The organism is Bacteroides sp. HMSC067B03, from assembly GCF_001811315.1.
Taxonomy (GTDB): domain Bacteria; phylum Bacteroidota; class Bacteroidia; order Bacteroidales; family Bacteroidaceae; genus Bacteroides; species Bacteroides faecis.
On the sequence record NZ_KV804335.1, the window covers coordinates 5,125 to 62,795 of the forward strand.

The 57,671-nt window shown below is 41.4% G+C and carries 35 protein-coding genes and 1 pseudogene (1 of these 36 running past the window's edge); 29 read left to right on the top strand and 7 right to left on the bottom strand.

Translation table 11 applies throughout. The features are described 5' to 3' along the window. The 7 genes from HMPREF2794_RS29465 to HMPREF2794_RS08430 form a co-directional block, all read left to right on the top strand. A partial coding sequence (locus HMPREF2794_RS29465) for a glutaminase domain-containing protein (protein WP_246839596.1) occupies window positions 1-175 on the top strand: 175 nt, incomplete at its 5' end. A gap of 18 nt (window positions 176-193) precedes the next feature. After that, window positions 194-1,687 carry an IPT/TIG domain-containing protein gene (locus tag HMPREF2794_RS08405; protein WP_022301403.1) on the top strand — a complete coding sequence of 498 codons (1,494 nt, stop codon included), beginning with the start codon at window positions 194-196 and terminating at the stop codon, window positions 1,685-1,687. Between the two features lie 27 nt (window positions 1,688-1,714). Next, on the top strand, window positions 1,715-4,795 hold the full coding sequence (locus HMPREF2794_RS08410) for a SusC/RagA family TonB-linked outer membrane protein (protein WP_070751322.1): 3,081 nt from the start codon (window positions 1,715-1,717) through the stop codon (window positions 4,793-4,795). A gap of 14 nt (window positions 4,796-4,809) precedes the next feature. Beyond that, window positions 4,810-6,867 carry a RagB/SusD family nutrient uptake outer membrane protein gene (locus HMPREF2794_RS08415; protein ID WP_010536215.1) on the top strand — a complete coding sequence of 686 codons (2,058 nt, stop codon included), beginning with the start codon at window positions 4,810-4,812 and terminating at the stop codon, window positions 6,865-6,867. A gap of 19 nt (window positions 6,868-6,886) precedes the next feature. Then, window positions 6,887-7,879, top strand: coding sequence for a DUF4973 domain-containing protein (locus HMPREF2794_RS08420; RefSeq protein WP_010536216.1), 993 nt, complete (start codon window positions 6,887-6,889; stop codon window positions 7,877-7,879). A 254-nt stretch (window positions 7,880-8,133) separates the two neighbouring features. Further along, window positions 8,134-9,495: a sulfatase-like hydrolase/transferase gene (locus tag HMPREF2794_RS08425; protein ID WP_010536217.1), complete on the top strand. Its 1,362-nt coding sequence runs from the start codon at window positions 8,134-8,136 to the stop codon at window positions 9,493-9,495. Between the two features lie 10 nt (window positions 9,496-9,505). After that, a complete protein-coding gene (locus HMPREF2794_RS08430; protein WP_010536218.1) occupies window positions 9,506-11,218 on the top strand; it encodes an arylsulfatase in 1,713 nt (570 codons plus the stop codon). Window positions 11,219-11,462: 244 nt separating this feature from the next. On the opposite strand, the gene HMPREF2794_RS08435 is transcribed toward HMPREF2794_RS08430, so the two are convergent. From HMPREF2794_RS08435 to HMPREF2794_RS08445, 3 genes are read right to left on the bottom strand one after another with little or no spacing between them, the layout of a single operon-like run. Continuing rightward, a complete protein-coding gene (locus tag HMPREF2794_RS08435) occupies window positions 11,463-14,015 on the bottom strand; it encodes a hypothetical protein (RefSeq protein WP_070751323.1) in 2,553 nt (850 codons plus the stop codon). Window positions 14,016-14,025: 10 nt separating this feature from the next. Further along, window positions 14,026-16,098: a glycoside hydrolase family 127 protein gene (locus tag HMPREF2794_RS08440; protein ID WP_055269362.1), complete on the bottom strand. Its 2,073-nt coding sequence runs from the start codon at window positions 16,096-16,098 to the stop codon at window positions 14,026-14,028. A 26-nt stretch (window positions 16,099-16,124) separates the two neighbouring features. Then, the gene (locus tag HMPREF2794_RS08445; RefSeq protein ID WP_070751324.1) at window positions 16,125-17,900 is read right to left on the bottom strand and encodes a glycoside hydrolase family 2 protein; all 1,776 of its coding nucleotides are present in this window, start codon (window positions 17,898-17,900) and stop codon (window positions 16,125-16,127) included. Window positions 17,901-18,489: 589 nt separating this feature from the next. Here HMPREF2794_RS08445 and HMPREF2794_RS29470 point away from each other — a divergent pair. Together HMPREF2794_RS29470 and HMPREF2794_RS08455 are read left to right on the top strand one after the other, a co-directional pair. Next, entirely contained in the window at window positions 18,490-19,275 is a 786-nt protein-coding gene (locus HMPREF2794_RS29470) for a hypothetical protein (RefSeq protein WP_010536223.1), read from the top strand. A 238-nt stretch (window positions 19,276-19,513) separates the two neighbouring features. Next, the gene (locus HMPREF2794_RS08455) at window positions 19,514-19,939 is read left to right on the top strand and encodes a DUF3828 domain-containing protein (protein WP_010536224.1); all 426 of its coding nucleotides are present in this window, start codon (window positions 19,514-19,516) and stop codon (window positions 19,937-19,939) included. Window positions 19,940-20,034: 95 nt separating this feature from the next. Here the strand turns inward: HMPREF2794_RS08455 and HMPREF2794_RS08460 are convergent, their stop codons facing one another. Both HMPREF2794_RS08460 and HMPREF2794_RS08465 read right to left on the bottom strand, forming a co-directional pair. Continuing rightward, window positions 20,035-22,548 carry a glutaminase domain-containing protein gene (locus tag HMPREF2794_RS08460; RefSeq protein WP_070751325.1) on the bottom strand — a complete coding sequence of 838 codons (2,514 nt, stop codon included), beginning with the start codon at window positions 22,546-22,548 and terminating at the stop codon, window positions 20,035-20,037. 13 nt (window positions 22,549-22,561) lie between these two features. After that, a complete protein-coding gene (locus tag HMPREF2794_RS08465; RefSeq protein ID WP_010536226.1) occupies window positions 22,562-24,376 on the bottom strand; it encodes a glycoside hydrolase family 2 protein in 1,815 nt (604 codons plus the stop codon). A 780-nt stretch (window positions 24,377-25,156) separates the two neighbouring features. On the opposite strand from HMPREF2794_RS08465, the gene HMPREF2794_RS08470 reads away from it, so the two are divergent. Further along, entirely contained in the window at window positions 25,157-28,105 is a 2,949-nt protein-coding gene (locus tag HMPREF2794_RS08470) for a glycosyl hydrolase 115 family protein (RefSeq protein ID WP_055269366.1), read from the top strand. Here the strand turns inward: HMPREF2794_RS08470 and HMPREF2794_RS08475 are convergent. Further along, complete coding sequence (locus HMPREF2794_RS08475; RefSeq protein ID WP_022301398.1) at window positions 28,102-29,214, bottom strand: glycoside hydrolase family 43 protein; 1,113 nt, start codon at window positions 29,212-29,214, stop codon at window positions 28,102-28,104. The genes HMPREF2794_RS08470 and HMPREF2794_RS08475 overlap by 4 nt on opposite strands. 166 nt (window positions 29,215-29,380) lie before the next feature. On the opposite strand from HMPREF2794_RS08475, the pseudogene HMPREF2794_RS29475 reads away from it, so the two are divergent. The 14 genes and pseudogenes from HMPREF2794_RS29475 to HMPREF2794_RS08545 all read left to right on the top strand — a co-directional run. Continuing rightward, a pseudogene (locus HMPREF2794_RS29475) lies at window positions 29,381-30,364 on the top strand (glycoside hydrolase family 43 protein); the annotation flags it as partial. Next, window positions 30,362-31,306 (top strand): family 43 glycosylhydrolase, encoded by a 945-nt coding sequence (locus tag HMPREF2794_RS29480; RefSeq protein WP_371490209.1) that lies wholly within the window; start codon window positions 30,362-30,364, stop codon window positions 31,304-31,306. The pseudogene HMPREF2794_RS29475 and the gene HMPREF2794_RS29480, both read left to right, overlap by 3 nt. A 210-nt stretch (window positions 31,307-31,516) precedes the next feature. Continuing rightward, complete coding sequence (locus HMPREF2794_RS08485; protein ID WP_070751327.1) at window positions 31,517-32,779, top strand: glycoside hydrolase family 76 protein; 1,263 nt, start codon at window positions 31,517-31,519, stop codon at window positions 32,777-32,779. 55 nt (window positions 32,780-32,834) lie between these two features. After that, window positions 32,835-35,000 (top strand): hypothetical protein, encoded by a 2,166-nt coding sequence (locus tag HMPREF2794_RS08490; protein WP_029425222.1) that lies wholly within the window; start codon window positions 32,835-32,837, stop codon window positions 34,998-35,000. A gap of 29 nt (window positions 35,001-35,029) precedes the next feature. Further along, window positions 35,030-37,507 carry a glutaminase domain-containing protein gene (locus HMPREF2794_RS08495; protein WP_055269368.1) on the top strand — a complete coding sequence of 826 codons (2,478 nt, stop codon included), beginning with the start codon at window positions 35,030-35,032 and terminating at the stop codon, window positions 37,505-37,507. 12 nt (window positions 37,508-37,519) lie between these two features. Then, the gene (locus tag HMPREF2794_RS08500; protein ID WP_070751328.1) at window positions 37,520-39,808 is read left to right on the top strand and encodes a GH92 family glycosyl hydrolase; all 2,289 of its coding nucleotides are present in this window, start codon (window positions 37,520-37,522) and stop codon (window positions 39,806-39,808) included. Window positions 39,809-39,811: 3 nt separating this feature from the next. Then, window positions 39,812-41,275: a glycoside hydrolase family 125 protein gene (locus HMPREF2794_RS08505; RefSeq protein ID WP_010536234.1), complete on the top strand. Its 1,464-nt coding sequence runs from the start codon at window positions 39,812-39,814 to the stop codon at window positions 41,273-41,275. Window positions 41,276-41,378: 103 nt separating this feature from the next. Next, window positions 41,379-42,512: an aldose epimerase family protein gene (locus HMPREF2794_RS08510; protein ID WP_010536235.1), complete on the top strand. Its 1,134-nt coding sequence runs from the start codon at window positions 41,379-41,381 to the stop codon at window positions 42,510-42,512. A 93-nt stretch (window positions 42,513-42,605) separates the two neighbouring features. Continuing rightward, on the top strand, window positions 42,606-44,618 hold the full coding sequence (locus HMPREF2794_RS08515) for a GH92 family glycosyl hydrolase (RefSeq protein WP_070751360.1): 2,013 nt from the start codon (window positions 42,606-42,608) through the stop codon (window positions 44,616-44,618). A gap of 51 nt (window positions 44,619-44,669) precedes the next feature. Next, window positions 44,670-46,733, top strand: coding sequence for a beta-L-arabinofuranosidase domain-containing protein (locus HMPREF2794_RS08520; protein ID WP_055269369.1), 2,064 nt, complete (start codon window positions 44,670-44,672; stop codon window positions 46,731-46,733). Between the two features lie 265 nt (window positions 46,734-46,998). Further along, a complete protein-coding gene (locus HMPREF2794_RS08525) occupies window positions 46,999-48,132 on the top strand; it encodes an aldose epimerase family protein (protein WP_070751329.1) in 1,134 nt (377 codons plus the stop codon). A gap of 608 nt (window positions 48,133-48,740) precedes the next feature. Continuing rightward, window positions 48,741-49,730: a DUF2059 domain-containing protein gene (locus HMPREF2794_RS08530; protein ID WP_022301391.1), complete on the top strand. Its 990-nt coding sequence runs from the start codon at window positions 48,741-48,743 to the stop codon at window positions 49,728-49,730. A gap of 50 nt (window positions 49,731-49,780) precedes the next feature. Beyond that, a complete protein-coding gene (locus tag HMPREF2794_RS08535) occupies window positions 49,781-49,999 on the top strand; it encodes a hypothetical protein (protein ID WP_050544909.1) in 219 nt (72 codons plus the stop codon). Window positions 50,000-50,345: 346 nt separating this feature from the next. Beyond that, on the top strand, window positions 50,346-51,158 hold the full coding sequence (locus tag HMPREF2794_RS08545) for a hypothetical protein (RefSeq protein WP_010536242.1): 813 nt from the start codon (window positions 50,346-50,348) through the stop codon (window positions 51,156-51,158). A gap of 281 nt (window positions 51,159-51,439) precedes the next feature. Here the strand turns inward: HMPREF2794_RS08545 and HMPREF2794_RS08555 are convergent, their stop codons facing one another. Continuing rightward, the gene (locus HMPREF2794_RS08555) at window positions 51,440-52,153 is read right to left on the bottom strand and encodes a hypothetical protein (RefSeq protein WP_010536244.1); all 714 of its coding nucleotides are present in this window, start codon (window positions 52,151-52,153) and stop codon (window positions 51,440-51,442) included. A 475-nt stretch (window positions 52,154-52,628) separates the two neighbouring features. On the opposite strand from HMPREF2794_RS08555, the gene HMPREF2794_RS08565 reads away from it, so the two are divergent. From HMPREF2794_RS08565 to HMPREF2794_RS08590, 5 genes are all read left to right on the top strand, one after another. Further along, window positions 52,629-54,650: a transglutaminase domain-containing protein gene (locus HMPREF2794_RS08565; RefSeq protein WP_022301388.1), complete on the top strand. Its 2,022-nt coding sequence runs from the start codon at window positions 52,629-52,631 to the stop codon at window positions 54,648-54,650. A 119-nt stretch (window positions 54,651-54,769) separates the two neighbouring features. Then, the gene (locus tag HMPREF2794_RS08570) at window positions 54,770-55,552 is read left to right on the top strand and encodes a hypothetical protein (RefSeq protein WP_010536247.1); all 783 of its coding nucleotides are present in this window, start codon (window positions 54,770-54,772) and stop codon (window positions 55,550-55,552) included. 264 nt (window positions 55,553-55,816) lie between these two features. Beyond that, complete coding sequence (locus HMPREF2794_RS08580) at window positions 55,817-56,803, top strand: DUF1573 domain-containing protein (RefSeq protein ID WP_010536249.1); 987 nt, start codon at window positions 55,817-55,819, stop codon at window positions 56,801-56,803. 44 nt (window positions 56,804-56,847) lie between these two features. Beyond that, entirely contained in the window at window positions 56,848-57,510 is a 663-nt protein-coding gene (locus HMPREF2794_RS08585) for a TlpA family protein disulfide reductase (protein WP_022301386.1), read from the top strand. A gap of 72 nt (window positions 57,511-57,582) precedes the next feature. Further along, window positions 57,583-57,671, top strand: partial view of an O-antigen ligase family protein gene (locus tag HMPREF2794_RS08590; RefSeq protein WP_010536251.1) — the start only. Its footprint extends 1,501 nt past the window's final position; the window shows 89 of its 1,590 coding nt (coding positions 1-89); it begins with the start codon at window positions 57,583-57,585; its stop codon lies beyond the right edge, outside the window.

The window sequence follows — 57,671 nt, forward strand, 5'->3', positions numbered from 1 at the left end:
TTTTGAGAAGTTTGTAGATCCTCTTTATAAATATATCAATGAAACGGTTTCACGGGTACCTGTTAGTGATTGGTATGATACAAAAACAGCTCAGATGACAGGGTTCAAGGCTCGTTCGGTTATTGGAGGACATTGGATGAAGGTACTGACAGATAAAATGTTGAACAATCAATAAATTAAATCTAGTTTTATTATGAAATGTAGAATAATGAAGAGAGGGCATTGGAATACCCATTGGTTCTTATTAGTCTTGTTAACTCTTTGCTTCATGAGTTGTAAGGATGACAATGATGGTGAAACCGCACCTTATGATCCTGGTACACCAATAGAAATAACAGATTTTACTCCCAAAGAGGGAGGAGCTAAGACACGCGTGATAATTAATGGGAGTAATTTTGGTACTGATACTTCTATTATAGACGTGACAATTGGAGGTAAAAAGGCTCCTGTAATTAATGCAAAAGGAAATAGTATTTATTGTATGATTCCTGGTAAAGTTAAAGAGGGAAACTTAATTCTGACAATTGGAAAAGGTTCGGATGCTCAAACAGTAGAAGCTAAAGATAAATTTACCTATGTTCGTAAAATTCTGGTTTCTACTTTATATGGAAAGGAAAGAGAGGATGGACATTATGAACCAATGGATGGCTCATTTGCCGAATCATTTACAAAATATTATGGTGTGGCAGAACCAACTTGGTTTTCATTTGACCCTAAAGATTATCCAAACACCCTGTACTTGGCTCAGGATAACGGTAAACCATTGCGCATTTTTGATCTAAAAAATGAAAAAATTAGTACTGGATTGAAGACTGGAGGAGATTTAGGACGTATGCGTACTATTACATGGACAGTTGATGGAGATACGATGATTATTGCTAATGATGGAGGAAGTGGAGGTGATCCGGATATCAATATCGTTAGTAATGTTTATGCAACACGTGCAGACAATTTTTCAAGTTTCCAAGTATTGGCTGCCGGTAAACAATGTAATGGTTCTGCTATCCATCCTAGAAATAAAGAGTTGTATTATAATAGTTATACCAAAGGAGATATTTATCGGTACGATTATAGACAATGGGGAGTTGGAAAAGATAATAGTATAGCACATCGTGATTATATGGGGTCCATCCAAGATAATAATTGGGAGTTTAATATGGTTATTCATCCTACAGGCAATTATGCTTATATTGTAGTGATTAATCAGCATTATATCATGCGGACTAATTATAATGAAGAAACAAAGAGTTTTGGTACACCCTATTTACTGTGTGGGCAAGTTGGGCAATCAGGCTGGGAAGACAAGGTTGGAACAAGTGCCCGTCTGAATAGTCCTTATCAAGGTGTTTTTGTCAAGAATCAACAATATGTAGATGAAGGAAAATCAGATCACTATGATTTTTATTTCTGTGACCGCCATAATCATTGTATTCGTATATTAACTCCAGAAGGATTGGTAACGACTTTTGCAGGTCGTGGAAGTGCCGGGTTAAATGACAAACCATATGGAAATGTGAATGGCGATTTGCGTGAAGAGGCTCGCTTTGATCAGCCTGCCGCAATAGCTTATGACTCTATAAACAATGTATTCTATGTCGGTGATATTGAAAATCATAGTATTCGTAGAATAGGTCTTGAAAATTGGGATGATGAAGAGAATCCAGAGAAGAACACTGTAGTGGAATGATATATTTATGAATAAACACATGTAAATATGAGATATTTTTTAATAACATGTATATTGCTGCTAAGTTGTTCAATAAGTACATGGGCAGAAAACATAGTAGTGACAGGAGTTGTGACTGATGCGCAGAAAGAGCCTTTGGTCGGTGTAAATGTAGCGGTAAAAGATGTTCCAGGTTTGGGAGCTATAACTGATATAAATGGAAAATATAAAATAGCTATAGAACCATATCAGCGACTTATATTCTCTTATGTAGGTTTTGATAAGGTAGAAGTGTTAATAAAAGAACAGCGTGTAGTAAATGTAACGATGAAAGAATCGGCAGCCAGTTCGCTGGATGAGGTCGTAATTACAGGTACAGGAGTACAGAAAAAATTGACAGTAACAGGTGCTATTACAACGGTTAATGTATCTGACTTGATGCATACTGCAAATGGAAGCGTTGTCAATGCTTTAGCTGGTAATGTAGCTGGTGTACTTGCCATGCAGACATCTGGACAACCAGGTAGAAACACTTCTGAATTCTGGATTCGTGGCATCTCCACATTTGGTGCCAGTACATCGGCACTTGTATTGGTGGATGGTTTTGAGCGTGATCTGGATGATGTAAATATAGAAGATATTGAAGACTTCTCTGTATTGAAAGACGCTTCTGCAACTGCTATTTATGGTAGTCGTGGCGCAAATGGTGTTGTTTTGATTACCACTAAACATGGTAAGCCTGGCAAAATTAACATTGATGCAAAAGTAGAGACCTCTTATAATACACGTACAATTACACCAGAGTTTGTGGATGGATATACATATGCTTCGATGATGAATGAGTCGAGAATAACTCGTAATCAGGAACCTATTTATCAACAAGATGAATTAAATATTTTACGCATGGGATTAGATCCTGATTTATATCCGAATGTTGACTGGAAAGATCTTTTGTTGAAGGATGGAGCGATGACTTATCGTGCTAATCTGAATATGAATGGTGGCGGTTCTACAGCGCGCTATTTTGTTTCATTAAGCTATCTCAAAGAAGATGGTATGTATAAAACAGATGAAACATTAAGAAAAGATTATAATACTAATGCGAATGCTAATACTTGGAATTATCGTTTAAATACAGATATCGATATTACGAAAACGACCTTACTAAAGGTTGGTGTTTCTGGTTCATTGAAAAAGTATAATGAACCTGGCTTGTCCGGTGATGTTTGGAAATCTTTGATGTATCAAAATCCGATTAGTGTTCCTGTGATGTATTCTAATGGCTATGTACCTGCTTATGGTACTGGTGAAAGAACAAATCCTTGGGTTCTTGCTACACAAACTGGTTACAAAGAACATTGGGAGAATACAATACAAACTAATATTACATTAGAACAAAAGTTGGATTTTATAACCCAGGGATTGAAGTTTATAGGTCGCTTTGGATTTGATACTTGGAATAAAAATAATATTGACCGTATTAAATGGCCGGAACAATATAAGGCGCAACGTTTTCGTGATGAAAATGGACAAATAGTTTTCGATCGTGTCACTGAAGAGCAGAAAATGAAACAGACGAGTTCTGCAGAAGGAAATCGTAACGAAATATTCGAAGCGGAATTACACTACAACCGGGGCTTTAAAGAACATCATGTCGGTGGAATTTTGAAATTTAATCAAGATTCTAAAGTGTTTACTGTAGGTACAGGTGAAGATCTGAAGAAAGGCATAGCCCGTCGTCATTTAGGATTGGCAGGACGCGTAAGTTACAATTGGAATTATCGTTATTTTGCAGATTTTAATTTCGGGTATAATGGCTCTGAGAACTTTGCGGATGGCCATCGCTTTGGCTTTTTCCCAGCAGTATCTGTTGCATGGAATGTGGCTGAGGAACCTATTATCAAAAAGAATTTTAAATGGATGAATATGTTTAAAATCCGTTACTCATTCGGTAAAGTAGGTAACGATGTTTTAAAGATTGGTAATGATGAATATCGTTTCCCTTATTTGTATACTATTGGAGATGGTACTGGTTATACTTGGGCTGATTATAATTATAGTAATTCATATTCAGGAAAACGCTATACAGATTTGGCTTCCAATTATGCTACATGGGAAATCGCAACAAAACACGATTTAGGTGTAGATTTAGCCTTGTTTAATGACAAATTCACTGCTACTGTCGATTATTTCCACGAGCAGCGAGAAGGTATTTGGATGGAACGTAAATATCTTCCTAGTATAGTAGGACTTGGAAGCAATCCACGGGCAAATGTTGGTAAGGTATTATCGGAGGGATTTGATGGTAATTTTGCTTATCGGGAGAAGATTAATAAGGTAGACATAACGGTACGTGGTAATATTACGTATAGTAAGAATACCATTTTGGAAAAGGATGAAGAAAACAATGTTTATCCTTATCAAATGGAAAGAGATTATCGTGTAAATCAGGCAAAAGGTTTAATTGCTTTAGGATTATTCAAAGACTATGATGATATTCGTAATAGCCCGAGACAAGATTTTGGTACAGTTCAGCCAGGAGATATCAAATATAAAGATGTGAATGGTGATGGTGTTGTTAATGATGGTGATAAGGTAGCTATTGGTGCAACAACCAGGCCTAATATGATTTATGGTTTCGGTATTTCTGCAAGCTGGAAAGGATTGGATGTAAATGTACATTTTCAGGGAGCTGGTAAGACATCCTTTTTTATAGATGGGCCGACTGTATATGCATTTAGTTCTGGTGAATGGGGAAATATTTTAGCTGATGTTGCTGGCTCTAATCGTTGGATTGAACATGAAATATCGGGAACAATGTCTACAGAAAATCCCAATGCTTCATATCCTCGTTTAAGTTATGGTGGGAATAATAACAACTATCGTCAGTCTACGTACTGGTTACGGAATGGTTCGTATTTACGCTTGAAAACCTTAGAGTTAGGATATTCTATACCCAAACCATTAGTTAATAAAATTCGTTTCAACAATATCCGTTTGTTCCTTCGTGGAAGTAATCTCTTAACCTTCTCCAGCTTTAAGTTGTGGGATCCGGAACTTGGAAGTTCTACAGGAACGGAATATCCGTTGGCAAAATCATTTACTTTAGGATTATCTGTTAACTTATAATTTAGATTATACTGATGAAGAAAAAATATATTTTACTATCTGCGATTTTAGGAATCGGATTAGGACTTTCCTCTTGTGCAGACCAACTTGATGCTGACCGCTATTTTAAGGATCGTATGAGTTTGAAAGATGTATTCTCTAGTAGAGATTATACAGAAGAGTGGCTGGCAAATGCATTTGAACATTTGACTGGTAGTAATGCGGATGTTTCCAGTAAAGGACATACTATGTATTGCTTTGCTGATGACATGTACTTTGGTGACCGTGATGATAAGTATAAGAAATGGAAAAACGGTGAATATGATGAGAACTGGGAACAAGGTCCTTGGGGATCATGTTATGAGGGGATACGCCAAGCTTCTATTTTTATATTGAATATAGACCAAAATATGAAGTTTACTGAGGAGGAACGAGCTGATTTGAAAGCACAGGCACGTTTTGTTAGAGCATATTATTATTGGTTACTACTTCGAAAATATGGTCCAATACCTTTGCTACCAGAAGAAGGATTGGATTATACAAAAGAATATGAAGAACTTGCCATACCACGCAATACGTATGATGAATGCGCTGATTATATAGCCTCAGAAATGAAAATTGCAGCTCGGGATCTTCCCTCAAAACGTGGAGCTAATAATGTCGCTCGTCCGACACGTGGTGCTGCTTTAGCTGCTCGTGCAAAGGTACTGCTTTATGCTGCAAGTCCGATCAATAATCCTCGTCCAGGAGATACAGAGAAGTTTACCGATTTAGTTGATCGTAATGGACGGAACTTGATAGCACAGGAATACAATGAGGAAAAATGGGCGAAAGCTGCTGCGGCTGCCCTTGATGTTATGAAACTTGAAGGTGGAACACGCTATGAATTATATCATAAATCTGCCAGCGAACAAGTTGGTACCGGATATCTTCCCACACTTCCTCCTTATGATGATGGTAACTTCGTGAATAAGAGCTGGCCTGATGGATATAAAGATATCGATCCATATGAATCTTATCGTTCATTATTTAATGGTAATGTGAATGCTTCTGATAATCCGGAACTGATTTTTACACGCGGACAAAATCAAAGTACGGAGGGTATTAATGTGATGGTACGACATCAATTGCCACGTGCGGCTAATGGCTGGAATACCCATGGGCTAACACAAAAGCAATGTGATGCTTACTACATGAAGGATGGTAAGAATTGTCCGGGAAAAGATTCTGAATATATAGACTATCCGGCATATGCCAAACGTATTGATCCTAATCCCCGTGCTGAAGGGTTTGTGACAGATGAAAATAAAGATCAGTATCCGGAATTAGGCAATAACAGAGTGGGTGTTAGTATGCAGTATGTAGGACGTGAGCCTCGTTTTTATGCGTCAGTTGCTTATAATGGTTCAACATGGTATTTATTGAATGAGCCGAACGATGCAAATAAAGATAAGCAAATTTTCTACTATAGAGGTGGTGGAAATGGATATACAAATACGATGTTCTGGTTACGGACAGGCATTGGGGTTATGAAGTTTGTACATCCCGATGATACCAATAGAGACGAAAAGGAGGAATATATTCGTAAAAAAGCAGAACCTGCAATTCGTTATGCTGAGATTTTGTTAATTTATGCGGAAGCATTGAATGAATTAACAGGAAACTATAATATTGCTTCTTGGGATGAGGAAACTCAATATACTATTCAACGTAATATTGATGAGATGAAGAAGGGTATTCAGCCTATTCGTATTCGTGCTGGAATACCTGATTATACTAGATCAGAATATGAAGATCAGGATCTTTTCCGCGAAAAATTGAAACGTGAACGCCAGATTGAGTTGATGGGTGAAGGACATCGTTACTATGACATTCGCAGATGGAAAGATGCTGAAGTAGAAGAATCATTACCCATATATGGTTGCAATACTTTGATGACAGAAAAGTGGAGAGATGTATTTCATGTTCCAGTTGCTATTCCGTCATTACCGACTAACTTCTCACGGAAAATGTATTTTTGGCCTATTAGCCATTCTGAGTTGAAGCGTAATAAGATGTTGACTCAGAATCCGGGATGGACTTATAATGATTAACTAGAAGAATTGATAAGACATGAAGAAAATATATACTTATTTAATGATACTAACCATGAGTGTGTTAGTTATCTCATGTAATAGTGAGTGGGACGAAGAACAATATGAACAGTATATCTCATTTAAAGCACCTGTTGGTGATAAAGGAGTAACTGATATTTATGTAAGATACAAGCAAGGTGGTGAAGCTACTTATAGATTACCTATGATTGTAAGTGGCTCTCTTCCAAATGGGAAGGATCGTACAGTTCATATTGCAGTAGATACAGATACATTGGATATTTTAAATGCGGCTCGCTTTGGACGTGAAGATCTTTATTATGTAGCACTGGAAAGTAATCGCTATGCATTTCCTTCTACAGTGGATATTCCGGCAGGTACATTTTCTACTCTGTTAGATATCACTTTTAATCTGGATAATATTGATTTGTTTAAGAAGTGGGTATTGCCGTTAAGTATTGCAGACGATCCTTCGTACAACTATGAAGGACATCCACGTAAAAATTATGCGAAAGCATTATTACGTGTATTACCTTTCAACGATTATTCCGGTACGTACAGTACAACTGCTATGCAGGTGTATATTAAAAACAGGGATGGGAGTATTGATAAAAGTGAGGCTATTCCTACTACTACACGTACTGCATATGTGGTTGATGAGAATACGGTGTTCTTTTATGCCGGTGCAATGGATGAAGACTTGATTGATCGCGATAAATACAAAATAAAGTTCCACTTTGAACCGGATGGAGAAAAGTTGGTGAAAATTACATCAGATAATGATAAAATTAAATTGAACCAATTAAAGGAAACATCTTATACGATTGCAGAAGTTCCGGATGTTACTCGTCCATATTTGCTACATCGTTATGTTACATTTAGTGTTGATTATGAGTTTGTAGATTATACTTCTGCCAATGAAGAAATTCCTTATTATGTGACGGGGGTTTTGACACTTGAACGTAATATTAATACTCAGATCCCGGATGAAGATCAAGCTATAGAATGGTAATCTATTCTATGAATTATTTGAGGAAGGATGTACGAATATTCGTGCATCCTTCTATTTTGTACACATAATTGAGAAACATTTAATTTAATAGACCTAGTGAGGAATTTCTATGATATTAGAGATCTCTTGAATATTTAGGTGTTTTTTATCAGATATTGTTCTTTATTGGTCAGAGTTTTTCATTTATTCTTTAATAACTTTCTTATTTTTGTATGAGGCATCAAAAGGACGAAGTTAATTAAATCAGAACAATAATGAATATAGAAAAACATTTACCTTGGCTTAGCGCTTTACTTCCTCTTGTGAGTGTGCAGGCAGAAACTCCTCCTAATGTAGTTATTATTTATATTGATGATATGGGCATAGGTGATATTGGTTGTTATGGAGGCAAGTTTGTTGCGACACCCAATATTGATAAACTGGCACAGGACGGAATACTGTTCAATCAATATTATTCTTCTGCTCCGGTTAGTTCGCCGTCCCGTTGCGGGTTGACAACAGGGCTTTTCCCACTTGAGGTAGGAATTAATACTTTCCTCAATGATAAAGCAAGTAACAAAAGATGTGAACAACGTAATTATCTGGATGACAAACTTCCTTCGATGGCGCGTGCCTTTCAGAATGCGGGCTATGCTACCGGGCACATCGGTAAATGGCATATGGGAGGCGGGCGTGATGTACATAATGCGCCTTCTATCAAAAATTATGGTTTCGATGAATATCTTTCCACCTATGAAAGTCCCGATCCGGCCCCTGCAATAACGGCCTCTAAATGGATTTGGTGTGATAATGACAGTGTAAAACGCTGGAAACGTACGGAATATTTTGTAGATAAGAGTATTGATTTTATTGAGCGTCATAAAGAGACTCCTTTCTTTCTCAATCTTTGGCCAGATGATATGCATACTCCATGGGTACCGGAGTTTAAACAAAAAGAAAGAAAAAGTTGGGAAACGAAAGAGGCTTTCTCGCCTGTGCTTGGGGAGATGGATAAGCAAATCGGTCGTTTTATAAAGACACTGGATGATATGGGATTATCAGAAAATACAATTATCATCTTCACTAGTGACAATGGGCCTGCGCCTAGTTTTAAAGCTGTTCGCTCTGCTTATTTGAGAGGAACTAAGAATAGTCTTTATGAAGGTGGTATCCGTATGCCGTTTATTGTTAAATATCCAAAGAAGATAAAACCTGGGCAGGTGAACAATTCTTCAGTGTTATGTGCTGTGGATTTATATCCTACTTTGTGTTCTGTAGCCGGAATAAAAACAGAAAAGAATTATAAAGGCGATGGACAGAATTATGCGAAGGTTCTGCTCGGCAAATCGGAAGCCAAACGAAAAACTGATTTAATGTGGGACTTCGGTAGGAATAAGCATTTTATGTTTCCTGGAAATCCTTACGATAGAAGTCCGCATCTGGCTATACGCAGTGGCAAATGGAAACTGTTGGTGAATGGAGATGGAAGCGATCCGCAGTTGTTTGACATGGAACAGGATAAATTCGAAAAAAATAATATAGCTGGAGAACATTCAGAGTTAGTAGCAAAACTAAGCAAGAAAGTATGCGAATGGTATGCCAGAAATAAAGATAAAGGATTGCAAACAGACCGCTAATTAAAAATACATGAATTCAAAAGCTTTTCTTTTACCGGCAGCACTGATGATAGCCGGCAATTCCGTTGCAAACGCAAAAGGGAAAAAAACTGATAAAAGGCCCAATATACTGGTGATTCTTGCAGATGACCTTGGTTATTCTGATTTAGGATGTTATGGCAGTGAAATCCATACACCTAACCTTGATAAACTGGCACAACAAGGAGTACGCTTCAACCATTTTTATAATGCCAGTCGTAGTTGTCCCACCCGTGCTTCTTTGCTGACCGGACTGTATCAGCATCAGGCAGGAATCGGACGAATGACTTTTGATGATAACCTGCCCGGGTATCGTGGTACACTTTCACGTAATGCGGTTACGATAGCCGAAGTGCTGAAAGAATCTGGTTACACTACCAGTATGATCGGAAAATGGCATGTTGCTGAAACTCCATTGCGTAAAGATCAGCGTGAATGGCTGGCACATCATGTTTACCATGACACCTATTCAGATTTATGTCATTATCCGGTAAACCGTGGCTTCGATTCTCATTACGGAACTATTTATGGAGTAGTAGACTACTTTGACCCGTTCAGCTTGGTTGAAGGAGAGGTGCCTGTAAAAGAAGTGCCGGAAGGATACTATATTACTCAGGCACTTTCAGATCGTGCTGCAGAAGAAGTGACGGAGTATGCCAAAGACGATAAACCGTTTTTTATGTATTTGGCTTATACTGCTCCACATTGGCCGTTACACGCTTTGCCTGAGGATATTGAAAAATATAAGGATACTTATAAAGTTGGTTGGGAAGCTATACGCAATGCCCGTTATGAGCGTCAGAAACAACTGGGAATATTTCCGGGAATGGATGACTTTTTATCTGAACGTCAGTTCAAGGACAGATGGGAGGACAATGTACACGCGGAATGGGATGCCCGTGCAATGGCTGTGCATGCTGCAATGATCGACCGTATGGATCGTGGAATTGGTCAGGTTGTTGATGCGCTGGAGAAGACCGGTCAGCTGGATAATACACTGATTCTTTTTCTCTCTGACAATGGTTGTAGCAATGAAAATTGTCAGAATTACTCTCCGGGAGAGAATGACCGCCCGGATATGACTCGCAAAGGGGAGAAGATGGTGTATCCTCATAACAAAGAGGTATTGCCCGGGCCACAAACTACCTATGCTTCATTGGGAGCTCGCTGGGCAAATGTTGCCAACACCCCGTTCCGTTTTTGGAAGGCCAAGTCTTATGAAGGAGGTATCTGTACTCCGATGATTGCGCATTGGCCGAAAGGGATTAAAAAGAATGTGGGAGGTATGACATCTGAGATTGGTCATGTAATGGATATCATGGCCACCTGTATAGACATGGCAGGTGCTACTTATCCGACTAAATACAAAGGGAACGATATAACCCCTATGGAAGGAAAGAGTTTGCTTCCTGTTTTCAAAACAGGTCATCGAGAGGGACATGATTATTTGGGCTTCGAACATTTCAATGAACGTGCCTTTCTGTCCAAAGACGGTTGGAAACTGGTCCGTCCGGGTGAGAATGCCAAATGGGAGTTGTATAACTTGAATGAAGACCGTAGTGAACAATATAATCTGGCAGATAAATATCCGGGAAAGATGAGCGAAATGGTGAATGCTTATGAAGCATGGGCGAAACGTTGTATGGTAGAACCATATCCGGGCCAAAAAAGAAATAAAAACAGCGTAAAGAGAATGGAAGAATAAGTAGGGATGAAAATAGCAAGGAATGGGAACGTTGGGCGCATGCGAACTTTGTTCTGCCTAAACATCCGAAAAAATGAAAGAAGGACAGATGAAGAGTAGATTGATCTTGAGGTATCTATGGCAGTAGATGAGATGTTATGATGTAACTGCCAATTGAAATTATTTAATATCGCCCCTGGTTCTTTAGAAATCAGGGGCGATATTAGTTATAGCAGGAACGATACTCATTGTGAGTATCTGTATCTTATTGGGATGCTCCCATTGTAGAATATGTCATACTGCCGATTTTACCATCATTACTCAATGTTTCGGCTTGGATAATTAATGGGGTGGAATATTGATTGTTATAACACTCGATGACCACTTTTCCGTTATTGTCTGTCTGCACAGACGGATTCCAGTAAAGCGTCCGTCTTTTGTCAACCTGATCTTTATATAATTCTTTGTCCGGATAAGCGGGAGAATAATATTCTAATGCCGGAGTATACCCCTGTATCATCGTTTGACGGGTTCCAAGAGCGGCTGTTTCATGCTTATTCAAAACGTTATGTCTGGGTAGTGGAATCAGATAAAAGATGCTATATTTATCTAATTCCGATATATTCACATCGTTTGAGTTAGAAAGTTTTGTGTTCTGAATGATTTCGTCACTAATTCCTCCGCTACCCTTACCGATAATGATTGAGGCTAATCCATCTACTTCAGTCAACATCATTTTGACTTCTGTTTCGGATAGAATCCTGTTCTCCATAATGTAGCAGATCGGTTTTTGACGGTAAGTATAGGTGTCATTTGTTCGATCCCAATGGAAGAGAGGGCTTAGTTTTTCCATTAATTCAGGAATCGTAGTAACCACTTTCCCATTGTCACGGAGCTTATCTACTGATTGTCGTATATCATAGTAAGCATCAATACTTTGCTCGTTGATCTTAGTAGTCATGTTTGTACTTTTGGAACGGCGCTTGCTTTTAATTTCAACTTCGTCCAATAGATAAAGACCGTCTGCCCGGCGGACAGAATCCATATACAGAGAGTCGAACTTTTCTGCTTGTTGCTGCCAGCGATCTATGCTGCTCCACTTGGGATGTAGTTCGCTGTAGTCATAAGCCCGGACAGCTGGTGAGAAATGGCGATCAATAAAGATGGAAGCATCTTTGTTCCGTTCTTTACCAGCTCTTCGGGTTTGGATGATAGCTTCCAGTTCTCCTTCAAAGTCTTCCATCGGGATGCTGAAATACCCGTTCTCATCTGTGACAGTCTGCCCGGTAATAATATTCGCATCTTTTTTGACCATTACACTAAGGTCTATATTCTTTAGTTTATTTTTGAGAATAGTTGACTTTACTTGTCCATATAGCACTAATTGAGATTCAGGAGCCTGATTGGCAACAAATGGAGTCGTTCCGATAAGTTGGCTCATATCATATTTGCGCCATCCATGCACCAATAATAGTATATCCAGTTCTTTCTGCTTTCGGGGAGAAGCTTCTGTGAAATAATATCCCGGTTGATGTATATAGCCTTTTAAATCAGATGTTAAAAGAAGATCGGTGAAAAGATTATTATCGTATGCTGAATAGTCCGAACGGAGGGCATCGCGGATACTCACCGATAACTTACTTGGGATAGGTTCTCCCAAGGCATTGTTTACTTGAAGTTCGCAGCGGATTGGAGCGTATGGGGCATATATTGTTTTCAGTCCATTGGGAGATATTTGCAAAGGTGCCCGAGGAGAGGAAAATACGAATCGTTCGCTTATTGTATTTCCTGCACGGTTGATGAGGCTGATTTGTAAGACTCCTGGCGGTAATTTACGGGATAGCAAGGTGAAACTCTGAGGCTTATTTACTTGGCAACTGATTAATTGATAAGCATATGGACGTCCTTGGTGATTAACGAAAACTGCTAATGTGTCTTGAGGGGTCGAAGCATTGCAGGCTACCTCTACCGAGATCGCTCCGGCATTGTTGTTTATTTTTAAAACATATCCATTGGGCAATGCTTTAGGAAGCGAAAATTTGTAATCTTTTCCATGATAGTTTACCTTGGCTATAGCAGGTTTAGCAGAAGGTGTGTACTCAAAACATCCCATTCCATCGTGTAAAGTCTCGAAAGAAGTGATTTCTTGTCCTTCTTGGGTATACAGGGTACCTGATAAATTAATCTCACCTTCACTTTTACTTTCTGCTTTAAAAGCTACCTGTGATGTAAGCCCCTCTACCAGTTGTCCTCCTTCCGGAAAGAAACGCAGACTCAGTTTCTCTTTAGTCTCTTCCGGTCTTGTTTCCATAGAAGGGCTTAATTCATAAGTGCTGATGCTACGTTCCAGCTGATCGCTGTTTGACAGTTGATAAATAGGGAAAGTACGTGAAAAATAATGCGGCTCGTTAAAGGCAAGCATCCAGCGGGTGTAGGCACGTACTTCATAATAGCCTGACAACATTGATTTGGATAATACAAACTGACCGTTTCCTTCTCCTTGTGTCAATTTGATAATCTGTTTGTCGGCTATGTGACCTGCCTGATCTACCAACTCCACGTATAAAGGACGGCTGATTGAACTGAAAACTTGTTTCTCGGCAAGAGTTACATACGCTTTGAACCAGATAGTGTCACCTACATAATAACTTGTATTGTCGAAATGCAGATAAGCTTTTTCGCGTGGATAAGTTTCAGCAAAGGTTTGAGCTTGATTCATATATTGTTCAAATACCACTTTGGCCGGTGGATTTTCGCCATGAACACCTGTCATCAAGATACTGCATAAGAGTATAAATAAGAATCTTTTGTTTTTCATATTAGTGTTTCTATTTTAAAGGGAGCCATACTTTATGACTGCTGTTTTTATCTCTGTTTGCTACCATATAGTAAGGAATTGCTATTCCGGACCATTCATTATTGTTTATTTGTATGATGTTTACATCGCGGAATTGCTGATGTTGTTTGCCAATAGCATATTGAGTCTCTGGCATTATTCTCATCTGATTGAGGTTCGGGTTATCGCAACTTTCAATACAGTAAATCACAGGACCGGATGCTAATGCAACCTGTTGATTCAGTTCCTTGATCTGATGGTTAGGAGTAATAATACGCGGATTTATCGGGAGTTTCAGCATTACTTTATCCTTAGGATACCACTTGCGGTCAATCTCTGCGTATCCATCTTTGATTTTGAGATTGACAGGTTGATTGTTTACGTAGAGTTTAATCTCATCCTTCAGATCAGATTCATACAAACCATAAGGATTTTCTATTCCCTGTGCCCATCCCGGAATGCGTATTCGAAGTGGGAATCGGGTTGCTTTTAGGGGACTGACTGTCAGTTGTACAGTCCCGTTCCACGGATATTCGGTTTCTTGTTTGAGCTGAATTTCCTTTCCTTTACCTAGCTGAATCTGTGTTTCACTGCCTACAAATAAGTTGATATAAATCCCCTTGGTATCGTGAGAATAGATAAATCCGGGGAATGCTCCGGTAAATTTCAGGAACATGGGAGGACAGCAAGGACAGCCGTGCCATTCCCAACGGTTATGCTTTTCAGCATTGAGTGGATTCTGGTACGTATACTGATTGCCTGAAAGGGAAACAGCCGTCAATGCACTGTTATAAAGTACTCTTTCCAGTTCATCCATGTATTTTCCCTCTCCGGTCAGCTCATTCATACGTTGGCTGAAGAAACCGGCGCCGATGGCAGCACAAGTTTCCAGATAAGCATCAGCGGGAAGATAATAATCAGGACCGAATTTCTCGTCTTCATGGATGGCCCCCACACCTCCGGTGATAAACATTCGCTTACCGACCATATTGTCCCACAGCCGTCTGGCTGTTTCTACATAGGCTGAAGAATGATTCTCAAGTGCGGCGGTAGCAATGCCTGTTGCCAGTAAAGTTGCACGTACAGCATGTCCTTCTATTGTTTGTTGATCGAATACGGGAATGGAATCCTGTGCATAGTCTCCCCAGGAAGGGCGGGAGTGAGGGCTGTATTGCGCTTCTGCATATTGGTTTTCCCTAATCCATCGTTCTGCTTTCTCGTTACCCCAACTCTTCCATAAGGGGAATCCACAGTGATGTCCTCGGTTTTCTATCCAGAAAGTGAGCAGTTTCCAATAGTTGTCTTCATTGACAGGCACTTCAAGTTCCGTTTTTAGCTCCGGATGCTGTTTGTACAGCCAATACAGTTTAATAATTGCTTCTTCCGGTCCGGAATGTGAAGGGACGATGTTCTTCTTAGGTTGTTCTCCCATGTATTCGCACATGTAGTTTGTCAGACGCGTTGCTACGGAGAGTAATTTCGTCTTTCCGGTGGCCAGATAATAGTGCACGCCGGCTTCTATCAGCATACCGGAGTTATATACCTCATGCTGCCATCTCAGAAATCCCCCGTTTTCACCCCATCGGTGTTCCGGTTCGTCAAGAGTAGTGTAGGTGTTGATATATCCATTCGGATCTGTAGCCTGTGCGGCTGCAATGCGATTGATGTAGTCATCAACCCGTGCTTCCAGATTCTTGTCGGGATATAATATCAGGTAGTCGGCAATGCCTCGGATCGATTCGTAGATAAGTCCGTCGAACCAGGGCGGTCCTACGTGACCGCCGGTACCTGTACAGCCTTGGGTTACCCGGTCGAAGTTGCTTAATGTATTGTGATTGCCGGGCTCATTGACGTGTTTGCCTTCAAATTTGTTTAATACGTCGTCAATGGTAACACGTTTCCATAATTCCATTTTCGGTGACCAGAAAGAATCATCTATATGTACCTTTCTGGCTTCAATGAAAGTCACTTTACCCATCGGCTTTTGGGCATATGTTGTTGTATACTTGCCACTTAAGTTGCATAATGTGAATGCCAATAACAGTGTAAAATGGTGTTTCTTCATAATTCTTCTTTGTGTGATTCAGACTTTTATTCCTTCTTCTCTTTTTGCGGTCTGCTTGGTATCTTTTCAAAAATAGCTTTGATACGCTCCATGTTGAGTTTGGGGCGGCGGTCGTAATAGTAAATACCATTCTTCTCTTGTTCGATATCGGTGAACTGCGTATAGCAGAATCCGGTGATATTGTTGGCAAACAATATGGCATTGATATAACTTTCCAGGCGTTCGTAGAAGCCTTCTTCATTAGTGAGCATATCGCCATATCCCCATGAATTATTCCGGTCCTGGCCTTCTGCCCATACGACTCCTCCGAATTCTCCGACAAAGAGAGGCTGGTTATGCTGATAATTATTGTCGGACTTTAGGCGCAAAGAGAAGCGTGTTGGGTCCGATTCGTAATTCCGGAAGTTCCAAATGTCAGTTGTGAAATGTATGTCACCTGCTATATCGTTGACGAGGCGGGTAGGATCAATCGCTTTGGTCAGGCGGTAAGTATCCGAAATCAGTCGTACAAAGGTAGAAGGAAACATATTCACAGACGGTTGATTGAAAGGTGTCCATGTGATAATGGAGGGATGGTTACGATCTCTTATCAGAATCTCCGTCCATTCGCTAAGGAAGTTGCGTGATGCTATTTCATTGCTGATGTTCATGCCCCAGTTAGCGGATTCTCCCCACGTGATAAATCCTAATTTGTCTGCCCAGTAATGGAATCTTTCTTCAAACACCTTTTGATGAAGGCGCGCACCGTTGAATCCGGCAGCTTTACACAACAGAATGTCATTTTTCAGTGCTTCATCGCTAGGGGCAGTCCATATTCCATCAGGATAATAACCTTGATTCAATACAAGACGTTGGAAGTAAGGCTCATTGTTCAGGTAGATCATTCCGTTGGATGTGTGCACTTTGCGCATCCCCGTATACGATTTTACTTCATCAATCACTTTTCCTTTTTCATCTTTGATGCGGTAAGTGATGTCATACAGGAAAGGATCTTCGGGACTCCACAGCTTCATCTTTTTTATGGGAATAACAAGGTTGGAGCCGTTGATGCATTTGACCGTTTTCTGGGCGACTTGTCTGTTACCGTCAGATAAGATGATTTCCATTGTCTTGTCATTAGACGATTGATAGAACTCTGGTGTGATGAACAATTGTTCCCCGTCTATATCCGGTCGTGTTTCTACAGCTTTTAATCCATAAGGTGAAACTGCTTCCAGCCATACAGTCTGCCAGATTCCGGTGACGCGGGTGTAGAAGCAGGCAAATGAAGATACTTGAGGAGACTGTTTGCCCACTGCCTGTGCGCCTGAACGAATATCATCAATAACGAAAACAACCAGATTGTGTGTCTGTCCCGGTTTCACTGACTGGGTCAGATCTATCGAGAACGACGAACTGCCTCCGCAATGATTGCCGACGAATTCTCCATCGATAAAGATTTCTGCAAAATAATCCACAGCACCGAAGTTAAGCAATATCTTTTTCCCTTGCCATTCTGCCGGTATAGACAGAGAACGTTGATACCACATCTGATTAATGAAGTCTGTGTAGCTCACTCCGGACAACTTGCTTTCCGGACAGAAAGGCACTGTAATTGTGTTATTGAAACTTTTAGCTTCGAACAGCTTGCGGTTTTTCCCGGAGTTGGAAAGATCGAATTCGTATGTCCAAGTGCCATTTAAATTTATCCATTCAGTTCTTTCGAACTGAGGACGGGGATATTCCGGACGTGGAATGTCATTCGTCGCATTTACTGTAAAAGATAACAATAAACCGAACAGAATCAGATGTGATTTCTTCATGATAGTACTTTAATGTTTTGTGCTAATTTACATTATTAATGTGTATTAGTACAAAGGTAAGAATTTAGACTTCTGAAAGAGGAAACATACTGTTCAATAAAAGAAAAAAACTGTTCATTGATGAGATAAATATTTCTTGTGTTTCCTTATTTCCGTTTTAAGCATGAATTTCGGCTTATTCCGACTGAAATGATTGTCTTACTTTTATCTATACCGAATTTTGTTGTTTATTGAACTGCATATTTCCTTTTTTCTCTGATCTTTTTCTTATTTTTGTAATATTAGAGTATAATACTATGGTAAAAGATATTTTTGTTGACAGCACCTTTACTGATGGTGTCATTCATTATTCTATTAAATAAAGAAGTATGAGTGGATTTTTAGGTAATATCGATATAAGTACAGCAATGACAATTGCTGCTGCTATTGTTATCATTTCATGTGTGTGGGGCAGTGTTATAGTGACCAGAAAATTTTATAAGGAACGTAGATTTGTCAGACTGATGTTGTGTTATGGCTGTTACTTGATACTTATTATAATGGTGACATACCAATGGTGTAGAGTGGTATTTAAATAATAAATAAAACTATGAGAACACTTCTTTTTTTGCTTCTATGTATAAGTACGAGTTTTGCGATAGCTCAGATTTCCCCAAAAGCTGTTGAGAAGAATAAGGAAGCTGAAATAGATTCACTGGAATCGGAAATGATGAATTTCTTTCAAGCGACGTTGGAAAGGAATTATGGTCGAAAAGATGCTCTTGACTTATTAGTAAAGGGTCTGGAACGATATCACTTCAACTATTTATTGGATGTAGACAAAGGGCAACTGGAACGGATTAATGAAAAACTATATGCGGGTGGTTTACTCTATTCCTATTTTGTTGATGGAGCTATTCTACATGATTCTTGCACGCTGTTTGTTCCAACTGGAGTTTCTCGGTCAGAATATTGTCAGTCTGATGTCTATAAACAGGCGTCTGAGAGTTTAAAGGAGCATGGTGGTTCTCTAAATCTTGTTACTGATTCGCTAAAATATGCATATATGAAGACTCAAGTTGAGTATATAATATTGCCGTTTAAGAAACGGTTGGATGGCTTTACATATTTGCAAAGGGAATTGGAACTGGCTATTCACCCTGCCTTGAAAGCGTATCTCAAAGCTGAAGATGTAACAGGAGGAGTTTCTTCGGTTATGCTATTTGAGGAAATTGCCAAAGATACGAATCATTTCTGCAGTGATTTTAAGACGGATCGTGATGTAAGGATGTTCCTGACGCTTTATTTCTGGAAATATTTATGCTATTTTGCGAATATTGATTTTTATACTGGTCGGGATAAAACTGAAGGAATTTTGAAGGAAGAGTCGAATTAATTGGGAAATATGATTATAAACCACAATAGCAAATAATAGATATTGTAAATTCGATAGTTAAAATGGGATGAAATAATCCCGAGAATACAGATATCAGAAGAAAATATCTTATGCTTACCGAGTACTATATAGTTTTAAAACAGTAACTATTTATATTATGAAATTGAGATTTGTACATTTGTTATTATTGCAGTCCATAATGCTTCTTCCTTCCTGTTCTAGCCAGAGTAAGAAAAGTATGGATACATCGACAGAACCTGTTGATGCACAGGTGAATGTGGCGGATAGTAGTGTCGATGAACAACAAGCTATCAGCATGATTAAAGACTTTTATGAGGCCTATGCTGTCAGTTGCCTGTCCATAGGTAAAGAAGCCGTTGCTCTAGGAGACTCAGTTAAGGAAAAGTATCTGACCAAGGAGCTGATTGAAAAAGTGGATAGTTTGGTAAAGGCAACAGATGCTGATCCGATTATTCGTGCGCAAGACTTGGGGGAAGATGATATAAAAACATTGGTGGTGAAGCATTTGAATGACAATTGGTATCAGGTTGGCTATACTTCAGCTAAAGGCAGCCAGTTTGAACGTGCTGTCAGTATTCCCGTTAGAGTAGTTAACATTGGTGGACAGTATCAGATTGATGATATAACCGCGGAAAATGAATAGCATAAAAGTAAGCGGTATAAAAAAAGACAAACAGCTCTTTTCTTAAAGTAAAAGATGCTGTTTGTCTAAATTCAACGAGGAAAAGAGTATCTGTTTTATTTCTGTTCTTTGATTTTTTCCATCAGTAGTTTCATATAGTAACCACCTACTACGGAACGTGCCTTAAAGTTCATCATCTTTCCGGTATTCGTATCATGCCAGTCGCTGATAGGCACACGGGAAGTTGTTTCGTTCGCATAATCATAGAACGGGTCAATGAACTTTTGGAAAGTAGCGTCATCCGGTGACATACAAGCACTCCATACAATCCAGTCGGTTTTGGTGTATTGCGCACGAGAGTCCAGTAGCAATCCATATTTATTCTGCTTGGTCAGATAGAAAGGAATTTCTGTGTCGAATATTTTCTGTGGGAAGATGTTCATGTTAAATACTTTGTCCCATACCAGATTATATTTCTGACTCCACGTTCCCGGCTTGTCGAATGCCAGTTTGTAATGGTCACCGTCGAATGCCATTTTCTCCCATTCTATCGCAAGTTTCTTAGCGGTTTCGATATATCTGTTCGCAGTTGTTTCTTTGCCCAGCATGCGTGCCATTTCTCCATATCCGGCAATTGCCATGATTGCTTTGGCAGAAAGGTTGGCGTTGTGTGCTAAGTGTCCGGCAAAGTCGTCTGTGCAAAGCTGGTTTTCCGGGTCCAGTCCATTTTCGATCAGGTAGTTTGCCCACGTAGATAATGTTTCCCAGTATTTGGAAGCATAGTTGGCATTACCTTCCATCATAGAAATCGCAGTGGTTACCAGAATCATGTTTCCGGCCTCTTCGATAGGCATATCTTCACCATAGAGCTGTCCGTTGGCAATAGGATAAGTTCCTAAGTCATGCGCAGGATAAGGTTTGTTCCAGCGTCCGCTTTCGCTATAGTAGAAGATAGAGTTGAGCATACCTTTCATCAGTTCCGTATTATAAATGAGATATAGCGGAGAAGATGGGTAAGTGAGGTCTACCGTATTGATGCAGCCATTGCTGTGGTTCTCTTTGGACAAGAATAACAGGTTGCCTTCTTTGTCGGTAAGGAGCTTATGAGCAGTAATAGAGTGGCGGTAGGTCAAAGCGAGCAGTTCGGCATATTTTCTGCCTCCGGCTTTTTCCGCGTCAGCCATTAATTGCCGGTCGAAAGCGCGGCAGCGTTCCATCAATGAAGGATAAGAAGCCTGTGCACGTTCGAAAGCGTCAAAGATGCTGACTTGTCCGTTGTGTTTCCAGTACGCCATACGACGTTCGTAGAAATATTCGATGGCATAGATGTCATCATAGCCTACCATTACATAGCCTGATTTGCCCTGGCTGTCAACCTTGCCCAGGTTTTCGGTATAAGCCATGGCAGGCATACTGCTTTCGCTGCGGGAGATCACATTCTGAGAGTTCGGAAGCAGTTTGCCGCTGCTGATAAATGATTGCTTCATGTCATAGTAGCTACCTATACTCAGGTCTTTGTTGGGCGCATTGTTGCTGGCCAGATAGGCATATCCCCAGTCGATACGCACGCCATCTCCTTTACGTTTCACGTAAGGCTGGTCGATGGTACCCGCTTTGAGATAATCCATGCCGTTTTTGCTGATCTTTTCGGAAATTGTTGGTTGTGACGGTTCGTGTACGGCGAGTTGCGGGGTCGTTTCGATATAAACTTGTACGTCGTGTTGTTTCTTATCGAGTGAACGTACGCGATAAGAAATGTAGTTGATGGGAGTTGAGATCAGATCGAGATCCTCCATCAGCAGGGGAGCGGTAAATACAAGGTCCAGTTCTACCGGTCCGCAGGTGAATGTATAGTAAGTCTGGGTAGGTAATACATCGACAGACTTTTGAATAGCGGGTTCTTTGAAATTACTGATTTGTTTATTCTCACGAAACAGTCCGAAATCAACATATGCTCCGCCTGTTGTGTTGTGACAGTGAGCGGCGATGACGTTGGTTCCTTTGCGGAGTTTGGCTTTGGCCGATGCCGACAATTCGACGGTGACATCGTTATTCCAGGAATAGTCGGTTGCCACCAGCTTTTCACCATTGAGGTAGAGTTCGAAAACATCGTCGTGGGAGTAACGGAGATAGATTTTATCGTTCGTTAAGTCCTGTTGCAGGTCGAAGCTGCGGCGTACCCAGATATCTTCGGTGTTCCACTCTGTGCTGATATACTTCATATCTTTGGTGCCGAAAGCGGCTTTCCCTTTTTTCCATCCGGCATCGTCGAATTGGGCTTGCATCCAGCTGGAAGCAGGCTGAGACAGGGTGTACTTAGCTTCCCAGCGTTCGTCATTCGTCATCGGAAGAATGACTTCCAGATTTTCCTTGTCTTTACCCATGAAACGATATACTTTCCCGTCTACTCGCAGAGCGCCCAGCAAAGGATGTGTGGCAGCTGTCCAGTGTTCGGTGTTTCCCTCGTTCAGTTCGTTGTAGGGAGACCAGATAGCGAGATAGGTATCGGAGGTGATCAGAGGTACCGACGGTGCGCGTAAAGCGATATCCTGACTTGTTTTAAACAGGTCAGTTGCCTGCACGTTGCATGCAAGGCAAACTGACATGATTGTAGAGAAGAGTTTATTCATTAATAAAAAACGTTTATTTATTTAGCGAGTTACAAATTTTCTGGTTGATGGCTTTGATTTTGGGCTCGTCTACTTTGATAACTTTCCGGTCATAAGTAACCAGACCGTTCACTTCTTCTTCCACATCGGTAATTTGTGTGTATACAGCAGCAGAGAATCCTTTCTCAATCAGTTCCAGTAAGTGGTCTGCATATTTGATGTATTCATTAGTCACTTCTTCCGGTGTATTGAACTTCACATAGCCCCAGTTCTTGTCTGCCAGCCACAGATGTCCTTTCAGTGCCATACCTATACCGCCATATTCGCCCAGTACGGTAGCACGTGTCGGATCATAAAGGTAGAGGTTCGGTCCGGGATAATTGTGCAGGTCGAGAATATCACCACAAGTATAGTGATTACCGCCACTGGCAGGATTTACCAGACGGCTGGGGTCATATTCTTTAGTCCATGCAGCGATTTCGGGTGTTTTGAATTGTCCCCATGCTTCGTTGAAAGGTACCCATACACCGATGCTGGGATAAGAATACAAGTAGTCGATAATTTCTTTCCACTCTTTGCGATAGTTGGCTTCTGATTTGGCAGAACGGATGGCGTCTGCGCCGTCATAATATTTGTGCATTTGCCATTCAGCGGGGCCACGGCCACCATTCGGCATGTCTTGCCATACGATCAGTCCGAGTTGGTCACAATATGTATACCAGCGTGCAGGTTCTACTTTCACATGTTTGCGCACCATATTGTAGCCGAAGTCTTTAATCTTTTTCAAGTCATATACCAGTGCTTCATCTGTCGGAGCTGTGTATAGACCGTCAGGCCACCATCCCTGGTCGAGCGGACCAAATTGGAAGTAGTCTTTGTTGTTCAGTTGCAGGCGCGTAATACCATTCTTGTCTTTGTGAGTTGAGAATTTACGGAGAGCAGTATAGCTCTTCACTTGGTCTATAGCTTTGCCGTCCTTATACAGGGTGACTTCCATATCATAGAGTGAAGGAGATTCGGGTGACCATAGTTTGACATCTTCCGGCATCGTTAATTCTACCGGTACACCATTGAGCGCTGCTCCTTTGGCTACCAGGTTTTTGCCGTCGAACACTTTCACTTCTACTTTGTCCGGAGAGCATACATTAGTAGCTACTTCCACTTTGACTGTTTTCTTGTCGATATCCGGAGTTGTTTTCAGATGGGCGATGTGCTGTGCAGCTACCGGTTCCAACCATACAGTCTGCCAGATACCTGTGACTGGTGTATACCAGATTCCTTCCGGTCTTTCTACCTGTTTTCCTCTCGGCTGTTCGCCACGGTCGGCGGGGTCCCATACTTTCACAACCAATTGGTTATTGCCTTTATTCAGTGCGGAAGTAATATCAAAGTAGAATGGAGTGAAACCTCCCGTATGTTCTCCTACTTTTACGTCGTTTACCCAAACGTCGGCTTTCCAGTCTACAGCTCCGAAGTGCAGTAATATTTGTTTGCCTTTCCAGGACGAGGGTACGTCAAATGTGCGTTGATACCATAATTCCTGGTGTTCGTTAATCCTTTTACCTACTCCGGATAAAGAAGATTCTACTGCGAAAGGAACCAATATTTCTCCTTGATAATTGCCTGGAGCAGCTTCTCCTTTTTTAGTAATCGCATAATTCCAGCTACCATTCAGGTTTTTCCATTCATGGCGTTCCATGATGGGGCGTGGATATTCCGGTAATACGTTTTTAGGATTCAACTGCTCACCCCACGGAGTCTTTATCTTATCACCGGCGGGCTTCCATTGAGCGAATGTCGGGCTGCAAAGAGCCAATGCGAATAGCACTGCTAGAAAATTCTTTTTCATGGTAATTCTTTTTATATGTATTAAATAGAAGAAATCAGTCTTATCGTAAGGGATATTGCAAAGAAAAGCCAATCAGAGGAAAATGAAGGAAATTTGCTGTTCAATAAATGATAAATGCTCGTCAATTTATTATGAAAAATAGCTTTTTCTGTAATAATGGTCAGTTTTTATCCTTAGTTGGATAATGTTTTTAAGTAAGGAAGAGCCTTCGGATGTTATTGGTGATTTGCAAAAGAGTGAAGAGATGCGGAACTTTGAATGAATCAGTTGTCGGGCTTTTCAGACTTGGACGGGTTTCTTTAGCGTTTTTTATTTCGATAGAGATATATGTGGGCATTTATGTATAAAATGGTTGTTTTTTATCCTTAATTGAATAGTTAGTGGCATCTATTGCCGAAGATAATTCCGACTTTTGGGGTGAGGACAGTTGTATGCTATAGTCACATTTCTTATTTGATAGTAGTTTCCAAAAGTTTCAAAGGCTTGAAACTTTTGGTTTCACGCCTTGAAACTATTAGTTTCATTACTTGAAACCATTAGTTTCACCGCATGAAACTAAAGTTCCACCCGCTTGAAACCATCGGCTTCGGTATAGAGCCTGGTGACTATATACGATGAAGGAGAAATGATAGCTACTGATTGTAGGCGGTGAAAGATGAAAGATAAAAATGTGTTTTTTGTCTATGGAGTTTATGGTTATCACCTTAAATGGTTCCATATAACTATCATCTCCAAGAACCTGATAAATGAACTGAAAAACAACTATAACAAACTTTATCAATGAGAATTCTTTTTTTATTAGTGATATTGTCGGTAGCTTCTGCTTTGCAATCGCAGGTAGTTGTAAAAGAGAATATGATTCAGAGTAAGTCTGCTTTTCCTTTGGTGACTTCCAATACGAAAGCAGCAGTGGTTTATGATGCCGATGACTATCTGGTGGTACAGAAGACAGCGGAACTTTTTGTTGCGGATGTCGAATCAGTGACCGGGAAACAGTTGCGGCTGACGGATACGGTGAAAGGCGACAAAGAGATTATTGTGGTGGGTACGATTGAGAAAAACCGACTGATCCGCCAGTTGGCAGAGAAGGGAAAATTAGATATCTCTCCTCTGGAAGGAGCATGGGAACGTTATTTGATTCAGACCGTTTCCCGCCCATTTCCCGGAGTCAGCAAGGCGCTGGTGATAGCGGGAAGTGACAGGCGCGGGGCAGCGTATGGGCTTTTCTCTCTTTCGGAGATGATGGGAGTATCGCCCTGGTACTGGTGGGCCGACGTTCCGGCGAAGAAGCATAAGACGCTTTATGTTGACGCCCCGGCCACCCTGTCCAAAACTCCTTCGGTGAAGTACAGAGGAATCTTTCTGAATGACGAAGACTGGGGACTGAAACCTTGGGCTGCCAAGACATTCGAAAAAGAAAGAGGAAATATCGGTCCGCGTACTTATGCCAAAATATGCGAACTGTTGCTGAGGCTGAAAGCGAATCATCTCGCACCGGCTATGCATCCTGTTTCTACCGCGTTCTATAAGATACCGGAAAATAAACTGGTAGCTGATACCTTTGCCATCGTTATGGGCTCCAGCCACTGTGAACCGTTATTGCTGAACACCGCCAGCGAATGGGATAGCAAGACGATGGGCCCTTGGGATTATAACAAGAACAAAGATAAAATCAACGAGGTCCTGAGCAACCGTGTGAAAGAGAACTGTGCTTATGAGAATGTATATACACTGGCTTTAAGAGGTTTGCACGATGCGGCTATGGGAGGCGGAGATGTACCGATGCGGGAAAAGGTGAAGATGCTGGAAAGTGCATTGAATGCTCAGAGAGACATTATTGCCCGGCATATTGACAAACCGGTAGAGACTATCCCGCAGGCGTTTACCCCTTATAAGGAAGTGCTGGAAATCTACTCGAACGGATTGGAACTGCCGGACGATGTTACGATTATCTGGGCAGACGATAATTTCGGATACATGAAACGGCTGAGTGGTCCGCATGAACAAAAGCGTTCCGGACGTGCAGGTGTTTACTATCATATATCCTATTTGGGTGTGCCTCATAGCTATCTGTGGTACAGTACTACTCCGCCGGCTTTGATGTACGAAGAACTCCGTAAGGCGTATGATACGACTGCCGACCGTGTTTGGCTGGCGAATTGCGGAGACTTGAAAGGAGCTGAAACGCAAATCTCCCTCTTTCTCGATATGGCTTATGATATCGATCAGTTTAATGCCGGCAACGTCGCTACTTATCCGGCACGTTGGCTGGCTAAGATGTTCGGTGAGCAGTACTACGACTTGTTTCAGGACATAACTTGTTCTCATATCAATCTGGCTTTCTCCAGAAAACCGGAGTACATGGGTTGGGGATACTGGAATAATTATTGGGGAGGCGGAGAGAAGCGCACGGATACCGAGTTCTCTTTTGCAAACTATAATGAAGCGGAAAGACGCCTGACCGAGTATAGCCGTATTGGAAAAAAGGCGGAGAATCTATTGGCTGCGTTGGATGAAGAGAGCCGGCCGGCTTTCTATCAATTGCTCTATTATCCGGTGAAGGGGGCCGAACTGATGAATCACATGACTATAAAAGGACAATTTTACCGCCAGTATGTCCGTCAGCAACGTGCTGCTGCCGACCGGCTTAAAGCACAGGTAAAATGTTATCATGATAGTCTGGAGATCATAACCGATGGATATAACTCTCTGCTGGATGGAAAGTGGAAGTACATGATGTCGTTAAAGCAAAACTATGATGGTACGAGTTCTTACTTCATGATTCCATTGATGGAAGAAGAATATACGCCTGTTGGTGCTCCCAGGCTGGCTGTTCAGGCAGAAAGCGAGAATCTGGATAAAGGCGGAATGAGTTTTCATGCACTGCCGGCGTTCAGCACTTATGCACGTAAGAGCTACTGGATAGACATATACAATCAGGGAACCGGAGAGCTAAACTGGAGTGTGGCCCCTTCGGATGACTGGATACTGATCTCTCAAAAGAGCGGGAAGACCTCTACCGAAAACCGTATCCATATTTCTGTCAACTGGGATAAAGTGCCGGTGGGAGAGAAGGTAAAAGGGCAGATTGACATAACCTCCGGTAATCAGAAAGAGAGTGTGCTGGTATCTGTATTCAATCCGGAGTCTCCTGCACGCGATGAACTGCAAGGATTGTATGTAGAGGAAAATGGCTATATCTCTATCCCGGCTGCCGACTTCCACCGGAAGTTTGAAAGTAATGATATCCAAATGAATATTCTGGCGGGGCTTGGCTTTGAAGGACGTTCTTTGCAGTTGGGAAATCCGACGGCACCTTTACAGATGTATCGTGCCGGTGATGTACCCAGAGTGGAATATGACTTCTATACGTTCAACGCCGGAATCTATGATGTGTATACGTATGTCCTGCCGACATTCCCCTTGCATGCCGAACGGGACTATAAATTGCCGGAACATACGAACTCGGATACGAAGTATAGTGTCCGTATAGATGACGGATCTATTTCTACTCCTTCTACTTCGGCTATCGAGTATTCTCAAATCTGGTATGATAGCGTATTGAAGAATTGCAGGGTAAATAAGTCTACTCTGTATGTGAAGAAGCCCGGCAGGCACACTTTGCAGATACGCTGTGGTGACCCGGGCGTCGTTATTCAAAAGATCGTCATTGACTTGGGAGGGCTGAAGCGTTCCTATCTCGGTCCTCAGAGTACAATCTGTAATTAGTCTTGTTTCTGATTCATAGGGGAGCCGGATGGTTTGGCCATCGGCTCCTCTTTCTTTTGAGGAGTTCCCAATACAGGCATTCCGTTCTGATCCCAGTCTATCTTCTGTAAGCGGGGAGAGCGGGAGTCGGATGCGCCCGGAGCATCATTCGGTATTTGGCGGGCATGATAGAGCATGTACCATTCTTTTCCGTCCGGTGAAGGCGTGAAGGATATCCCACCGGGGCCGTATACATCGTTTTCAGGTTCTTGCTGTAATACCGGAACCGGAGATTTCTTCCAGGATGCAGAATCAAGTAAGTTGGCTTTTGCATCTGCTGTCAGCAGTCCTACACAGTAGTAAGGAGTCCAACTGCCACTGGCGGAGTAGAAGATGTATAACTTGTCTTTATTCTTCGATTCAAAATATTGAGGTGCCTCGTTTACATGTATCGGATAAGCTGTTTTACTGCCATCCGGATTCACCCATTGGCATTCCCATTCGTATTCCGGTTTGGAGATTAGTACTCTGTCGGAGGATAGTGTCCATGGATTCTCCATGGTGGCAATGTAGATGCATTGTGTTTCGCTGTCAATTCGGCGCTTTTGCCATCCGCACCATATCATATAGCGTTGTCCGTCGTGTTCAAAAGTGCTGGCATGAATCGCCCAGTTGTTGCCTTTGTCCGTCTGTATGCGTCCTTTCATCACGAAGGCTCCTTCCATAGGATTGGCAGCCTCATTCTCGACAACGTAGATCTGGTGATTGTCCATATTGCCGTCGTCAGCGGCGAAATAGATGTACCATTTATTGTCTATCCGATGGATTTCGGGTGCCCAGAGATGATAAGAGTTGCTGGGATCATTGGGTATCCATACCTCTTTCTGAGTAGCATGTGAGAGGTCGGTTATGTCATTGGTTTCCCAAAGTATAATCTTGTTTTCTGAGCCTTGTGTATAATAATATTTCCCTTCATGATAAATGGCCCATGGTTCAGCTCCGTATTCAAGCAGCGGATTCGTGTAGGTGTTTTCGGTGGGTACGGTTTCTTTGTCTGTTGCAGCCTTCTTATGCCGGCAAGATGCACAGATCAATAGGATTACGGATAATAAAAACAGTTTGCTTCTCATGGTACTTTTTCATTGATAACGATAATGCAAAGTAAGCACAAAATATTGATAATTCATGCAAATTAAGGCAGATTGGTCAGATTTTGTTGTTAAATGAGCTATAATTTCTAAAACCTTTCCCTGTTTTTTCTCATCTTTGCGAAGTGAACTTTTAAATAGATAATATATGAAACTTAGACATCTCTTTCTTTTCTGTGTAATTTGCTGTTCTGTATCTATATTTGCCCAAAACAAAAGTAAGCTTCCTAAAACGAGTGGTAATCCTATCTTCGAAGGTTGGTACGCCGATCCGGAGGGAATTGTATTTGGAGACGAATACTGGATTTATCCTACTTATTCTGCTCCTTATGATGACCAGATATTCATGGATGCTTTTTCATCAAAAGATCTGGTGAACTGGACCAAACATCCGAGAGTCCTCTCAAAAGAAAATATCAGCTGGCTCAGACGTGCCTTGTGGGCTCCCGCAGTTATCCATGCGAATGATAAATATTATTTCTTTTTCGGTGCCAATGATATCCAGAATAATAATGAATTAGGCGGAATAGGTGTTGCTGTAGCCGACAATCCCGCAGGACCTTTTAAGGATGCACTGGGAAAACCGCTGATTGATAAAATTGTGAATGGTGCCCAACCGATCGACCAGTTTGTGTTCAAGGATGATGATGGCCAATATTATATGTATTATGGTGGCTGGGGCCATTGTAATATGGTGAAGATGGCTCCGGATTTGTTGAGTATCGTGCCTTTTGAGGATGGTACCATCTATAAGGAAGTGACTCCGGAAAACTACGTAGAAGGTCCGTTTATGTTGAAGCGCAAGGGAAAATATTATTTTATGTGGTCGGAAGGTGGCTGGGGAGGTCCGGACTACCGTGTGGCTTATGCCATTGCGGATTCTCCTTTCGGACCGTTTAAAAGAATCGGTACAATCTTGCAACAGGATGCCAACGTGGCGACAGCTGCCGGTCATCATTCGGTAGTCAAAGGTGCGGGAGAGGATGAATGGTATATAATTTATCACCGTCGTCCATTGGGAGAAACCGCAGCGAATAGTCGTGCGACTTGCATCGATCGTATGTATTTTGACAAGGAAGGCAAGATTGAGCCCATCAGAATGACTTTTGAAGGAGTAGGAGCCAGTCCGTTGTCATGGGATGATTCTGAAAACAAGTCCAAACGGGGTACATACAGCAATCCGGTGATTAATTACAGTTTGCCGGACCCTAGCATTATTGAAGGAGAAGATGGATATTTCTATTTGTATGCGACTGAAAATATAAAAAACTTGCCAATACACCGTTCTAAAGACTTGGTTCATTGGAATTTTGTAGGTACTGCCTTTACAGATAAAACCCGTCCTGCTTTCGAACCTAAAGGAGGACTCTGGGCGCCGGACATTAATAAGATTGGAGATAAATATGTCATGTATTACTCTATGTCTACATGGGGAGGCGAATGGACGTGTGGTATAGGTATTGCCACTGCCGATAAACCGGAAGGTCCGTTTACCGATCTGGGTAAATTATTCCGGAGTAATGAAATCAAGATCCAGAACTGTATCGACCCTTTTTATATCGAAGACAATGGAAAGAAATACCTTTTCTGGGGTAGCTTTCATGGAATCTATGGTACGGAACTGACAGAAGATGGTCTCTCTTTGAAGAAAGACGCGCCGATTGTGCAGATTGCCGGTGATGCCTATGAAGGTACTTATATTCATAAACGGGACGGTTATTATTATTTGTTTGCCTCTATCGGTCGTTGCTGTGAAGGCTTGAAGAGTACATATACCACCGTAGTGGGACGTTCGAAGAATCTGTTCGGACCCTATGTGGATAAGAAAGGTCTCTCCATGTCAGATAATCATCATGAGATCTTGATTCAGAAAAACAAGGAATTCGTCGGTCCCGGTCATAATTCGGAACTGGTGACAGATAAAAAAGGGAACGATTGGATGTTCTATCATGCGGTAAGTGTTGCTAATCCGGAAGGACGTGTATTGATGATGGACCGGGTTCAATGGAAAGGTGGCTGGCCGTTTGTCAAAGGCACTTCTCCTTCGTTGAAAGCTGCCGCTCCGAAATTCTGAAAATGATTAAATAAGTATACGCTGAAGAATAGTGGATTCCCCTTAGTCAGGAAACTGATTAAGGGGAATTTTGTATCTGTGTTTATGATGGCATGGATTCAAAGGCTGTTTTGGTCTGTATTTGTTCTTTATTGAATAGAGATTTTTGTTCTTTTCCGTCTATTTCTGCAATCTTTGTAACTGGAAAAATACTAAAACTTATCAACTATCATGAAAAGCAAAATTCTTTTGGCGGTAACTTTACTGCTGGCGATATCAACTACTACTGTATGGGCGGCTGATAGCTCAGAAAAAACGAACCAGAAGACAGGAGCCTATACCAATGAAGATGTGTGGGCGGCATACGAAGGATTTAACAACACACTACTTGATCCTGATAAATATATCTATAAAACGACTTCGGCCTATGAACATGCGGTAGACCGTGGGCACGGCGCAGCTGCTATCTGGTGCCAGCCTATTTACTGGGATATGTCAATGAACGCTTACAAACTGGCCAAGGCCCAAAAAGACAAAAAGAAAAGAGCCTATTACAAAGAACTCTGCGAGAAGATATTCGCAGGAAATAAAGCTCAGTATTGTCAGTTCGATTTCGATAATAATAATGAAAACACCGGATGGTTTATCTACGATGATATCATGTGGTGGACCATTTCTCTGGCACGTGCATACGAGCTGTTTGGTGTAGACGAATATCTGAAACTGTCGGAAGAGAGCTTCAGCCGTGTATGGTACGGTTCTAAGAAGGTAGGCGATACCGGATCATACGACGAAGAAAACGGAGGAATGTTCTGGCAATGGCAACCGATTCATAATCCCAAACCGAACAGACCGGGTGATGGAAAGATGGCTTGCATCAATTTCCCTACAGTGGTAGCAGCCCTTACACTTTACAATAATGTTCCGAAGAAAAGAAAAGAACCGACTGAGGAGTCACCTAAGTATCAGACAAGAGAGCAATATTTGGCTAAAGGAAAGGAGATTTATGAATGGGGAGTAGAGAATCTGTTGGATAAGAAAACAGGACGAATAGCTGACAGCCGTCATGGCAACAGTACTCCTGCGTGGAAAGCGCATGTATATAATCAAGCCACCTTTATCGGCTCTTCCGTATTGCTCTATAAGGCAACCGGGGAAAAACGTTATCTGGATAACGCTATTCTGGCAGCGGATTATACGGTCAATGAAATGTCTGCCAAACATGGCTTGCTGCCTTTTGAAAGTGGAATTGAACAAGGTATCTATACAGCGATTTTTGCGGAATACATAGCTATGCTGGTATACGACTGCGGACAAACGCAATATATCCCGTTCCTGAAACGTAATATCGAAGCCGGCTGGGCAAACAGAGATAAGACACGGGATGTATGTGGCGGAGAATATGAGAAAGTATTGCCGGCAGGTGCTGAGATAGACAGCTATTCAGCTTCCGGCATACCGGCATTGATGCTCTTGTTCCCTGCAGATAAATAATCCGGCAGGAAGCGGTAACCGGCCAGATATGGAAATGAAAATACACCAGAATATCATGAACAATAAACATCTGCTGATTGCTCTTGGCTTGCTTTTAGCCTGCAATCATGCTACTTATGCACAAAAAGGAAAAAGCAAAGAAGCTAAGACCACGTTTCAGACCGCTGAACCCTGGAAACCCGAAACAGACGTACGCGCCGATGCCACTATGGTATATGGCACGCTGGATAAGCCCGGAGTGACTTTTGAACAACGCATTCAGTCATGGAGAGATAAAGGGTATCTGACGGAGTTTATGACCGGAGTTGCCTGGGGCGACTATAAGGACTATTTTCTGGGAAAGTGGGACGGAGTAGACGGGCATCTGAAAGAAGGACAGCGCGACCGCAATGGAAATGAGATCGCTCACGGCCATCTGATTCCCTATATCGTACCCACCGAGAGTTTTATCCGCTATATGCAGGAAACACAAATCAAACGAGTCATTGATGCCGGAATCACCTCCATCTATCTGGAGGAACCGGAGTTCTGGATGCGTGGCGGATACAGCGAAGCTTTCCAATCCGAATGGCAGAAATATTATAATTTCCCCTGGAGACCTCAGCACGAATCTCCTGAGAATACCTATCTTTCCAACAAACTGAAATATCATCTGTATTATAATGCGCTGGACAAGATTTTCACCTATGCAAAAGAGTACGGAAAGTCGAAAGGACTGGATATCAAGTGTTATGTGCCGACTCATTCTTTGATTAACTATACGTCCTGGCAGATTGTAAGTCCGGAAGCCAGCCTGGCTTCATTGGATTGCGTAGATGGCTATATCGCACAGGTGTGGACCGGAACTGCCCGTGAACCGAATTACTATAACGGCGTACAGAAAGAACGTGTATTCGAGAATGCATTTTTGGAATATGGATGTATGAAGTCGATGACTGCGCCGCTGAACCGGAAAATGTATTTCCTGACTGACCCCATTGAAGACCGTGCAAAAGACTGGCTGGACTATAAAATTAATTATCAGGCAACCTTCGCTGCACAGTTAATGTATCCCATGGTAGATACTTATGAAGTAATGCCTTGGCCGGACCGTATTTATCAGGGACTGTACCGGATAGCGGGAACGGATCAGAAAGAGCGTATTCCCCGATCTTACTCTACCCAGATGCAGACAATGGTGAATACACTGAATGATATCCGTACTTCTGATAAAAAGATCACAGGTACGCATGGCATCGGTGTACTGATGGCAAACTCACTGATGTTCCAGCGCTTCCCGAACCATAACGGATATGACGACCCGCAGTTTTCCAGCTTCTACGGACAAACTTTGCCTCTGTTGAAACGCGGTATTCCGGTAGAATTGGTACACATGGAAAATACTCCTTTTAAAGAAACCTTCAAAGGGCTTCACATACTTGTCATGTCTTATTCAAATATGAAACCGATGGAGCCGGAATATCACAACTATCTGGCTGATTGGGTGAAGAAAGGCGGAGTACTTATCTATTGCGGAGAAGATGTCGACCCTTATCAAACAGTATTGGAATGGTGGAATACAGAAGGGAATGAATATAAAGCCCCTTCGGAACACCTGTTCGAGCAGATGAATCTGTCCCGTAATCCGGGTGAAGGGACTTACCATTATGGTAAAGGAACAGTGATCGTTATGCGTGAAGACCCGAAACATTTTGTGTTGAAAGCCGGAAACGATCAGAAGTATTTTGAAGCGATCGCATCCGCTTACCGGAAAAAGCTTGGTAAAGCAATTGAGACTAAAAATAACTTCATTGTAGAACGTGGACCGTATACCATTGCTGCCGTCATGGACGAAAGCGTTTCTGAAGAGCCTCTGACTTTATCCGGATTATATATCGACCTGTTCGATAAAGACCTGCCTGTACTGACATCCAAACAGATTCAGCCGGGCGAACAAGGGTATCTTTATGATCTGAACAAGGTGTCCGGCAAAGTAAAGGCCAAAGTGCTTTGCGGAGCCTCTCGTATCTATGATGAGAAAGTGGGAAAACGGAGCTACTCTTTTGTAGCCAAAAGTCCGATAAACACGACTAACGTATCAAGAGTACTCTTGCCTTGTAAACCGGAGAAAGTACAGGTAAACGGGAAAGAGGAACAGCCGGAGTGGGATGAATCCTCAAAAACTCTTCTGTTGAGTTTCGAGAATGATCCGGCTGGTGTGAATGTGTCAATAGTATGGTAAATAGATAAAATAAAACAGGTAATTAAATTATGAAACAACAACTGATGACGCTGTTGCTGGGAGCAGCCTCTGTATTATGTAGCTGTGAGACCCAGATGGAACAGCATGTGAAGAGCGAGTTGCGTGCTCCGGCTTATCCACTGGTGAGCATAGACCCGTATACCAGTGCCTGGTCTTTCACGGATAACTTATATGATGGTTCGGTAAAGCATTGGAGCGGTAAAGATTTCCCTTTGATAGGGGTGGCTAAAGTCGACGGACAGACTTACCGCTTTATGGGAACAGAAGAACTGGAACTGAGACCTTTGGTCAAAACCTCCGAACAAGGTGACTGGACAGGAAAATATACAACTCAGAAACCTGCCGACGGATGGCAGAATATCGGCTTCAATGATGCTGCCTGGAAAGAAGGTCAGGGTGCCTTCGGAACAATGGAGAATGAACATGTAGCCAAAACACAGTGGGGAGAAGAATTTATCTGGGTACGCCGCACGGCTGATATTCAGGAAGACCTGACTGGTAAGAACATATATCTGGAATATTCTCATGATGATGATGTGATTATTTACATCAATGGCATCAAGGTGGTAGATACAGGAAACGCTTGTAAGAAACATGTACAGGTGAAACTGTCAGAAGAAGTGGTTGCTTCTTTGAAACAGGGAGAAAATCTGATTGCCGCTTATTGCCACAATCGCGGAGCGAACGGATTGCTGGATTTTGGTTTGTTGATTGAACTTGACAACAACCGTTATTTCGAGCAGACCGCCCAGCAGACTTCTGTAGATGTACAACCCATGCAGACTTATTATAACTTCACTTGTGGCCCGGTAGATCTGAATCTGAAATTTACAGCTCCTCTGTTTATGGATAATCTGGACTTGATGTCACGTCCTGTCAACTATATCTCGTATGAAGTTACTGCTAATGATGGACAGGCGCATCAGGTCGAACTCTACTTCGAAGTTGCTCCTCAATGGGCGCTCGACCTGCCTCATCAGGAATCCGTAGCCGACAGCTTTACCGATGGTGACCTGTTGTTCCTGCGTACCGGAAGTCGCAATCAGGATATTCTGAAGAAGAAAGGTGACGATGTCCGTATCGACTGGGGACATTTCTATCTTGCTGCTGAAAAAGAAAACAGTACCTATGCTATCGGTGATGGAAAGAAACTTCGCAAGAGCTTTATGGAGAACAAGCTGGAAGCTCCAGCTACCAACGGTTATGACAAACTTGCTTTGGTACGCTCGCTGGGTGAAACGAAAAAATCGAATGGACACCTGTTGATTGGTTATGACGATATCTACTCTATCCAATACTTTGGTGAAAACCTCCGTCCTTACTGGAATCGTACGGGTAGCGAGACAATCGTGTCACAATTCCAGAAAGCAGAACAGGAATACAAAACTCAAATGAAGAATTGTGCTGCTTTTGATAACAAACTGATGGCAGAGGCAGAAGCTGCCGGCGGACGTAAGTATGCCGAACTTTGTGCGCTGGCCTATCGTCAGGCATTGGCTGCTCATAAGCTGGTACAGGCTCCGAACGGCGACCTGGTATTCCTTTCTAAAGAAAACTTCAGTAACGGTTCTATCGGTACAGTCGACCTGACCTACCCGGGAGCTCCGCTGCTCTTGCTCTATAACCCGGAACTGGTAAAAGCTACCATGAACCATATCTTCTACTACAGCGAAAGCGGAAAATGGGACAAACCGTTTGCTGCTCATGATATAGGTACTTATCCGTTGGCAAACGGCCAGACTTACGGCGGCGATATGCCAATCGAAGAATCGGGTAATATGGTTGTATTGGCTGGAGTGATTGCTGCTGTAGAAGGAAATGCCGACTACGCGCAGAAACATTGGGAAACGCTGACTACCTGGACAGATTACCTGGTAGAATACGGTCTCGATCCGGAAAACCAACTTTGTACCGATGACTTTGCCGGACACTTTGCTCACAATGCCAACCTTTCTATCAAGGCTATCATGGGTATTGCTTCTTATGGCTATCTGGCAGATATGTTAGGCAAGAAAGAAGTAGCCGAGAAATACACTCGGAAAGCGAAGGAAATGGCTGCCGAATGGGTGAAAATGGCAGATGACGGTGACCATTACCGTCTGACATTTGACAAGCCGGGAACTTGGAGCCAGAAGTATAACCTGGTGTGGGACAAGCTGATGAATTTGCAGATTTTCCCGGAAAAAGTTGCTGAGACAGAAATTGCTTATTATCTTACGAAGCAAAATAAATATGGCCTTCCGTTGGATAACCGTGAGACTTATACCAAGACCGACTGGATTATGTGGACTGCTACTATGGCACCGGATAAAGCTACTTTCGAGAAGTTTATCGAACCGGTATATCTGTTTATGAACGAGACAACGACCCGCGTTCCGATGTCCGACTGGATATTTACGGATAATCCGATTCAGAGAGGTTTCCAGGCGCGTTCCGTAGTTGGCGGCTATTTTATAAAGATGCTTGAAAATAAACTAACTAAATAAAACAAGAACACCATGAAAAAACTCGCTCTATTAGCTTTTACTTTATTGAGTGCGTGGAATATGGATGCTAAAACGATTACCGGACCGGTGGACTATGTCAGTCCACTGGTAGGTACTCAGTCTAAGCACGCCTTATCTACGGGAAACACTTATCCCGCTATCGCCCTTCCCTGGGGGATGAACTTCTGGGTTCCTCAAACCGGTAAGATGGGAGACGGATGGACCTATACGTACGATGCTGATAAAATCAGAGGATTTAAACAGACACACCAGCCCAGCCCCTGGATTAATGACTATGGTCAGTTTGCCATCATGCCGATAACCGGCAAGGTGGTCTTTGATCAGGATCAGCGTGCCAGCTGGTTCTCTCATAAGGCTGAGACGGCTACTCCGTATTACTATAAAGTATACCTTGCCGATCATGATGTTGTCACTGAGATAGCTCCTACAGAGAGAGCTGCCGCTTTCCGTTTTACATTTCCCGATAATGATTCTTATGTCGTTGTAGATGCTTTTGATAACGGTTCGTTTGTAAAAGTCATTCCTTCGGAAAATAAGATAATCGGCTACACAACGAAGAATAGCGGCGGAGTTCCGGAAAACTTTAAGAACTATTTTGTTCTGCAATTCGACAAGCCGTTTACTTATACGGCAGCCGTTGCCAATGGCAATATCGATACAAATAAGCTGGAAGCAAAAGACAAGCATGCCGGTGCAGTGATTGGTTTCAAAACCAACAAAGGCGAACAGGTGAATGTACGTGTAGCTTCTTCTTTCATCAGCCCCGAACAAGCGGAACTGAATCTGAAAGAACTGGGCAGCGGTAATGTAGACCAGATTGCAGCCCAAGGACGTAAAGTGTGGAATGATGTTTTGGGACGCATCGAAGTGGAAGATGACGATATCGACCATTTGCGTACTTTCTACTCCTGCCTGTATCGTTCGGTACTTTTCCCCAGAAGCTTCTACGAAATAGATGCGAAAGGTGATATCGTTCATTACAGCCCTTATAATGGCGAAGTACTTCCCGGTTATATGTTTACCGACACCGGTTTCTGGGATACTTTCCGTTGCCTTTTCCCTTTCCTGAACCTGATGTATCCGTCTATGAACACGAAGATGCAGGAAGGACTGGTCAATACCTACAAGGAAAGCGGCTTCCTGCCTGAGTGGGCAAGTCCGGGACACAGAGGCTGTATGGTGGGTAATAATTCGGCTTCCGTAGTTGCCGATGCTTATCTGAAAGGTCTGAAAGGATATGATATCGAAACGTTGTGGGAAGCTGTGAAGCACGGAGCTAACGCAGTACATCCGCAAGTGTCTTCTACCGGACGTCTCGGATATGACTATTACAATAAACTGGGCTATGTTCCTTATAACGTAGGTATCAATGAGAATGCAGCCCGTACGCTGGAGTACGCTTACAATGACTGGTGTATCTATCAGCTGGGTAAAGCTTTGAACAAGCCTAAAAAGGAAATAGAGATCTTCGCCAAGCGTGCCATGAACTATAAGAATCTGTATGATCCCGAACATAAACTGATGCGTGGCAAGAATGAAGATGGTAAGTTCCAGTCTCCGTTCAATCCGTTGAAGTGGGGCGATGCTTTCACAGAAGGAAACAGCTGGCATTACACTTGGTCTGTCTTCCACGATCCTCAGGGACTGATTGATCTGATGGGCGGAAAAGACGGCTTCAACCAGATGATGGATTCTGTATTTATCCTGCCTCCTGTCTTTGACGACAGCTATTATGGCGGTGTGATTCATGAAATCCGTGAAATGCAGATTATGAATATGGGTAACTATGCACATGGCAACCAGCCTATCCAGCACATGTTGTATATGTACAACTACTCCGGCCAGCCGTGGAAAGCACAGCACTGGATTCGTGAGGTGATGGATAAACTGTATACTCCTGCTCCTGACGGTTACTGTGGTGATGAAGACAACGGTCAGACTTCTGCCTGGTATGTGTTCTCTTCCATGGGCTTCTATCCGGTATGTCCGGGTACGGATGAGTATATCCTCGGTACTCCTTACTTCAAGCAGATGAAGCTGCATCTGGAGAATGGAAAGACAATAACCATTTCAGCTCCTGAAAACGGAGACGACAAACGTTATATATCTTCCATGACTCTGAACGGTAAAGAACATACGAAGAACTACCTGACTCATGAGGAACTGATGAATGGCGCTTCCATCACTTTCAAGATGGCTGCCCAACCGAATGAACAGCGTGGTACAAAAGAGGCTGATCTCCCTTATTCTTTCTCCAACGAATTTAAAAAGAAAAAGTAATTTATGAAGAAGCAAGTAAAATATATCAGTGCAGGTATGCTGGCAGGCATGCTCCTTTGCGGTGGCCAGATGCAGGCTGCAAATACGATGTCCGAAATGTATGTATGTGTGACGGATGCTATTCAGAAAGACAACCGTCCGGAAGTTTCCAAGCGTCTTTTCCGTTCGAATGCGGTAGAGAAAGAAATCCTCCGCGTGCAGAAACTTCTGAAAAACGAGAAACTGGCGTGGATGTTCACCAACTGTTTCCCCAATACCATTGATACTACGGTACATTTCCGCAAAGGCGAAGACGGAAAACCGGATACATTTGTTTACACCGGAGATATCCATGCGATGTGGCTTCGTGACTCGGGCGCACAGGTATGGCCGTATGTTCAGCTGGCAAACTCTGATCCGGAACTGAAAGAGATGCTGGCAGGGGTGATCCTTCGTCAGTTCAAATGTATCAATATCGACCCTTATGCCAATGCGTTTAATGATGGTGCCGTTGAAGACAATCACTGGATGAGCGACCTGACTGATATGAAACCGGAACTGCACGAACGTAAATGGGAAATCGATTCACTTTGCTACCCGTTGCGTCTGGCTTATCACTATTGGAAAACAACCGGAGATGCCAGCATCTTCTCAGAAGAATGGATTCAGGCTATCACTAATGTACTGAAAACATTTAAGGAACAACAACGCAAAGACGGAGTGGGTCCGTATAAGTTCCAGCGTAAGACAGAACGCGCGTTGGATACCTTGAATAATGACGGACTTGGAGCACCGGTAAAACCTGTCGGACTGATCGTGTCCTGCTTCCGTCCTTCGGATGATGCAACGACTCTTCAATATCTGGTACCTTCCAATTTCTTTGCCGTATCTTCATTGCGCAAAGCTGCTGAAATCCTTGAAAAGGTGAATAAGAAGACTACTTTGGCTAAGGAATGTAAAGACCTGGCACAGGAAGTAGAGACAGCATTGAAGAAATATGCGGTATACAATCACCCTAAATACGGTAAGATTTATGCATTCGAGGTAGACGGTTTCGGCAATCACTTCCTGATGGACGATGCCAATGTGCCGAGTCTGCTTGCGATGCCTTATCTGGGCGATGTGAATGTGAATGATCCTATTTATCAGAATACCCGTAAGTTCGTGTGGAGCGAGGACAATCCTTACTTCTTCAAGGGCAAGGCAGGCGAAGGTATTGGCGGACCGCATATCGGTTATAATATGGTATGGCCGATGAGTATCATGATGAAAGCTTTCACCAGCAAGGATGATGCGGAAATCAAAACTTGTATCAAAATGCTGATGGATACGGATGCAGGAACAGGCTTTATGCACGAATCTTTCCACAAAGACGATCCGAAGAATTTCACCCGTGCGTGGTTTGCCTGGCAGAATACGCTTTTCGGCGAACTGATTCTTAAATTGGTCAATGAAGGTAAAGTAGATTTGCTGAATAGTATAAAGTAGAAAACAAGGTAGGTACAGATTACACGGATTACGCGGATTTTTATCTGGTATAGAGTCTTAAACCGTGTTATCCGTGTAATCCGTGCCTGAAAAAAGTAATAATATGAAAAAGTTATGTGTATGGGCAGTTGCCGCCCTGTTAATGGCAGCTTGTACACCGAAAGCCGAGAAAGCAACGGATTCCGGTTTATTGCAAAGTAACTTCCAGATGGAAGTAAATGGAAAGAAAACTGATTTGTATACCTTGCGCAACAAGAACAACATGGAAGTTTGCATTACGAACTTCGGTGGCCGTATTGTTTCTGTGATGGTACCCGACAAAGACGGACAGATGCGTGATGTAGTGCTCGGCTTCGATTCTATTCAGGATTATGTCAGCAAGCCTTCGGACTTTGGAGCAAGCATCGGTCGTTATGCCAACCGTATCAATCAAGGTAAATTCACATTGGACGGTACAGAGTATCAGTTGCCTCAGAATAATTACGGTCATTGTCTGCATGGCGGTCCGCAAGGATTCCAATACCGGGTGTTTGATGCAGTACAGCCCAATCCGCAAGAACTGGAATTGACTTATGTGGCAGAAGATGGTGAAGAAGGTTTCCCGGGCAATATCACTTGTAAGGTGCTGATGAAACTGACGGACGATAACGCTATCGACATCCGCTACGAAGCGGAAACCGACAAGCCGACTATTGTGAACATGACCAACCACTCTTATTTCAACCTTGATGGAGATGCAGCCCGCAATGAGGCACATCTGCTGACAATTGATGCAGACTACTATACTCCGGTAGACAGCACCTTCATGACTACCGGCGAAATAGCTCCGGTTGAAGGAACTCCGATGGACTTCCGTACTCCGACTCCGGTAGGTGCACGCATCAATGACTACGATTTCGTACAGTTGAAGAATGGTAATGGTTACGACCATAACTGGGTATTGAATACCAAGGGCGACGTTACCCGTAAATGTGCTACTCTCGAATCACCGCTGACAGGTATCGTGCTCGATGTATATACCAACGAGCCTGGTATCCAGGTATATGCAGGAAACTTCCTCGATGGTTCACTGACCGGAAAGAAAGGTATTACTTACAACCAGCGTGCTTCCGTATGTCTCGAAACTCAGAAATATCCGGATACTCCGAACAAGCCGGAATGGCCTTCGGCAGTACTTCGTCCGGGCGAGAAATATATGAGCCAGTGTATCTTTAAGTTCTCTGTAAACAAGAATTAAAAGATCATTTCTTTATTATTTCAAAGTGAATCGCCGGTGAAGATTGCTTCTCCTGCGGTTCACTTGAGTTTTTTTATCCAAAAGGAGAACACTATGAAAAATAGCACAATCAGACGGTACACCTTTCTTTTACTGACCTTATGTACTGTTGCGTCAGTTGCGCAAAATACAAAGTATGTCAACCTGTTTATCGGTACTTCCGGTGATAACGGGCAGGTAGCTCCGGGTGCTGCTGCTCCTTTCGGAATGGTTTGTGTGTGTCCGGATAACGATCCGCGCAGCCATGCCGGTTATGATTACGCCGTGACTAAGGTCTCCGGTATCTCTGTCAACCGCCTTTCCGGAGTGGGATGTAGCGGAGGGGGAGGAAATCTGCGCATTCGTCCGGTAGCTCCTTCACAGGAGTTGCATATGAAGAAGAATCGCGAGAAAGCAACTCCCGGTTATTATTCGACAGCCTTTACCAATGGCATCAAGACAGAGCTGACTGCGACTCATGCGATGGCGGTGGAACGTTATAAGTTTCCCCGAAGCATTTCCGCTGCTCTTTGGGTGGACTTCGCCTCTACGTTTGAAGACGTGGCTACCTGTCAGTATAAACGTGTATCGGATACCTGCATTGAAGGCTATGTACAGGCAAAGAATGTCTGCGGACATGGACGCTACAAACTTTATTTCTCCTTAAACACCGACCAGCCTTTCCAACTGGAGGAACAGAAAGAGACGACTGCCTGCCTTACTTTTGGCAAGAAGGTACGTGCGGTGGAAGTACGTATCGGACTTTCCGCACTCAGCTCCGAATTGGCTAGCTGGGAATGTGCCCGCTGGGAAAAGATGGACTTTGCCGAACTGAAATCACAGACCGGCAACCAATGGGAGAAACAACTTTCCGCCATCGACGTGAAAGGCGGAAAGAAAGACGATAAGGTAATCTTCTATACATCACTCTACCGTGCTTATCTGAGTCCGGCTGATGTGAGTTCTCCCGATGGAGCTTATCTGGGTACGGATGGGAAAGTATATATCTCAGAAGATTTCCGCTATTACAGCAACTGGTCGTTATGGGATACCTTCCGCACTAAATTTCCTCTGTTGGTGCTGACCGAACCTGCGAGAATGCGGGATATGGCAACCTCTCTGATTCATCTGTATGCAACGGGAAAGAAAGACTGGTCCACCGGATTCGAATCCACCCCGACAGTGCGCACCGAACATGCTGTGATTCTCTTGCTGGATGCCTACCGGAAAGGAATCACAACCCTTGATTTCCGCAAAGGCTATGCAGGTATGAAGGAGGAAATGGAACGGCTGCCCATGCGTTCGCCCGATCAGAAGATGGAATCGGCTTATGATTTATGGGCCATGGCTCAGATCGCCGAAATCATCGGTGAAAAGGCAGATTCTGAACAATATAGACAACGCTCGGTCTCTCTCTTCGAGGAAACCTGGAAGAAGGAATTTATGAATGTCACTCCTGCTTTTGAAGTGATGAAGAATAACGGACTCTATCAGGGAACCCGCTGGCAATACAGATGGGCAGCTCCGCAATACATCGATAAAATGATAGAGTGGGTGGGACAAGACTCTCTCCGTTCGCAGCTCACCTATTTCTTCGATCATCACCTCTATAATCAGGGAAACGAACCGGATATTCATGTCCCTTATCTGTTCAACCGGCTAGGAGCACCGGAGAAGACCCAACAGATAGTGCGAAGCCTGATGACTGAGCCGATGATCCATAAATATGGAGGAAACTCGGAATTTAAGACTCCTTATCTGGGCAAAGCATTCAAAAACGATCCGGAAGGGTATAGCCCCGAAATGGATGAAGACGACGGTACGATGAGTGCCTGGTACGTGTTTGGTGCAATGGGCTTCTACCCTCTGCTTGTGGGAGACGAATACTATGATCTGACCTCTCCGCTTTTTGATAGGGTACTGTTGCGGTTGGCGAATGAGAATACACTTACCATTCAGACAGAAGGACGAAAAAAGAAAGACGCACCGATCAAAAGTATCCATTTCAACGGAAAAAAGATTGATGACTACCGTATATCTCACAATGAACTGATAAAAGGCGGAGAGTTGATTTTTAATTATAAATAAACCGAATTTAAATAAGGCTGACTCTTTAGTCAGCCCCAAAAAATATTCAAAATGAAACAGAAACGATCTTTTAAAATAGGAGTTGCGGGTACGCTGCTGACTGTCGGTTTGCTGACAGCTGCTTTTACCACACGTACTGCTAATGAATCTGTAAGGGTGGTAGACCGTCCCGATACACAGTCGACTAACGCGAATTACGTGAGCTATCGGGCTCCGCTTCGTCCGTTGAATTTTATTAAGTTGCCTGTTGGCAGCATTCAGCCGGAAGGTTGGGTAAAGAAGTATCTCGAACTGCAGCGTGAAGGTCTGACCGGACATCTGGGTGAGATCAGTGCCTGGCTGGAGAAAGACAATAATGCCTGGCTGACGACCGGCGGCGATCATGGTTGGGAAGAAGTCCCTTACTGGCTGAAAGGTTACGGCAATCTTGCCTATATACTGAATGATCCGAAGATGATTGCGGAAACAAAAACATGGATTGAAGGTGTATTTGCCAGTTGCCAGCCCGACGGTTACTTCGGCCCCATCAACGAACGGAACGGTAAACGTGAATTGTGGGCACAAATGATCATGCTCTGGTGTCTGCAATCTTATTACGAATATTCTCAGGACCAACGGGTTATTGACCTGATGACGAACTATTTCAAATGGCAGATGACTGTTCCCGACGATAAGCTTCTGGAAGATTACTGGGAAAACAGCCGTGGCGGTGACAACATCATCAGTATCTACTGGCTGTATAATCATACCGGAGATGCCTTCCTGCTGGAACTTGCCGAGAAGATTCACCGTAATACAGCCGACTGGACAAAGTCAACTTCCCTGCCTAACTGGCACAATGTGAACATCGCCCAGTGTTTCCGCGAACCTGCCACTTATTATATGCAGACCGGAGATTCCGCTATGCTCAAAGCATCTTATAACGTACATCATTTGATCCGTCGTACCTTCGGTCAGGTGCCGGGCGGTATGTTCGGTGCGGACGAGAATGCCCGTCTGGGATATATCGATCCCCGTCAGGGAGTGGAAACCTGCGGACTGGTGGAACAGATGGCTTCTGATGAAATCATGCTTTGCATGACAGGCGACCCGATGTGGGCTGAACATTGTGAAGAAGTGGCTTTCAACTCTTATCCTGCTGCCGTAATGCCCGACTTCAAGGCTTTGCGTTACATCACTTGTCCGAACCATACAGTCAGTGACTCAAAGAATCATCATCCGGGCATTGACAACCGTGGTCCGTTCCTTTCCATGAATCCGTTCAGCAGCCGCTGCTGCCAGCATAACCATGCGCAAGGCTGGCCTTACTTCTCAGAACATCTGGTATTGGCAACTCCCGACAACGGTATTGCCGCTGCCATCTATGCTGCCTGTAAAGCTACGGTGAAAGTTGGCAATGGAAAAGAAATCGTTCTTCATGAAGAGACTAACTATCCTTTCGAGGAAAGTATCAAATTTACCGTTTCTACCGGTGAAAAGGTCAATTTTCCGTTCTATCTCCGCATTCCTTCATGGACTGAGGGAGCCGAAGTGCGTGTAAACGGAAAGAAGATCAGCGCGAAACCTGTATCGGGCAAATACTTGTGCATCGAACGCGAATGGGCGGATGGTGACAAAGTGGAGATGACCCTTCCGATGTCTCTGTCCATGCGTACCTGGCAAGTGAATAAGAACAGTGTAAGTGTGGATTATGGTCCGTTGACATTGTCTCTTAAGATTGACGAGAAATATGTAGAAAAAGACAGTCGGGAAACAGCTATCGGTGACTCCAAATGGCAGAAAGGTGCCGACCCGAAGAAATGGCCTACTACTGAAATTTATGCAAATAGCCCCTGGAACTATTCATTGGTATTGGATAAGAAAGAACCTTTGAAAAACTTCAAGGTGGTTCGTAAGTCCTGGCCTGCTGATAACTTCCCGTTCACAGTAGCCAATGTACCTTTGGAAGTGAAAGCTACCGGTCGGATTATTCCCGAATGGCAGATCGACGAGACAGGACTTTGTGGCGTATTGCCCGAAGAAGATGCGGTGAAAGGCGCTAAAGAAGAGATTACATTGATTCCGATGGGAGCGGCCCGGTTGAGAATATCGGCTTTCCCGAATACTAAGGAGTAAACAGATCCTTATCATTGATATATTCAGACATATAATGAGATAAATCATTTAATGAATGGGGGTGAGAGGCTATTGCAAGATTCGTTTGATTCTTTGCAATAGCCTTTTCTATGCTTCCTCTTCTCTTTCCGTTATCATTCAGATGGATCGATTCTTCGATAAAATGGAATATTTGTGTTATTTATTGGTCAAATAATAGCTTTGTAGTAACCCCGATTTTGCGAACTTTGCAGCCATAACGTAACTTTGTAATTTTATATCAATCATGAAGAATTTGGCATTGTGGGCTTTTGCTGCCCTTTTTATGACTGCTTGTACTCCGAAAGCAGAGCAAACTACCGACTCCGGTCTGTTAAGAACTAATTTCCAAGCCGAGGTAGGCGGTAAGAAAACAGATTTATACACCCTTCGCAACAAGAATAACATGGAAGTCTGCGTGACGAACTTCGGCGGACGCATTGTTTCTGTGATGGTTCCCGATAAAGACGGAAAGATGCAGGATGTAGTTCTGGGATTCGATTCTATTCAGGATTATATCAGCAAACCTTCGGATTTTGGTGCCAGCATCGGTCGTTATGCTAATCGTATCAATCAGGGTAAATTCACATTGGACAGCATTGAATATCAATTGCCTCAAAATAACTACGGCCATTGCTTGCATGGTGGCCCTAAAGGGTTTCAGTATCGTGTGTTCGACGCTGTGCAACTGAATCCGCAAGAGATCGAACTGACCTATGTCGCTGCGGACGGTGAAGAAGGTTTCCCGGGCAACATTACCTGTAAGGTTCTGATGAAACTGACGGACGATAATGCCATCGATATCCGCTATGAAGCAGAAACGGATAAGCCGACCATCGTAAATATGACCAATCACTCTTATTTTAATCTCGATGGTGATGCAGCAAGCAATGCAGACCACTTGTTGATGGTGGATGCCGATTATTATACTCCGGTCGACAGCACATTCATGACAACCGGCGAGATGGTTCCGGTAGAAGGTACTCCGATGGATTTCCGCACGCCGACTCCGGTAGGTGCACGCATTAACGACTACGATTTTGTACAATTGAAGAATGGAAATGGTTATGACCATAACTGGGTATTGAATGCCAAAGGGGATATTTCCCGCAAATGTGTTTCGCTCGAATCACCTAAGACGGGTATCGTACTGGATGTATATACCAATGAACCGGGTATTCAGGTGTACGCAGGTAACTTCCTGGATGGTTCTCTGACAGGAAAGAAAGGCATTACATACAATCAACGTGCTTCTGTATGTCTTGAAACTCAGAAGTATCCGGATACTCCGAACAAACCGGAATGGCCTTCGGCTGTGCTTCGCCCGGGAGAAAAATACATGAGTCAATGCATCTTTAAGTTTTCTGTAGATAAGGAATAATCTGCTCGCTCCCAAGAAATAAAAAAAATATTTTAGTCTCACGGTCTCACTTCCTTTCTGTAAAGATCATATAACTAGATGAATAATGAGTGAGAGATACCTTCGAGATATGGTATCTCTCACTCTTTTATCCCTTAAAATGCTCCAGAACAGCGCATCTCTCATCCTTTCTTGAGTTATCTCTCATTATTCTTTCTGCTACGGACTACAGCTGTATTGATTTTACTCTACCTGTCATTTGTATGTTATGACACTTGTGTTCTTGGCATATCTCCCTTACATTCTTATATTATCTTACCGACATTTTCATCGTTCCACACGGGTGAACTGATCATCGCACCAAGGTGAACTGATCATGTCACAGACGTAGACAGCTTGTTCTACCCGGGTGGAACGATGAAGATGTCTCTACGGAAATCTGATAATGATAGGTGAAAATCAGGCGATTATAGGGTTGTTTGGACGAAGAGAGGCAGTAAATCAGACAATAATTGCCGCAGTTTATAATTATGTCTGTTATTTGTTTGTATTCTAATAATAATTAGAGTATATTTGTAAGAATGTATAACACAATGAAGTTAACTTGACTTCATTAACAAAACTATTATATGATGAAAAAAATCCTTTTCTTAATGGTGATCTGCGTAGCCACATCGCTTACTTCTATTTTACCGGCTTCGGCTCAGAATTCAGATAAAACTGATGAATACAAAACTTTGCTTAAGAAGATTATGACCCTTTCCGGTAGTTCGGCATCCTCCGAGGCTATCATGTCGCAATTCATGTCAAGTATGCAAAAGGGACCTTTCCAACAAGATGAGGCTTATTGGAAAGATTTTGCAGCAAAGTGGACACAGAAGATTGAAGATAAAGTGATGGAAGTATATGCTCCTATTTACCAACAGCATATGACATTGGATGAACTGAAAAAAGTAGTTGCTTTCTACGAATCTCCTGCCGGCAAGAAGCTTGGGGAGACTGCATCTGCTGTTGCGAATGAATCAATGCCGATGATACAGCAACTGTCAATGGAAATGGTACAAGAGATCATGCCGCAGATTCAGAAAAGCATGAATATTGTTGAGAATAAGGTTGTCGACCCGAACAAGGAACGTGATCAGAAATTGTTTGATGAGGCTTACACGGTTCCTAAAGAAGATATAAAGATAGCTGCCGATAGAACTTATCAGCGAGGAATGAGTACAATGCCTGAAATCTATTCTATTGAGAAACGAAAAAATGATACTAAAGTTACATTTTTGCAGCCTATCTATTTCGATTGGCAATGGTTGTATTATAGCCCGGGATTTAAAATAGTAGATAAGAAAACCGGAGATGAATATATGGTGAGAGGATATGATGGCGGGGCTCCATTGGATAAGCTGTTGATTATTAAAGGTTGTGATCGCAAGTATATCTATGTCAGCCTTTTGTTTCCCAAGCTGAAAAAGAACGTAAAAGAAATTGATATTATAGAGGCGCTGGCTGATAAAGAGGCACTACCTTCCAATGATGATGGTGTAGCTAAATCTTATTTTGATGTAAAAATAGACGATTATATTGTATCCTCTAAAGAAAACAAGAAGGTATATTATTGATTGGAGCGATTTATTTATCACTGAAAATGAATATGACTATGAAAAACACAATGGTTTGGATCATAACCATTGTGTTGATGTCTGTTGATGTATATATAATATTTACGGACCCTTTGGAACGGCAATATGATTTGGTACAAATCGTAATGGCTTGGTATCTTGTAACGTTGCTGCTGGACTTTCTTTTTCGCCATAATAATACTTATGGGGTGATAAGAAATGTCATAGCCACAGTGCTTCTCTGTGTATTATATTTTGTATTTCCTTAAATGTATAATAATATGAGATATGCAGTTGTTTTGATAATCAATATTATATTAGTGTTAGCAGGATTCTTTTTACTCATAGTTGATCCTTTGAATAAGCAGTTACCGGTGAAAATGATAGCTATTTGGTTCATTGTTTTTGTGATATTAGATTATCCTCTTCGCCATTATAAAATATACAAAGAGATAAGGATATTTTTGTATATGATTTTTCTATCTCTTTTATATTGGCTGTTTCCTGCATAGGAAAACCATTGTTTTATTTATATTCATGTTCAAATAAAATAGCCTGTTGATGGACCTGTGTAATGGGAATGTTTTATCTTTGCAGTGTTTAAAATAAAATACGATGAAGAAAAGAGTAACAATACAGTTCGCTGACCTTATAAAGAGTAGGTTGGCAGGTGGTTTGCTCTGTTGTCTTGTGTTGTTGGCTGCCTATTTGTTTCAGATGTTCTTTCCGGGGATGTATGTGGATGCATTCTCGGCTTCCCATTATCTTTTTATGTGGCTGATCCTCTTTGTAGGCGCACTCTTATGGACATTCCGTGAGAAAGGAACACATGGATTGCCCTCCGAGGTAACTGATTGGCAATGCATTGCTGCCTTTTTGTTGATTGTTGCCAATCAGATTTATTTTGTTATGCCTAAGGAAGTCCACGTAGAGTTAGCTCCTGCACTATCTGCTTATACTCTGCCTGTGCTGATTATTGTTGGCTTAGCAATAGCAGGGATAGTTAAATTGGCTGTCTCATTCTATCGTTTATTGGAACTTGAACGGCAAAAAACAATTCTCCAAGAGAAACGGCTTCAAGAAATGCTTTCTTCTCCTCCATCTGCATTGGAAGGCGTTGTATATATGCGCAGACTTTTAGAAAATAAATCCATATATCAATTGACTGCCAGTGAGTACCTTACATTAATAGAAGGATGTCGTGCGATTGATCCGGATTTTTTTGTTTGGTTGAAAGAAAAGCAATTTGAAATGAAACCACGATATATTGTGTATTGTGTACTTATTAGGATGGGTAAGACTAAAGAAGATATGATGTCTATTTTTGATATTAATGATGGTAACTATCGTACTTTGAGATCTCGTGTACGAAGACGTTTAAGTATTGAAGATGAGGATATGGAAACTTTCTTGAAGGAATTGCATTAGTTATATTTTTAATGTGTTTATTAATCCTATAAAAGAATGGATTGCTGATATGAATCCCCCCATAATGGCGTAGTAGAACCATACGCGTTTATTCGAATATTTGTTTTGAGGGAATGTGTCGATGGCTCCGATTATGAGCACAATCCATGCTAGAAGTTCAAAGAAAGTGATAAGACAGTCTTGTAAAGTATAGTTTATGTCATTAATAAAACAGTGAAGGTAGCACATAGCGATGCTAATCCCCCACATTATATTATATAAAATTATATATTGGATTATTTTCATTTATTAGCTATACATTCTTTGTATTTTTTGTTTGCTATGTCCTTGGCTCTATCATATTTTGCAGCTGCCTGTATTAAGCAACCAGATGACATTGAACCACTTTGACAGTTAGTGACAGCATTGTCATAATCAGCTTTAGCTTGCGTATATGCTGCTTGTTTTTGTTCTTCACAGTTGCTAGTACCTCCTCCTTCTTCGCGTGTTTTTAGAAGTTTCACTTTTGTTAGTTCGTTACTTTCTGCATATAATATAAAGAGTTGTATCCGTTCATCTTCACTTAATCTTAAAAATCCCGTATGTTGAATCAGCTTCTCTTTAGCTTTTGCCATTTGTTGTAGCTCATCTTGCAGATTCGCTTTCCTTGCGAAGTCTTCCATGTAGTCATCATCATTCAGATTCTCCATAAGTTTGTCATATTCTTCTTCACTTAAAGTAGAAGTGTATTCATGAAACTTATCTGCCAAAAGCTCGGAGCTCATTTCGAATTCCCAAAACTCATCAGAACTGGCAATAGAATCAATGAGTGTATTTTCGTTATTTAGCATTCTTGATGAAAATCCGCGTGTTTTTGCTATCCCATTCTCTGCCATCTGTGTTTCATCTGTGTAATATTCATCAGTACTACAACTATAAGTAATGAAAATAGCGGTTAAACTACAAGCTAATGCTATCGCATAAAATAAAGCATTTTTTTTTCTTCTTGCGCTCATGATTATTTTGTTTTTTTAATGTTGATGCAAAGTAACGAAAAATAGATTTATTTGAAGGATAATATTTATTCAAAAAAAGACTAATATCTGATCCTTACAGGGCTTTAATTATTTTTATTGTGTTACAATATAGAAGAAAATAAAAGAAGTAATAGTGGCTAGAAGTACTTCTGTGTGGGTATAATGGTTTTAAAGGTGTAACATTGATAGGAGAGAATGAATATCTGCAAAATAATTTTCGGTCATATAAGGACAATTCTGAGTCATTAGGGATAATTTCCGGTCAAAAGTGAAATTTGGATACATTTTAGTTGTTACAATCATGGCATAAAAAATAAAAATATCCTTTTGAGAAGTCTCTGTGGCATATTGTAGAGGCTGTATGAGTGTAACACCCCCTTGTGTGATGGCTAAATGACTTGTAATTTTGCAAAAAAATAACATAGAATCATTTATCTCTATTTTTCTGATAATTATGAGAACATTCACAAGGTTGGTATCTGTCTTTCTGCTTACTGCAATTGGTAATCTCTTTTTCCTTTCATGTTCTGGAAGAGAAAAGAATGTTCCGGCGGTTTCTATATTGGAAATAGCTCTTCAGCAGGCAGGAGAGAATCGTGTGGAGCTGGAAAAGGTTTTGTCTCGCTATCAGATTGATCCGGCAGATAGTTTGAAATATAGGGCTGCTTGTTTTTTGATAGAGAATATGCCTTATTATACCTATTATAAAGGAAAACAGTTAGATCGGTATTTTACTTACTATGCTTTGTTACAGAAAACACGTGGATTGGGTATTTCTCCTCAGGTCGTGGCTGACTCTGTTCGTCACATGTATGGACCATTGTATTTAGATTCTTTACAATCCTATAGAGATATCGAAACAGTTGATTCTGCTTATTTATGTAATAATATTGAGTGGTCATTTAAGGTGTGGCAGGAACAACCATGGGGGAAACATGTTTCGTTTGCAGATTTTTGTGAATATCTTCTTCCTTATCGTATTGGTGACGAGACCTTGGCTAGCTGGCGGGAATCTATTTATCAGAAATATAATCTCTTGCTCGATTCTTTACGTGCTTCAGGAGTACTTGATAAAGAAGATCCGATTGTCGCGGCCCGTTGTTTACTTGATTCAATTCGTAAGGGAGGAGCGGTATTCACTACTGCCGTTCCTGCCAACCTTCCTCATGTGGGGCCGGAAGTTGTCCAGCAGAAAACCGGTAGTTGTCGTGAACTCACGGATTTTGTTGTTTATGTTTGTCGTGCGTTAGGCATTCCGTGTGCCATAGACTTCATGCCGATTCGTGGTGATGAGAATGACAGCCATCAATGGGTGGCATTTACAGATAAATACGGTACGCTCTATTACCACGAATTTCCTAATGGTGTGAGTGAAGTACGGAAAGACGCAATGTGTGGAATGCCTAAAATAAAGGTTTATCGTAATACATTTAGTCTAAATCGCGCTATGCAGGAGGAAATGCAGAAATTGGATACTGCTATTGTTCCTCTTTTCAAAGATCCGCATATCATAGATATTACTTTCCCTTATACAAAAGATTTTAAGAAAGAACTCCAAATACCGAAGGACGCTTTATATAAAGGTAAGCCACGTTCACGAATAGCTTATCTATGTGCCAGCAAACGGATGGATTGGGAGCCTGTTGCATGGACAGATTTTGATGGTAAAAACATTGTCTTTACAGATATACAAAAAGGACCTGTCATGCGGGTTGCTACTTACGAACGAGGACGACTCCGTTTTTGGACTGATCCTTTTGAGATTAATGTTTCTAATGAATTTCATTTCTTCACTCCTTCGGATAGTGTACAGGATGTTACTTTATTCGCAAAATATACTTTGCGGGCAGATGATATGTTCTTGAATCGCATGATAGGTGGAACTTTTGAAGGAAGCAATGATCCTGATTTTCGTGAAAAAGAAGTCTTGTACTTGATAAACGAGAAACCGAAAAGATTACAGACAGTTGTTCAATCATATTCTTCAAAACCGTATCGCTATGTCAGATATGTAGGACCTAAAGAGTCACACTGTAATATTGCAGAAGTAGCTTTTTATACTCCTAATGATACCGCTTCTTTAAAAGGTAAGGTAATAGGTACTCCCGGATGTTTTCAAAAAGACGGTTCGCATGAATATACGAATGTATTTGATGGGGATGTCACAACTTCTTTTGATTATATTGAACCTTCCGGTGGCTGGTCAGGGATCGATCTTGGAATTCCTAAACAGATAGAAAAGATTGTCTATACACCTCGGAGTTATGATAATTATATTCGTTCAGGTGATAAGTATGAACTGTTTTACTGTACAGGAAAAGATAAGTGGGAATCTCTTGGGAAAAAAGTCTCCGAAGCAGATTCATTGGTATACAGAGATGTTCCTGTTAATGTGTTGTTACTTTTGAAAAATTATTCCAAAGGGGTTCAGGAAAGAATCTTTACTTATGAGAGGAAAGGGCAAGTTTGGAAATAGAAATTAAAATAAGCAATAGTTTTTTTAGACTTGCTTTGTAGCTATATATGTGCTAGCGATATATACTATAATAGTAAGAATTTATATAGTCATTATTGTTTAATCTAAAAATAAAATTTATGATTTTAGGAAATTTGAAGAAAAGACCATACTTAGTGTTTATGTTATCGTGTCTTATAATGCAAAGTTGTAACTCTGATTATGATGAGTTTGTTGCTGATACAGGTGTTTCTAATAATGAGACTGTTACTCAATATGAAGCAGTATTACAATCTAATGAATTTAAGGAGTATGATTCTAAATACACTAATTTAATGTCAATAATTGACGATGTTGCATCTAGAATGACGGAAGAAGAGAAAAATGAGTTATCAAAATTGGGGGAGCTGTATGTTTCCGATCCTGAAAGATACAGTACTTTATTTAGATATGAAGTTACTAAAGTTCTAGGAAATGATTCGATAAGAGCAAAAGGAGCCTTATCTTTAGTATTGGAAGCTAAAAACAATCTGATGAAAAATGAGAAGTTAAAAAAAGAAATAGAAGGGAATGAAGTTTTGATTTCTGCCGAACTGAAAGTTAATAGGGATATAAATTCTAGATTTATTAGTGGTTATACCCCGATACTAAAGACTCGTGTTGAAAATAATCTAGATAAATTAACAGAATGCAATTCTTTATGTAAGGAGTCGTATGATAACAGAACGGATGTGGCGGATGCGGCATTGCTTTGTGGAACCGCTGTTAATATAGCCATGTGTCTTGGTTCATTGGGGGTGAGTGCTCCTGGTGGGGTTGTAACTCAACTAGGTTTAACAATTATATATCGTAATGAAAAGGAAGCGGCATTAAAAGATTATGATATTTGTACTAGGAATTGTGAATTGTCATATAAAAAATAATATGCTAATGGCTGTTGCGATGTTTGTAGTTACTTATGTCTCAGTAATATGTAGTGCGTATAATATTCTTGCTCAATGGCAAAAACTCTTCTCAGAACAAAAATATATACGTTTATCTATAATTGTGGGGCATAGCATAATTGTTAATGTTATATTTATAATAGCGTGCTATCGTGCGATATTCTATTAAATGATTGATAAAGGGCATTAGAAATAGAGATTTTTCTTTTTTAATTGCCCTCTATTTTCATATACAGAATAAAAATGAAGAAATGTATTTTACTATTTTTCCTTCTATTGTTATTGGCCTGTCAAGACAAGAAATATTTTAGAGACTTTATTGATGTTTCTGATGCTATTATTTATGGATGTGAGGTGTCTAAACCATCCTTGTTGTGTCTCATAGATGATAATGATAAAATATTATCCATAAAGAATTGTGATACTTTGGTAGCAAACTTTGTATGTTATATGTTACATGATCCAATGAAAACTGATGTAGGTAAAATAGTTCACCCTTCCGAATATCCTATATATGTAATATTGGAAAGAGATAGTATCGTTTCTATCCTTTCTTCTGAAGAAATGAAAAAGGAATTAGGGAAAGAAGATAGGAGGGCACTAAAGGATCGTTTATTACGTTCTAAGTATGACGGTAATAATGATATAGCTTATTTAAATGTTTTGCTGAAATTATATGCTTATTTGAGTAATCAGAATAGTAATTCTGTAATAGAGTTAAGCTATTTAGACTCTTTAATAAACAAACATAATAAGTTCTATGGAAAATATCTTTTAGCACAATTATATAAGGACCTAGATGTTAAAAATGCTGATGAGATGTATAGCGATTTATGGGTAAATTCGACAAAAAATGACATGGAAGAGTATCCAGAAGAGTTTATAGATATAATGAAATGTAAAGATCATCTAGTACTTGTGAATAAAGAGGATATATTGTTTGGTTGTACAGAATATGATTTTGGAATCATATCTCCTAATAAAGAAGTAACTTGTACTTTTAGTTTTACGAATAATAGCTCTAATAGGTTTATTATTCATAATGTAATAACGACATGTGGATGCACTGTACCTGTTTGGAATAGAAAGCCGATAGCTCCTAATGCTCGGGATTCTATCTCAGTAAAGTTTAAAAGTAATTATACGGGAGTTAGCCAAAAAACTATCATTATAGAAGGAAATTGTAAACAGAAAATTGAACTAAAAATAAGAGCTTCAATTTGTAATTAGAAAATATATAATGTACGTGTTCTATATAAGGAAATAACTGTGTCATGAAAAAAAATATTATTCTTTTGTTCTTATTTTTACCTTTTGTTTGTTTTGCTCAAAAAGTAACTTATGGCGATAATAGCGTTCGTGTCGAAGGTCAAACTTTCTTGTATTTTGATGCTGAAGGGAACCCTATTACAGATCAGGCTCATAGAGATTCTCTAGAAACTCATCAGTATATAATTTCTATTAAAGGAACAGATGAAATACCAGAAATTCATCTAGTTTATAAACACCCTAAACTTGAAACATTGATAGGTAAAACTCTTCCTAAGATTGGTTTAGGTGATATTAACGGAAAGGTTGTTGATTTTGATGAATCCGAGTATACAGTTATATGTTTTTGGAACAGGCATTGTAGTATTTGTATTCGGGAGCTTATTGTTTTAAATATACTTGCTGAAGATTATCCGAATATTCAGTTTGTCGGGCTAACCCCTGATTCTCCTGAAGAAGTACAAAAGTTAATGAAAAGACTGAATTTAGACTGGGAGGATATAGGAATTGTTCCTAATTATAAAGGGGAATTTACCGATATACTAAAGATTTATATGTATCCTTCTAATATTATAGTTGATAAAAATATGATAGTAAAAGCGGTAAATGTCGGAGGAGATACCCGTAAATTATTGAGAACGTTAGAGCAATTATCTGGCGAGAAATAAATATTAGACCTTAATGTGTGTTGTGTCTGCTCGTTTTTTAGATGATTTTGAATATGTTACATAAATACTTTTATGGCAAGATTAAGAGACTATATAGGACTATTGATGTTTAGTATTTTATGTGTGAGTGCACTATTTGTTCAGTCTCATTATTTTACTGA

Bases quoted from the DNA above. Each gene is read 5' to 3' on its own strand.
- HMPREF2794_RS08495 (WP_055269368.1), top strand. From the start codon at position 35,030: ATGAAACAACAACTGATGACGCTGTTGCTGGGAGCAGCCTCTGTATTA.
- HMPREF2794_RS08530 (WP_022301391.1), top strand. From the start codon at position 48,741: ATGATGAAAAAAATCCTTTTCTTAATGGTGATCTGCGTAGCCACATCG.
- HMPREF2794_RS29470 (WP_010536223.1), top strand. From the start codon at position 18,490: ATGAGAACACTTCTTTTTTTGCTTCTATGTATAAGTACGAGTTTTGCG.
- HMPREF2794_RS08435 (WP_070751323.1), bottom strand. From the start codon at position 14,015: ATGAAAAACAAAAGATTCTTATTTATACTCTTATGCAGTATCTTGATG.
- HMPREF2794_RS08430 (WP_010536218.1), top strand. From the start codon at position 9,506: ATGAATTCAAAAGCTTTTCTTTTACCGGCAGCACTGATGATAGCCGGC.
- HMPREF2794_RS08490 (WP_029425222.1), top strand. From the start codon at position 32,835: ATGAACAATAAACATCTGCTGATTGCTCTTGGCTTGCTTTTAGCCTGC.
- HMPREF2794_RS08520 (WP_055269369.1), top strand. From the start codon at position 44,670: ATGAAACAGAAACGATCTTTTAAAATAGGAGTTGCGGGTACGCTGCTG.
- HMPREF2794_RS08545 (WP_010536242.1), top strand. From the start codon at position 50,346: ATGAAGAAAAGAGTAACAATACAGTTCGCTGACCTTATAAAGAGTAGG.
- HMPREF2794_RS08455 (WP_010536224.1), top strand. From the start codon at position 19,514: ATGGATACATCGACAGAACCTGTTGATGCACAGGTGAATGTGGCGGAT.
- HMPREF2794_RS08425 (WP_010536217.1), top strand. From the start codon at position 8,134: ATGAATATAGAAAAACATTTACCTTGGCTTAGCGCTTTACTTCCTCTT.
- HMPREF2794_RS08500 (WP_070751328.1), top strand. From the start codon at position 37,520: ATGAAAAAACTCGCTCTATTAGCTTTTACTTTATTGAGTGCGTGGAAT.
- HMPREF2794_RS08415 (WP_010536215.1), top strand. From the start codon at position 4,810: ATGAAGAAAAAATATATTTTACTATCTGCGATTTTAGGAATCGGATTA.
- HMPREF2794_RS08410 (WP_070751322.1), top strand. From the start codon at position 1,715: ATGAGATATTTTTTAATAACATGTATATTGCTGCTAAGTTGTTCAATA.
- HMPREF2794_RS08565 (WP_022301388.1), top strand. From the start codon at position 52,629: ATGAGAACATTCACAAGGTTGGTATCTGTCTTTCTGCTTACTGCAATT.
- HMPREF2794_RS08515 (WP_070751360.1), top strand. From the start codon at position 42,606: ATGAAAAATAGCACAATCAGACGGTACACCTTTCTTTTACTGACCTTA.
- HMPREF2794_RS08470 (WP_055269366.1), top strand. From the start codon at position 25,157: ATGAGAATTCTTTTTTTATTAGTGATATTGTCGGTAGCTTCTGCTTTG.
- HMPREF2794_RS08440 (WP_055269362.1), bottom strand. From the start codon at position 16,098: ATGAAGAAACACCATTTTACACTGTTATTGGCATTCACATTATGCAAC.
- HMPREF2794_RS08555 (WP_010536244.1), bottom strand. From the start codon at position 52,153: ATGAGCGCAAGAAGAAAAAAAAATGCTTTATTTTATGCGATAGCATTA.
- HMPREF2794_RS08475 (WP_022301398.1), bottom strand. From the start codon at position 29,214: ATGAGAAGCAAACTGTTTTTATTATCCGTAATCCTATTGATCTGTGCA.
- HMPREF2794_RS08580 (WP_010536249.1), top strand. From the start codon at position 55,817: ATGAAGAAATGTATTTTACTATTTTTCCTTCTATTGTTATTGGCCTGT.
- HMPREF2794_RS08445 (WP_070751324.1), bottom strand. From the start codon at position 17,900: ATGAAGAAATCACATCTGATTCTGTTCGGTTTATTGTTATCTTTTACA.
- HMPREF2794_RS08570 (WP_010536247.1), top strand. From the start codon at position 54,770: ATGATTTTAGGAAATTTGAAGAAAAGACCATACTTAGTGTTTATGTTA.
- HMPREF2794_RS08420 (WP_010536216.1), top strand. From the start codon at position 6,887: ATGAAGAAAATATATACTTATTTAATGATACTAACCATGAGTGTGTTA.
- HMPREF2794_RS08525 (WP_070751329.1), top strand. From the start codon at position 46,999: ATGAAGAATTTGGCATTGTGGGCTTTTGCTGCCCTTTTTATGACTGCT.
- HMPREF2794_RS08535 (WP_050544909.1), top strand. From the start codon at position 49,781: ATGGTTTGGATCATAACCATTGTGTTGATGTCTGTTGATGTATATATA.
- HMPREF2794_RS08505 (WP_010536234.1), top strand. From the start codon at position 39,812: ATGAAGAAGCAAGTAAAATATATCAGTGCAGGTATGCTGGCAGGCATG.
- HMPREF2794_RS08405 (WP_022301403.1), top strand. From the start codon at position 194: ATGAAATGTAGAATAATGAAGAGAGGGCATTGGAATACCCATTGGTTC.
- HMPREF2794_RS08510 (WP_010536235.1), top strand. From the start codon at position 41,379: ATGAAAAAGTTATGTGTATGGGCAGTTGCCGCCCTGTTAATGGCAGCT.
- HMPREF2794_RS08485 (WP_070751327.1), top strand. From the start codon at position 31,517: ATGAAAAGCAAAATTCTTTTGGCGGTAACTTTACTGCTGGCGATATCA.
- HMPREF2794_RS08460 (WP_070751325.1), bottom strand. From the start codon at position 22,548: ATGAATAAACTCTTCTCTACAATCATGTCAGTTTGCCTTGCATGCAAC.
- HMPREF2794_RS08585 (WP_022301386.1), top strand. From the start codon at position 56,848: ATGAAAAAAAATATTATTCTTTTGTTCTTATTTTTACCTTTTGTTTGT.
- HMPREF2794_RS08465 (WP_010536226.1), bottom strand. From the start codon at position 24,376: ATGAAAAAGAATTTTCTAGCAGTGCTATTCGCATTGGCTCTTTGCAGC.